This window comes from Streptomyces sp. NPDC054866, assembly GCF_053610745.1.
Map to the genome: position 1 here is coordinate 973,011 of NZ_JBSGZA010000001.1, position 55,974 is coordinate 1,028,984.

The window sequence follows — 55,974 nt, forward strand, 5'->3', positions numbered from 1 at the left end:
GTCTCCGCCCGCCGGGACTCGGCGCCGGGCCGGGCGATCAGCGCGACGTTGCGGAAGACGACGACCGTGTCCTCGACGAAGACCGAGTCCGGGCAGTCGTCGGCCGGCTCCACCTCGACCGTCTCCCAGCCGTGCGCCCGCAGCGCGTCGGCGTACGCCTCCCACTGTTCGACGGCGAGCCCGGCGTCCACCGGGGTTCGCTCGACATGCGTGACCAGGCCTTCGGCGAGACGCGGGCTCGGACGGCGGATCAGCGCTTTCCTGCTGGGCACGGCTGGGTCTCCGTAGGTGCGGGAGCGGTGGGGCGCCCGGTCCGGCGGGGACCGGATCAAGGCGCTCCCGCCATCATGCAGCGTGCGAGGGCTCCAGGCCCAGGTCTCGTCGCAGATGCGCGGCGGTGAACGATCCTTCCGCGTCGATCAGCTGTTCCGGGGTGCCCTCGAAGACGATCCGGCCGCCGTGCTTGCCGCCGTCGGGGCCGAGGTCGATCACCCAGTCCGCGTGCTTGACGACCTGGAGGTTGTGCTCGACGACGATCACGGTGTTCCCCGCGTCGACGAGGCGGTCCAGGAGGGCCAGCAGGCCGTCCACGTCCGCCATGTGCAGACCGGTCGTCGGCTCGTCGAGGACGTACGTCGTACCGGTGCGGTGCAGTTGCGTGGCGAGCTTGATGCGCTGCCGCTCGCCCCCCGACAGGGTGCTCAGCGGCTGCCCGAGCGTCAGGTAGGTGAGCCCCACGTCGTGCAGGGCCCGCAGCCTGCGCCGCATGGCCGTGTCGTCGACCGCGGTGAGGAAGTCGAGGGCGCGCTCGGCCGTCATGTCGAGCACATCGGCGATGGAGCTGCCGCCGACGGTCAGCCGGAGCACCTCTTCCTTGAAGCGTCGCCCCTCGCACGCCTCGCAGGTCGTCGTCACCGGATCCATGAACGCGAGGTCGCTGTAGATGATCCCGCGCCCCTGGCAACTCTCGCACGCACCATGGGAGTTGAAGCTGAACAGCCCCGCCTCCTGGCCGGTCTCACGCGCGAACAGCTTGCGCAGCGAATCCATGATCCCGAGGTACGTCGCCGGGGTCGAGCGGCCCGAGATGCCGATGCCCGACTGGTCCACGACCACGGCGTCCGGATGCTCGGCCACGAACGCCCCCGACACCAGCGTGCTCTTGCCCGAGCCCGCGACGCCCGTCACCGCCGTGAGCACCCCCGTCGGCACGCGCACGCTGACGTCCTTGAGGTTGTGCAGATCGGCGCCCTTGACCCACCGCCCGCCGATGGCCTCGCGCGGGCTCTCCTTGATGCCCGTGGAGCGCCGCAGGTGCCGGCCGGTGAGGGTGTCGGCGCGGCGCAGCTCGTCGGGTGTCCCCTCGAAGACGACCAGACCGCCGCCCGTGCCCGCAGCCGGGCCCATGTCGACGACGTGGTCGGCGACGGCGATCACGTCCGGGTCGTGCTCGACGACCAGGACGGTGTTCCCCTTGTCGCGCAGGCGCAGCAGCAGGTCGTTGAGCCGTCCCACGTCACGCGGGTGCAGGCCGACGCTCGGCTCGTCGAAGATGTACGTCATGCCGGTCAGGCTGGAGCCGAGGTGCCGCACCGTCTTCAGGCGCTGGCCCTCGCCGCCGGACAGCGTGGACGTCTCGCGGCCGAGGCTGAGGTAGCCGAGCCCGATCGCCTCGATCCGTTCGAGCGCCGCCACGGCCGCCGACGCGATCGGTCCCGCCACCGGGTCGTCGATCGGCTCCAGGGCGGCGATGAGGTCGGTGACCTCCATGCGCGAGCAGTCGGCGATGTTCATGCCGCCGATACGGGTGGCGAGCGCCGCCGGGTTGAGCCGCGCCCCGTCGCAGGCGTCGCACTCGCCCTCGACGAGGAAGCGCTGCACCAGATCACGGGTCTTCTGGGAGAGCGTCGACAGATCGCGGTTGAGGTAGAGCCGCTCGAAGCGGTCCGCGAGCCCTTCGTAGTCGATGTCGCGCGCGCCGCCGGTGTTGTCGACGTTGACCTTGCCGCCCTGCTTTCCGCCGCGCATGAGGAACTCCCGCTCCCGCGCGGTGAACCGGCCCACCGGCTTGTGCGTGTCCAGGTCGGGGGTGTTGGTGTACGTCTGGCCCTGCCAGGTCCCCGCGGCGAACGGCGGGAAGAGGATCGCGCCGTCCGCCAGGGACTTGGCGGGGTCGAGGATGCGGTCGTAGTCGGGCCGCACGGTCTTGCCGAGGCCGTGGCACCGGGGACACATGCCCGACGGGTCGTTGAACGAGTACGCGGTGGCCGGACCGGCACTCGGTGTGCCGTGCCGCGAGAACAGCACGCGCATCACCGAGTAGATGTCCGTCATCGTGCCCACCGTCGACCGGGAGTGGCCGCCGATCGGCCGTTGGTCGACGACGATCGCGGGCGAGAGGTCCTCCATGGTCTCCGCGTGCGGCCGCTCGTACTTCGGCAGCCGGTTGCGGACGAACCACGTGAAGGTCTCGTTCAGCTGACGCTGCGACTCGACCGCGATCGTGTCGAACACGACCGACGACTTCCCCGACCCCGATACGCCGGTGAAGACCGTGAGCCGGTCCTTGGGAATGCGCAGGCTCACCTCCTTGAGGTTGTTCTCACGGGCTCCGGTGATGGTGATGTATTGGTGCATACACGCGAAGCTAGCCGGGATACCCGACAGCTTCTGTCCTGATTTCCTTGATTTCTCCATCGAGGAGAAGCCAGCGTGTGATGCCGATCGACTCCAGGAACGGCACGTCGTGACTGGCCACGATCAGCGCACCCTCGTACGACTCCAGGGCCGTGGCGAGCTGCTTCACGCTCGCCATGTCGAGGTTGTTCGTCGGCTCGTCGAGCATCAGGAGCTGCGGCGCGGGCTCCGCGAGCAGCAGCGCGGCCAGTGCCGCACGGAACCGCTCGCCGCCCGACAGGGTCGCCGCACGCTGATCGGCCCGCGCTCCCTTGAACAGGAAGCGGGCCAGGCGGGCCCGGATCCTGTTGTTGGTGGCGTCGGGGGCGTAGCGTGCCACGTTCTCGGCGACGGTCAGTTCCTCGTCCAGCACGTCGAGCCGCTGGGGCAGGAAACGCAGCGGAACATGCGCCTGCGCCTCGCCCTCCACGGCCTCCAGCTGTCCGGCGATCGTCCGCAGGAGCGTGGTCTTGCCCGCGCCGTTGCGGCCGATCAGCGCGACCCGCTCGGGGCCGCGCAGCTCGAACTCGCCCTGTACGCGCGCTCCATAGCGCAGGGAGAGCTCGCGCAGCGTGAGTACGGTGCGGCCCGGCGGGACCGCGGTGAACGGCAGGTCGACGCGGATCTCGTCGTCGTCCCGCACCGCCTCGACGGCGTCGTCCAGGCGCTCCTTCGCCTCACTGAGCTTCTCCTCGTGCATGATGCGGTGCTTGCCCGCGGACACCTGGGCCTGGCGCTTGCGCTCGCTCATGACGACCTTCGGCTCGCGCTTGGTGTCCCACATCTTCTGGCCGTACCGCTTGCGGCGGGCCAACTTGACCTGGGCGTCGGCCAGTTCGCGTTTCTGCTTCTTCAGGTCGGACTCGGCGACGCGCACCATGCGCTCCGCCGCCTCCTGCTCGGCGGCGAGCGACTCCTCGTACGCGGAGAAGTTGCCTCCGTACCACTTGAGCTCTCCGTCCCGCAGATCGGCGATCTGGTCGACCAGATCGAGGAGTTCACGGTCGTGGCTGACCACGACCAGGACCCCCGACCAGGCGTCGACGGCCGCGTACAGGCGCCGACGGGCGTACAGATCAAGGTTGTTGGTGGGTTCGTCGAGCAGCAGTACGTCGGGCCGGCGCAGCAGCAGCGCGGCCAGGCGCAGCAGCACGGACTCGCCACCCGACACCTCGCCCGTGGTGCGATCGAGGCCGATGTGGCCGAGGCCGAGCTGGTCGAGGGTCGCCACGGCGCGCTCCTCGACGTCCCAGTCGTCGCCGACCGCCGCGAAGTGCTCCTCGGCCACGTCACCCGCCTCAATGGCGTGCAGGGCGGCGCGAGTTGCCGCGATGCCGAGCACCTCGTCGACGCGCAGACCGGTGTCGAGGGCCACGTTCTGCGGCAGATAGCCGATGTCACCCGCGACGTGGACAGCGCCGTCGCTCGGCGTGAGTTCACCGGCGATGAGCTTCAACAGGGTTGACTTTCCTGACCCGTTGACGCCGATGAGGCCGGTCCTGCCGGGACCGAAGGCCACCTGGAGCCCGTCGAAGACACCGGTGCCGTCCGGCCAGGTGAAGTCGAGCGACGTGCACGTGATGGAAGTGGGGTAAGTAGACATGTGGTCCTCGCGGTTGCGTGAGATGAAGCGCGGTCAGGGGCAACGCGTTTCGGGACACCGCGGGGCGCGACAGCAGGACGGGAGCAGCGTCGTCACAGGAGGCGAGGGCAGAAAAATGGGCCCTGCGTCAGGGGGACGGCTCAAGCGCCGAGGTCGCACGCTACGCACACGGACGAGCCGTGTGACGCGGTGACTCCAGACCTCAGACGAGCAACGTCCTACTCCTATCGGCGACAACAGAACCGCTATACACCGTAGGGTGCGACCCGGCGACTGTCAACGATTTATCGTGACCGCGAACAAGGAGGCCCGATGCCTTACGGCTCGCTCTCGCTGCCGACCCGGATCTTCCTGCTGGCCTGGGACACCGGTCGGAACAGGATCGCCGGCGCCCCGGAGCTGCACTACGCGGTGCGGGCCTGCGCGCTCGCGGAGCTGGCCCAGCGCGGACTCGTCTCGGACGTGGACGGCATCGTCACACCGGTCTTCGGCGCACGCACCGGAGACCCGGCACTCGACGGGGTCCTCGAACTCATCGAGGAGTCCCGGCCCCGCAAATGGAGCGGCTGGATCACCCACAAGTCCCGCTACTCCATGGACAGGGTGCGCGACCAGCTGGCATCCGAGGGCTATCTGCGGACGGAGCGCACCCGCGTCTTCGGGATCTTCCCCTCCCGGCGGTACGAACTGGAGCGCGCCGGATACGTCGAGGTCCTGCACGCCGAGGCGCTGGCGGTCCTGCGCGGTCCGGTGCCGGTCTCCGAGGTCCCCGCGGGCGACGCGGCCCTGGTGGTCTGCGCGGCGACGGGCAAGCTGCGCGCCGTCATCTCGGGCAAGGACCGCAGGCAGTACAAGGACCGGCTCGACGCGCTCACCGACCGGAGCGGGGCCCCGGCCCCGGAGCTCCCCGAGCTGATGCGGGGGCTGCACAAGGCGCTGGCCTCGGCGGTGACGTACGCGGAGGCGGCGAGGTCGGGCGGCGGGGGCTGAGGGTCGGCAGGGGGGCGGTTCAGCAGGCGTCCCGCATCAGATCGGCGAGGTCCTGGTCCAGGTCGACGTACAGATGCTCGTCGCCCGTGGGCACCAGGGCCAGGGAGCGGTCCAGGAAGCGGCGCAGCTCGCCGGTGCGGATGTGGACGATCGCGGTGCCCTCGGGGGCGTGGAACTCGACGACCGTGCGGTCGAAGCCGTACGGCCGCACGCGGACGTCGCCGTCGCCCACCGCCTGCTCCATGCCCTGCGCGAGCAGTTCACGGGCGAAGGTCCAGTAGACCTCGACGCCCTCCAGGGTCGCCGGGGCGGGGAAACTCATCCGGACGGCGAACGGATCGCTCCGGTCGTAGTGCAGTGTCGCGGGAATGGTCGACATCCGCGGTGCGGCGGCGACGAGGCGGGCCTCTACGGCTTGATCGATGCTGGTGGACAACGCCTGCTCCCTCAACTACAGCTGGACGACTCGGGTCGGCACTTGGATAGACGTCGGAATGACGGAATCCGTGCACGCGAACACGGAGTGACCTCGGTCACCGCGTGCTCTTCACCGTCTTCACAGAATTCCCGGAAGGAATCCTTCGTTCCGGTGGTAACTTCGCCCGCCATGAAGTCCTTGGGGAAGACGAGGAGGGCGCGGTCGCTGGGCCGTGCGGTGTCGGTGGGACTGTGCGGGGCGGCTCTCGCCGCGACGGCACTGGCCGCACCCGGGCTCGCCCAGGCGGCCCCCGCGGCTCCAGGGGGACAGCCGCAGCGGGGCGGGGGCTGGGACCTCAAGGACAGCGGCACCGACGCGCGCTTCCGCGGTCTCGCCGCGGTCAGCGGGAACACCGCCTGGGTGGCCGGCGCGAAAGGCACCGTGCTGCGCACCTCGGACGGCGGCCGGCACTGGCGGAACGTCTCCCCGCCCGGAGCCGCAGAGCTGGAGTTCCGGGACATCGAGGCCTTCGACGGCCGCCGCGCGGTGGTCCTCGCCATCGGCGAGGGCGAGGCCTCGCGGGTCTTTCGCACCGCGGACGGCGGAGCGACCTGGACGGAGTCCTTCCGCAACACCGACCCCAAGGCCTTCTACGACTGCATGACGTTCTTCGACCGGCGCCACGGCCTCGCGATGAGCGACCCGGTGGACGGCAAGTACCGCATCCTGTCCACCGCCGACGGCGGCCGCTCCTGGAAGGTCCTGCCCAGCGACGGCATGCCCGCCGCGCAGGAGGGCGAGGCGGGCTTCGCGGCGAGCGGCCAGTGCCTGGTGAGCTCCGGCTCCCGCGACGTGTGGCTGGCCACGGGTGGAGGGGCACGCGCGCGTGTCCTGCACTCCGCCGACCGCGGCCGCACCTGGACGGCCACGGACGCCCCGATCCCGGCGGGCGACCCCGCGCGCGGTGTCTTCGGCCTCGCCTTCCGCGACCGTACGCACGGCATCGCGGTCGGCGGCGACTACCGCGCCGGCCAGCCCTCTCCGAAGGCGGCGGCCACCACCGGCGACGGCGGCCGCACCTGGACCGCGGCAGCCGAGCCGCCGCCCGCGTACCGCTCCGGGGTGGCCTGGCTGCCGGGGAGCCGCAAGGGCGCGCTCGCGGTCGGGCCGACCGGCACGGACGTCACGTCGGACGGCGGCCGCACCTGGCGGACGGTCGACCCGGGGTCGTACGACACCGTGGACTGCACCCGGGACCGGGCCTGCTGGGCGTCCGGCGAGAAGGGCCGGATCGCGCGCTGGGAGCGGAACTAGGGCAGCTGCTGCCGGTAAGGGGCGAGTGCCGGGGCCGTCTTCGTGGCGATGAACTCGGTGATGCGGTACTCGCAGACCTCCGCGAGCACGAAGGGGTCGCTCGCCGCGATCTTCTCGATGGCCGCGCGGTCGTCGGCCACAGCCAGGATCACGCCGCCGTCGCGCGGATTCTTGCGCCCGGAGGCGATGAAGACCCCCTGCGCGTACAGCTGGTCGAGCCACGTGACGTGGGCCTCCAGCTCCTTGTCGACGGCGGACACGGGCGCGGTGTAGGTCAACTCGAGAACGAACATGATCGCGAGGTTACCGCCGCGCGCCGCCATGTGCGGTCCGGGGCCGGGGTGTTCGCTTCGTCCCATATCCGTAGCAAGTGTGAACGTGCGATGTGTGCACGGTACGGAATCGCCTCGACCACTTGCGTAGTCGCCCCTTATGCTGACCGCTCAACCGGCCGCGCCATGGGGTGACTTCGTGCTGCGCGCCGGCCCATTTCTGTCTGGAGTTCACTTTGCTGTACAGGAAGACCGCTTTGCGCGTTGCCGCACCCGTGGCCGTGCTCGCCCTCGCGCTGACCGCCTGCGGTGGTGGCGACAAGAAGGACTCGGCGGACAAGCCGAAGGGCGGGGCGAACGAGCCCAAGGCCAAGCCGAAGCCCGAGTCCGGCGGCGAGCTCGGCACCGGCGAGAGCGCCACCGGCAAGGTGAAGGAGGGCGACGCCTCCGTCACGTACGAGATCACCGGTCAGAAGGTCGAGCTGGGCACGGAGGCCGACACCAAGAAGATGGTGTCGGACCCCAAGGAGGCCAAGGGACTTGTCCCGGCCATCTCCTACGTGAAGTACACGCACAAGTCCGGTGCGCCCCTCAAGGAGACCCCGGACGCCAACGACGGCACCACGGTGTGGGCGGACGGACAGCGCGGCACCCTGGTCATCGGTGCCGCCGACGACGCGCCGGGCTGCGAGGACGCCTTGGACATCGAGGGCTGGAAGCAGGGCGAGACCCACGTCCTGTGCGACACCTACCTGGTGCCCAAGGACGCGAAGGACCTGGAGATCCACTGGGCCGAGGAGGACGGCGAGCCGTTCATCTGGAAGTTCGCGGCCAAGTAGCAAGCCGCCGGGCGGGCGGGGTGGGGGAAGGCCGAAGGCCTAGTCTTGACCGCACCATGACGACCCACGCCGCCACCCCCGCGCACATCCCCGCCGACTGGCCCGCCGACGAGCCGGCCGCACGCGCCGTCCAGGACGGACTCCGTGCGCGGGTCGTGCTCGACGAAGCGGGCCCCGAGCCGGGCACGGGACACGTCACGGGCGTCGACGTCGCCTACGACGACGAGCGCGACATCGTCGCCGCCGCGGTCGTCGTCCTGGACGCCGCGACACTCGACGTCGTCGAGGAGGCCACCGCGGTGGGCCGCGTGGCCTTCCCGTACGTGCCGGGCCTGCTCGCCTTCCGCGAGATCCCCACCGTCCTCGCCGCCCTGGAGGCGCTCGAAGCAGCCCCGGGCCTCGTCGTCTGCGACGGCTACGGCATCGCGCATCCCCGCAGGTTCGGCCTCGCGAGCCACCTCGGCGTCCTCACCGGGCTGCCCACGATCGGCGTCGCCAAGAACCCCTTCACGTTCACGTACGAGGCTCCGGACGCGCCGCGGGGGAGCGCGGCCCCGCTCCTGGACGGAGACGAGGAGATCGGCCGCGCCCTGCGCACCCGCGAGGACGTCAAGCCGGTCTTCGTCTCCGTCGGCCACCGCGTGAGCCTGGACAACGCCTGCGCCCACACGCTCCGTCTCACCCCGCGCTACCGCCTCCCGGAGTCCACGCGCCGCGCCGACGCCCTGTGCCGCGCGGCGCTGCGCGAGGCGACGGCCTAGGCCCTAGCGCGACGCCGCCACCCGGAAGCTGAGGCCCGCCGCCGTCAGCCGCGCCGTCAGGGCGTCGCCCATGGCCACCGCGGTGGTCACCTGCCCGGCCACGTCCGGCAGGTCGTCGTCGAGGACCAGGCACAGGGCCGCCTCGCCCAGCATCTTCGCCGTCTCGTCGTAGCCCGGATCGCCGCCCGAGACCTCCGTGAACACCCGCTTCCCGCCGCCCTCGCCGACGAACCGCACGGAGAACCAGCTCTCCGCGCGCCGCTGCTCGCTCGGCCCGTCGCCCGGCTTCAGGCGCGAGGACAACCACCGCCGCGCGGGCGGCAGTTGGGCAGCGGCCACCAGAGCGCTGACGGCCGCAGCGCCGCCCACCGCGAACGGCAGGGTCTTCACGGCCGCGTAGTGCCGGTACCGGAAGTCGGGCCCGTAGCGCTCCAGCGCCCGCGCCGAACGCTGCACGACCTGCGGGTCGATCGTCGGCAGGGGCAGAGCCCAGGCGCCGACCTCGCCCGCGTACCGGGGCGCGCTCGGCGGCGCGTACGCCTTGCGGTCGACCAGGCGCGGCTCGTGCCGCCGCCGGTCGCGCGCGGCGGTCAGCATCTGCGGTCCGCGCGCGAACTGGGTGAGCGCGGAGGCGAACGTGCCTCCGGAGAACGTCGCGTTGCTGCGTACGAAGCCGTCGACGCGCAGCGGCACGCCCTCCGGGAGCTGCTGCACGGTGAAGTACGCGCCCAGGTCGTGCGGGACCGAGTCGAAGCCGCAGGAGTGCACGAGGCGCGCGCCCGTCTCGCGTGCGCGGGCGTCGTGCCGTACGTACATGAGGTCGACGAACTCCGGCTCCCCGGTGAGGTCCACGTAGTCCGTGCCCGCCTCGGCGCACGCGGCGACGAGTTCCTGGCCGTACTCGAGATAGGGCCCGACGGTCGTGGCCACCACGCGCGCGTGGCCCGCCATCTCCCGGAGGGACGCCGGGTCCGCCACGTCCGCGCGGACGAGGGGGAGTTCCGCGCAGGCAGGGTGGGCTTCGGTGAGCTTGTCCCGCAGCCGCTCCAGCTTCCCGGTGTCACGCCCCGCGATCGCCCAGCGCAGCCCTTCGGGGGCGTGCGCCGCGAGGTACTCCGCGGTGAGCACGCCGACGAAACCGGTCGCTCCGAAGAGCACGATGTCGTACGCGCGGTCCGCCGCACGCTCCTTGCCGTTGCCGTTCTGACTGGTCATGGCACCTCTCTTCCCTGCACCCCGTGCCGATGTCGGTGGCCGAGGCTAGCGTGAGGGGTCGGAGTGGTTACCAGGAGGTACCCCATGGCTGTCTCGAAAAGTGCCCTGACGAAGTGGGAACGGGTGCGCGACTTCGCGCTCGGCATGCCGAGCGCGACCGAGGACTTCCCCTGGGGCGAGAGCGTCGCCAAGGTCAACAAGAAGGTGTTCGTCTTCCTCGGGACGGACGACGGCAGTTATCCCCTCGGGATCACCGTCAAGCTCACGGACGAGGCGGCACACGCCCATGCCCTGACGGCGCCGGGCGCGGAGCCGGCCGGGTACGGCCTGGGCAGGTCGGGCTGGGTGCGCGTCCCCCTGGAGGAGAAGGGCGCACCGGCCGCCGACCTGCTCTGCGACTGGGTCGAGGAGAGCTACCGCACGATCGCCACGAAGAAGCTGGTCGCGGAACTGGACGCCCGCGCCACGTGACGGACCGGGCCGCCCTGCGGCAGCCGCGCTCCGGCAGTCGCCCTGCGGCAGGAGTCTCACGCCCCGGGCGCCGACCGCACGGTGATCCCGTTCCGCTCGAACAGCGCCGCCGTCACGCCGTCGCCCGCCACCAGCTTCCCGTCGAATGACCCGTCGTGGACGAGCCCTCGCCCGCACGACGGGCTGCGTGGCATCAGGAGCGCCTCGGTACAACCCCCGCTCCGCGCGGCGGCCAGGGCGCGCCGGGCGCCCTCGATGAACTCGGCCGTCACGTCGTGGCCCGTGTCGTCGACGACACGGGCCGTGCCGTCGAGCACGTCGTGACCGTCGCCGCCGACGAGTTCGGCAGGGCGGCGCGGTGTCGGCAGACCGCCCGCCGCCTCCGGGCAGAAGGACACGACCGCGCGTCCCTCCACCGCCTCGTCGACCTGGGGCGACGCCTTGTCGCGGCCGTCGAAACGGCATGGCACCCCGCGTAGACACGCGCTGACCAGTACGGAATCCATGCGTCGAGGCTAAGCGCCGCGCATGCTTCCCCGAAATTGCCTAAGCGCTTGCTTGCTAGGGTCTTGTGCGGAGTGGAACACGTTCTTAGCATCACTGGTGTTACATCAGTTGTGTCATAGCTGTGTCATAGCGCTGGGGGCTCAATGGCAGTGCCGGACAAGGGCGTTCACGGACCGCTCGCAGGGGTGCGTGTGGTTGAGCTGGCGGGCATCGGGCCCGGCCCGTTCGCTGCCATGCTCCTCGCCGACCTCGGTGCCGACGTCGTACGCGTCGACCGACCGGGCGGCGGCGGTCTCGCGATCAACCCCGAGTACGACGTCACCAACCGCAACAAACGCTCCGTGATCGTCGACCTCAAGGCGGCGGACGGAGCGGACCGCGTCCTCGACCTGGTGGACCGCGCCGACATCCTCATCGAGGGCTACCGCCCCGGCGTCGCCGAGCGCCTCGGGGTCGGGCCGAGTGCCTGCCAGGCCCGCAACCCCAAGCTCGTCTACGGACGGATGACAGGGTGGGGCCAGGAGGGGCCGCTGGCCCAGCGCGCCGGGCACGACATCGCGTACATCGCGATCACCGGCACCCTCGGCATGATCGGCAACCCCGGTGAGCCGCCCACCGTCCCCGCGAACCTCGTCGGCGACTACGCGGGCGGCTCGCTCTACCTCGTCGTCGGTATCCTCGCCGCCCTGCACCACGCCCGCGCCACCGGCGCCGGGCAGGTCGTGGACGCCGCGATCGTCGACGGCACCGCGCACCTCACGTCGATGATCCACGGCATGCTCGCGGCCGGCGGCTGGCAGGACCGGCGCGGCGCCAACCTCCTGGACGGCGGCTGCCCGTTCTACGGCAACTACGAGACCGCCGACGGCGGTTACATGGCCGTCGGCGCCCTTGAGCAGCAGTTCTACGACGAGTTCATCGAGCTGCTCGGCCTCGCGGACCAGGCACCCGCCCGCAAGGACCTCGCCCGCTGGGGCGAGCTGCGCGAGGCGGTCGCCGCCCGCTTCAAGGAGCGGACGCGCGAGGAGTGGACGGCCGTCTTCGAAGGCTCCGACGCGTGCGTGGCCCCCGTGCTCTCCCTGCGCGAGGCGCCCGGCCACCCCCACCTCGCCGCCCGCGGCACCTTCGTCGACCACGGCGGCATCACGCAGCCCGCCCCCGCGCCCCGCTTCTCAACGACCCCGACCCACGTCCGCGGCGGTCCCGCCCAGCCGGGCGCTGACACCGAGGCCGTGGCCCGCGACTGGGACGTACCGGCCCTCGTCCAGCAGTCCGGCACACCCACGAAGGAAGACGACTGATGCAGCTCTCCGCACCTCTCGCCTACGCGGGCGACCCGCGCCAGGCCGCCGACGACATCGCGGCCCTGGAATCCGCCGGTCTGGACGCCGTCTGGGTGGCGGAGGCGTACGGCTTCGACTCGCCCACCATCATGGGCTACCTGGCCGCGCGCACCGAGCGTATGAAGATCGGCGCCGCGATCCTGAACGTCTACTCGCGCACCCCGGCCCTCATCGCCCAGACGGCGGCCGGACTCGACGCGATCTCCGGCGGGCGGGCGATCATCGGGCTCGGCGCCTCGGGCCCGCAGGTCGTCGAGGGCTGGCACGGAAAGCCCTACGACAAGCCCCTGGCCCGCACCCGCGAAGCCATCGAGCTGACCCGCCGCATCCTGCGCCGCGAGGTCATCGACCACCACGGCATCACGGACATGCCGCTGCCCGAGGAGAAGGGCGGCAAGCTGGGCAAGCCGCTCAAGATCCTCACCAGGCCGGTGCGTTCGGAAGTGCCGCTGTACGTCGCTTCCCTGGGCCCCGCCAACGTCCGCATGACCGCCGAGATCGCCGACGGCTGGCTGCCCACTCTCTTCATCCCGGAGAAGGCCCACCAGGTGTGGGGCGCTCCGCTCGCCGAGGGCAAGGAGAAGCGCGATCCGGCGCTCGGCCCGTTGCAGACGGTCGCGGGCGGACTGCTCGCCATCGGTGACGACGCGGCGGCCGTACGGGATATGGCCCGACCCCAAATCGCCCTCTACGTAGGCGGCATGGGCGCCCCGGGGAAGAACTTCTACAACGACCTCGCGGTCGCGTACGGCTACGAGAAGGAGGCCAAGCGCATCCAGGAGCTGTATCTCTCGGGCAAGAAGAAGGAAGCCGAGGCCGCTGTACCGGACGAGTTCTGCGAGCTCATGTCGCTGTGCGGACCCGAGAGCTACGTCCGTGAGCGTGTCGAGGCCTTCCGCGAGGCGGGCGTCACCATGCTCAACGTCATTCCCGTCGGCCCCGAGCCGGCCAAGTCGATCGAGACCGTCAAGGGCTGGCTCTAAGGCTCCAGGAGGCCGTACGTGAAGCGACAGATCTTTACCGCCGAACACGAGGCGTTCCGCGAGACCGTCCGCACCTTCCTGACCAAGGAGGTGCTGCCCCACTACGAGGAGTGGGAGAAGGACGGGATCGTCAGCCGTGACGCCTGGCTCGCGGCGGGCAAGCAGGGGCTCCTCGGGCTCGCCGTGCCCGAGGAGTACGGAGGCGGCGGGAACGCCGACTTCTGCTACAGCGCGGTCCTCGCCGAGGAGTTCACCCGCGCGGGAGCCTCAGGGCTCGCGCTCGGCCTGCACAACGACATCATCGGCCCGTACCTGACCTCCCTTGCCACCGAGGAGCAGAAGCGGCGCTGGCTGCCCGGCTTCTGTTCGGGCGAGATCATCACGGCCATCGCGATGACCGAACCGGGCGCGGGCTCCGACCTCCAGGGCATCCGCACCACCGCCACGGACCAGGGCGACCACTGGCTGCTCAACGGCTCCAAGACGTTCATCTCGAACGGCATCCTGGCCGACCTCGTCATCGTCGTCGCCAAGACCTCCCCGGAGGGCGGCGCGAAGGGCCTGTCCCTGCTGGTCGTCGAGCGCGGCATGGACGGCTTCGAGCGGGGCCGCAACCTCGACAAGATCGGCCAGAAGTCCCAGGACACCGCCGAGTTGTTCTTCAACGACGTACGCGTCCCCAAGGAGAACCTCCTCGGCGAGCTCGACGGCGCCTTCATCCACCTGATGACGAACCTCGCGCAGGAGCGCATGGGCATCGCCGTCGCGGGGATCGCCGCCGCCGAGAATCTCCTGGAGATCACCACCGCGTACGTCAAGGAGCGCGAGGCCTTCGGGCGCCCGCTCTCCAAGCTCCAGCACATCCGCTTCGAGATCGCCGAGATGGCCACCGAGTGCGCGGTCACGCGTACGTTCCTCGACCGCTGCATCGTCGATCACTCGAACGGGGAACTCGACGCCGTGCACGCCTCGATGGCCAAGTGGTGGGCCACCGAACTGCAAAAACGCGTCGCCGACCGCTGTCTGCAACTGCACGGCGGATACGGCTACATGACTGAATACCGCGTCGCCAAGGCCTTCACCGACGGCCGCATCCAGACGATCTACGGAGGTACGACCGAGATCATGAAGGAGATCATCGGCCGCTCCCTGCTCGCCTGAGCCCCGCCTTCTCCCCTCACCCTCACGTCTTGTCCCGAAAGGCTGCTGTCTTGACCACCGAAGCGTACGTATACGACGCGATCCGCACCCCGCGCGGACGCGGCAAGGCCAATGGCGCCCTGCACGGCACCAAGCCGATCGACCTCGTCGTCGGCCTGATCCACGAGATCCGGGCGCGTTTCCCCGACCTGGACCCGGCGGCCGTCGACGACATCGTCCTCGGCGTCGTGGGCCCCGTCGGCGACCAGGGCTCCGACATCGCGCGCATCGCGGCCATCGCCGCCGGTCTTCCTGACACCGTCGCGGGCGTCCAGGAGAACCGCTTCTGCGCCTCGGGTCTGGAAGCGGTCAACATGGCCGCGATGAAGGTGCGTTCGGGCTGGGAGGACCTCGTCCTCGCGGGCGGCGTCGAGTCGATGTCGCGGGTCCCGATGGCCTCGGACGGCGGCGCCTGGTTCGCCGACCCGATGACCAACTACGAGACGGGCTTCGTGCCGCAGGGCATCGGCGCCGACCTGATCGCCACGGTCGAGGGCTACTCGCGGCGTGACGTGGACGAGTACGCCGCCCTGTCCCAGGAGCGCGCCGCGGCGGCCTGGAAGGACAGCCGCTTCGAGAAGTCCGTCGTGCCGGTCAAGGACCGCAGCGGCCTGGTCGTCCTTGACCACGACGAGTACATGCGGCCCGGCACCACCGCTGATTCGCTGGCGAAGCTGAAGCCGTCCTTCAAGGACATCGGCGACCTCGGCGGCTTCGACGCTGTCGCGCTGCAGAAGTACCACTGGGTCGAGAAGATCGACCACGTCCACCACGCGGGCAACTCCTCGGGCATCGTGGACGGCGCCGCGCTGGTCGCCATCGGCAGCAAGGAGGTCGGCGAGCGGTACGGCCTCGCGCCGCGCGCCCGGATCGTCTCCGCGGCCGTCTCCGGCTCGGAGCCGACCATCATGCTCACCGGTCCCGCGCCTGCCGCGCGCAAGGCGCTCGCCAAGGCGGGTCTGACCATCGACGACATCGACCTCGTCGAGATCAACGAAGCGTTCGCGGCTGTCGTGCTTCGCTTCGTGAAGGACATGGGGCTGTCCCTGGACAAGGTCAACGTCAACGGCGGCGCGATTGCGTTGGGGCATCCCTTGGGCGCGACCGGGGCGATGATCCTGGGGACGCTGGTCGATGAGCTGGAGCGGCGTGACCTGCGGTACGGGCTCGCCACCCTCTGCGTCGGCGGCGGGATGGGCATCGCCACGATCGTGGAACGGGTGTAGCTCCGCTGGGGCTGGGGCCGTCACCGACCGCAGGTGCGTCGTGGTTGCTCGCGCAGTTCCCCGCGCCCCTGAAGGCATGCGCTGCGCGCAGCCTTCCCCGATACGCGCCCTGGAGATGGCGCGCGCAGTGCGCATCTCCAGGGGCGCGGGGAACTGCGCGACCAGCCCCCACCAGCGGTCAGCCGGTCACATCCCCTCAGCCACCCTCCCCGGATCCCGCCCCCGCCCCGCCCACAACAGACTTCACGGAGAACGTCATGACGCAAGAAAGCACCACCATCCGCTGGGAAATGGACGCCACCGGCATCCTCACCCTCGTCCTCGACGACCCCAACCAGTCCGCGAACACCATGAACCAGGGGTTCAAGGACTCCATCGCGGCGATCGCCGAGCGCGCGGAGGCCGAGAAGGACTCCATCCGCGGCATCATCTACACCTCCGCCAAGAAGACCTTCTTCGCGGGCGGTGACCTGAAGGACATGATGCAGGCAGGCCCCGAGAACGCGCGGGACGCGTTCGAGGCGGGCGTGGCCATCAAGGGCTCCCTGCGCCGCATCGAGACCCTGGGCAAGCCCGTAGTCGCCGCCATCAACGGCGCGGCCCTCGGCGGCGGTTACGAGATCGCCCTCGCCAGCCACCACCGCGTCGCGCTGGACGCGCCCGGATCCAAGATCGGCCTGCCCGAGGTCACCCTCGGCCTGCTCCCGGCGGGCGGCGGCGTGACCCGCACCGTACGCCTCATGGGCATCGCGGACGCGCTCCTGAAGGTGCTCCTCCAGGGCACCCAGTACTCCCCGAAGCGCGCCCTGGAGAACGGCCTCATCCACGAAGTGGCCGCCACCCGCGAGGAGATGATCGAGAAGGCCCACGCCTTCATCGACGCCAACCCCGAGTCGGCCCAGCCCTGGGACAAGCCGGGCTACCGCATCCCCGGCGGCACCCCGGCCAACCCGAAGTTCGCGGCGAACCTGCCCGCGTTCCCGGCCAACCTGAAGAAGCAGATCAACGGCGCCCCGTACCCGGCCCCGCGCAACATCCTCGCGGCCGCCGTCGAGGGCTCGCAGGTCGACTTCGAGACGGCGCTGACCATCGAGGCCCGCTACTTCACCGAACTGGTCACCGGGCAGACCGCGAAGAACATGATCCAGGCGTTCTTCTTCGACCTCCAGGCCGTCAACTCCGGTGCCAACAGGCCCAAGGGCATCGAGCCGCGCCAGGTCCGCAAGGCCGCCGTCCTCGGTGCCGGGATGATGGGCGCGGGCATCGCCTACTCCTGTGCCCGCGCGGGCATCGAGGTCGTCCTCAAGGACGTCTCCGCCGAGGCCGCCGCCAAGGGCAAGGCGTACTCCGAGAAGCTGTGCGCCAAGGCGGTGCAGCGGGGGCGTACGACCCAGGAGAAGGCGGACGCGCTGCTCGCCCGCATCACGCCGACCGCCGACCCGCAGGACCTCGCGGGCTGCGACGCCGTGATCGAGGCGGTCTTCGAGGACACCGCCCTCAAGCACAAGGTGTTCCAGGAGATCCAGGACGTCATCGAGCCGGACGCGCTGCTCTGCTCCAACACCTCGACGCTGCCGATCACCCAGCTCGCCGAGGGTGTCACGCGGCCCGTCGACTTCATCGGCCTGCACTTCTTCTCGCCCGTCGACAAGATGCCGCTCGTCGAGATCATCAAGGGCGAGCGGACCGGCGACGAGGCCCTCGCGCGCGCGTTCGACCTCGTACGCCAGATCAACAAGACGCCGATCGTCGTCAACGACTCGCGTGGCTTCTTCACTTCGCGCGTGATCGGGCACTTCATCAACGAAGGCGTCGCGATGGTCGGCGAGGGCATCGAGCCCGCGTCGATCGAGCAGGCCGCGGCCCAGGCGGGCTACCCGGCGAAGGTCCTCTCCCTGATGGACGAGCTGACCCTCACCCTGCCGCGCAAGATCCGCAACGAGACGAAGCGCGCCGTCGAGGAGGCCGGCGGCACGTGGGCCGGGCACCCCTCGGACTCCGTCATCGACCGCATGGTCGACGAGTTCGAGCGTCCCGGCAGGAGCGGGGGAGCGGGCTTCTACGACTACGTGGACGGCAAGCGCGCCGGGCTCTGGCCGGGCCTGCGCGAGCACTTCACCAAGCCGGGCACGCAGATCCCGTTCGAGGACATGCAGGAGCGGATGCTCTTCTCCGAGTCGCTCGACACCGTGCGGCTCCTTGAGGAGGGCGTCCTGACGTCCGTCGCGGACGCCAACATCGGCTCCATCTTCGGCATCGGCTTCCCCGGCTGGACCGGTGGCGTGCTCCAGTACATCAACGGCTACGAAGGCGGCCTGCCCGGATTCGTGGCACGCGCGCGTGAGTTGGCCGACCGCTACGGGGATCGGTTCACGCCGCCCGCGCTGCTGGTCGAAAAGGCCGGCAAGGGCGAGAAGTTCAGCGACGCCTGACCCCAGGTCACCTGCGGTTCCGCCCGTGTGCGGGGGCGGAACCGCGGGGTCGCGCCCCCGCGTCGTATCCGGCTACCGCACCGACGACAAGACCGAGGGCGCGCGTTACGACCTGATCGTCTACCGCAACGAGCGGGCCGCCGAGCGGGCCTTCGCCGCCTGGGAGAGCTACGCCCGCGACAACAAGCGCGAGCTCAAGATCCTCGACGGACCGCCGCAGGGCGAGTCGAGCGTCAGCTACGCGTACAAGACGGCCGCGAAGAAGCACACACAGACGGTCGTGATCGTCCAGGGCAAGTACATCGGCACGCTCGAACTCCGGGACACCGCCGGTAGCGCCGCCGGACGGAAGGACCTCGACACCCTCTCCGAGGTCTTCGCCACCCGTCTCGTGCAGGCCACGCGGGGCGAGATGCCCACCGCGACCGCGGCCAACGTCAGGGTGTAGCAGGGGAGTTGCCGTCGAATCGCGGGAGTGGATCAGCCCTCGTCGAGCCACTCCCGCAGCTCCTCCTTGAGGGAGCGCTGGAACGCCGTCACCAGGGCCTGTACCACCATCGGCTGCATATGGGCCGACAGGGAGCGCATCGCCGCCACGTGCTCCGGGTCCGACTCCCGGTCCCGGTAGGGCCCCCACACCTCGTCGCGGAAGAGCCGGGACAGCTCGACGGCTGCCGAGCGGGTGTGCTCCATCAGGACCGTGCGGGCCGCCAGGATCGTCTCGTGCGCGATGGGCACGTCGAGCAGTTCCACGCCGAGGCGCAGCAGCCCCGGGTCGACGCGGTACGACCCCTGGGGCTCGGTCGGCGCGACGACCCCCATCGCCGAGAGCCGGTCCAGGTCCGCCGCGGTCAGCGAACGGCCCGCCCTGCGCTCCAGCTCCGCGTGGTCGGTGTCCTCGGCCGAGTCGGGGGCCCAGGAGGCCACCACCGCACGGTGGATGGCGAGGTCGTGGGCGCTCAGATCGGGCGGCAGCTGTTCCAGGTACCTCTCGATCGCGGCCAGCGTCATGCCCTGGTGCTGCAACTCCTCGATGAGCCCGAGCCGGGACAGATGCTCCTGGCCGTAATGACCGACCCGGCGCGGGCCGATCACCGGCGGCGGCAGCAGGCCCTTGGTGCTGTAGAAGCGGATGGTGCGGACGGTGACGCCCGCGCGGGCGGCCAGTTCGTCGACCGTGAGCGTCGGCTCGTCCGTGCCCGACGTCGTCGTCATCGTCATGGCAGCGCTTCGCCTCCCCAGTTGAGCACCGACAGTTGTGCACCAGCAGTCGTGCACCTACTGCTGTGCACCGTCAGTTGTGCACCGATCAGGTGCAACAGTATTGCTGTCTCACCACTGTTGTGAAAGCGTCCGGGCCAGTCACTTGCTTCGTCGATGACGCCAGGAGGCGGTCATGACCACGATCCTGCGACTCCCCGGGGAACCCGCCGACATCACCCTCCCCGCCCTGCTGCTCCGCAACGCCGAGGACCACGGCGACCGCCCCGCACTCTCCTGGCGCGCCACCCCCGAGGGGGAGTGGACGACGCTGACCTGGCGCGAAGCACGCCGCAAGGTCGCCGTTCTCGCCGCCGGGTACACGGCGCTCGGCGTACGGCGCGGTGAGCACGTCCTCATGATGATGGGCAACCGCCCCGAACACTGGCTGAGCGATCTCGCCCTCGTGCACCTCGGCGCGGTCCCCATCACCGTGTACGGCACGTCGGCGCCCGAGCAGATCGCGCACATCGCCCGGCACAGCCGTGCCCGCTTCGCGATCGTCGAGGGCGCCCGCGAGCTGGAACGCTGGGAGCCGCTCCTGACGGACCCCGACGCGCCGATCGAGCGTCTGGTGGTCGTCGAGGCCGCCGATGCGGGCCCGCACCGTACGTACGGCTCCCTGCACGCCACGGGAGGCCGGCTGTTCGACCCGGACGCCTTCGAGAAGGGCTGGCGCGAGTCCCGGTCCGACGATCCGCTGACCGTCGTCTACACCTCGGGCACCACCGGCGACCCCAAGGGCGTCCGCATCACGCACCGCAACGTCGTCCTCAACGGCGTCGCCCTGGACGCCGTCGTCGAGCTCCCCGACTTCGTGGAGCACATCAGCTACCTCCCGTTCGCACACGTCGCCGAGCGCATGCTGGGCATCTACTTGCCCGTCTTCCGCGCCTCACACGTGCACCTGTGTGCGGATCCGACCGCCGTCGCCGCGACCGCGCGCGAGCTGCGCCCCGCGCAGTTCTTCGGCGTCCCGCGCGTGTGGGAGAAGCTGGCCGCGTCCGTGAAGGCCGTGCTCGCCGGGCTGCCGGAAGAGCAGCGGGCGTCGATCGAGGCGGCGAACGAGACGACACGCGCGCGCGTGGAGTACATCGAGCGCGGCGAGACCCCGCCGGCCGAGGTGGAGACGGCGTACCGCGAGGCCAAGGAGAAGGTCATCGGGCCGCTGCTCTCCCTGGCCGGATTCGACCGCCTGGTGTGGACCGCGAGCGCGGCGGCGTCGATGCCCCTGGACGTCGTGCGCTTCTGGGCGGGCTTCGACATCCTGATCATGGACGCGTGGGGTCTCACGGAGACGACTGGGGTCGTCACCATCAACACCCCGGCCGCCTTCCGTCTCGGCTCGGTGGGCAAGCCCCTGGACGGCCTGGAGATCCGCACCACCGACGACGGCGAGATCCTGGTGCGCGGCGCGACGGTCTTCGACGGCTATCTGCTGCCCGACGGGGGAGTGGAGTCGGCCTGCGACGCGGACGGCTGGTTCGCCACCGGCGACGTCGGGCGGATCGACGAGGACGGCTTCCTCTGGCTCACCGACCGCAAGAAGGAACTCATCGTGACCTCGACGGGCAAGAACGTCTCGCCCGCGCTCGTCGAGAACACCCTCAAGGAGCACCCCCTCATAGGCCAGGCCCTCGTCCACGGCGACGGCCGCTCCTACCTGGTGGCGCTGCTCGTCCTCGACCCCGAGATGGCCCCCGTGTGGGCCGCCGCCCAGGGGATCACGGGCGACCTGATGGCGAGCGAGGCCGTACAGGAGGAGGTCGCGCGGGCCGTCGAGGCGGCCAACGCACGCCTGAACCGCACCGAGCAGATCAAGCGCTACCGCCTCCTCGGGGAGGAGTGGGGACCCGAGACCGGGGAGCTGACGCCGTCCCTGAAGCTGCGCCGCAGGGTCATCAAGGAGAAGTACGCGGAAGCCATCAACGGGCTGTACACCCAGTGATCATCGTGTGTACACCCCCTGCCCACCATGTGAGAAGTGCCGCTATGTGACGTGCGCCACCGCATGTCGGGCGATCTCTGGGGGAAGGTGTCGCGTCGGTCCACACACGTCAGGGGTGTCGTGGACCGGAGCACATCCGGACACCGGAGTTTTCCGGGCACCAGAGAGTAGACCCCCCACGTGAGCAAGGAAGCCGTAGACACGGCCGCTGCGGACGCATCCCGCACAGATGCGTCCCAGGCCCCCGCGGACGCGGGCGACGCCGGTTACAGCAAGGACCTCAAGGCCCGTCACGTCAACATGATCGCCATCGGTGGCGCGATCGGAACTGGACTCTTTCTCGGTGCGGGCGGCCGCCTGCACTCCGCGGGCCCCGCGCTCGCCGTCGCGTACCTCGTGTGCGGCATCTTCGCCTTCTTCGTCGTACGCGCCCTCGGCGAGATGGTCATCTACCGGCCGTCGTCGGGTTCGTTCGTCAGCTACGCGCGTGAGTTCCTCGGCGAGAAGGGTGCCTACGTCGCCGGCTGGATGTACTTCCTGAACTGGTCGACCACCGGTATCGCCGACATCACGGCCATCGCGCTCTACACGCACTACTGGAGCTTCTTCACCGACATCCCCCAGTGGGTGCTCGCGCTGATAGCCCTCGCCGTCGTCCTCGTGATCAACATGATCTCGGTGAAGTACTTCGGCGAGATGGAGTTCTGGTTCGCGATCGTCAAGGTCGCCGCCCTGGTCGCCTTCATGCTGATCGGCATCTTCCTGCTGGTAACCCAGCAGGACGTGGGCGGGCAGACGCCGGGCCTGAGCGTCATCACCGACAACGGCGGCTTCCTGCCGAACGGCATCATGCCGGTCGTGATCGTCATGCAGGGCGTCGTCTTCGCGTACGCGTCGCTTGAGCTGGTCGGCGTCGCGGCGGGCGAGACCGCCGAGCCGCAGAAGGTCGTCCCGCGCGCGGTGAACTCCATCATGTGGCGGGTGGGCCTCTTCTACGTCGGCTCGGTCGTCCTGCTCGCGCTGCTGCTTCCCGGGTCGGTGTACTCGGCCGACCAGAGCCCGTTCGTGACGGTCCTCTCCAAGATCGGCGTCCCCGCGGCCGGTGACGTGATGAACCTGGTCGTCCTCACGGCGGCGCTGTCGTCGCTGAACTCGGGCCTGTACTCCACGGGCCGCATCCTGCGCTCGATGGCGATGGCGGGTTCCGCGCCGAAGTTCACCGCGCGGATGAACAAGAGCCAGGTGCCCTACGGCGGCATCCTGCTCACCTCCGCGGTGTGCGTGCTCGGCGTCGGCCTGAACTTCCTCATGCCGAGCCAGGCCTTCGAGATCGTCCTGAACGTGGCGTCCCTCGGCATCATCAGCACGTGGGTGATCATCATGATCTGCCACCTGGCGTTCGTCCGCCGCGCCAAGGAGGGCCTGATCACCAGGCCCGGCTTCCGGCTCCCCGGCAGCCCGGTCACCGAGATCGTCACGATCGCCTTCCTGCTCTCCGTGCTCGGCCTGATGTGGAAGGACCCGGAGATCGGCCGCAAGACGCTCTACCTCATCCCGATCATCGCGGCGGCGCTGGTCGCCGGCTGGTACGGGATCCGCCGCAGGGTGGACCGCGAGGCGGCGGGCCTCACCAAGTAGCCGCACGCAACAGCAGCTCAACGGCCACTGTCAGTGGCAGCGCCTACGGTGGCGTCATGTCGGAGATCACATATGTCCGAGGTGACGCCACCGCGCCGTTGGGCAAGGGCGTCAAGCTGATAGCCCACGTCTGCAACGACCTCGGGGGCTGGGGCAAGGGCTTCGTCGTCGCGGTGTCGCGCCGCTGGCCCGAGCCGGAGGCCGCGTACCGCCGGTGGCACCGCGAGCGCGCCAAGAACGACTTCGGCCTTGGCGCCGTCCAGTTCGTCGAGGTCAGCCCCTACATATGGGTGGCCAACATGATCGGCCAGCACGGCATGCGCACCGGCAGCAAGGGCGTCCCCGTGCGGTACGAGGCGATCGACACCGCCCTGGCCACGCTCGCCGACAAGGCGGCCGAGCTCGATGCCTCCGTGCACATGCCGCGCATCGGCTGCGGGCTCGCGGGCGGCAAGTGGTCACGCGTCGAGCCGCTGATATCCCGGCGTCTGGTGGAGCGGGGCATCGCGGTGACGGTCTACGACTTCGGAGACTGAGCCGACCGGGCACGGACCCGGACCCCAGCGGCCGCCGACGTGGCGGGGATCACTCAACTGCCGTGCAGGTGTGCGTTGTTGCGCACGCATGAGCGGGTAGATCGCCAGTATGCAGCTCATACCCATGCCGCTGGGGCCGATCAACCCGGATGTCGAGAATCTCGTCGTCGGAGCCGTGCTGTTCGGCTCCCTCTACGTCTTCGTAAGGCGCATGATCCTCCGCGTGAACCGCGTACTCGAAGAGCGCGCCACGATCCTCGAAGGGGTCACCGGCGGACCGGCGGCGGAGCTGCGCCGCGAGGCCGAGCGGATACGCGCCGAGCGCGAGGCGACGCTGGCCGAGGCCCGTCACGAGGCCGCGCAGGTGCGGCAGCGGGCCCGGGAGGAGGGCGCGGCCCTGATCGCCGCCGCCCGTGCGGACGGCGTACGCGAACGCGACGAGGTGCTCACGGCGGGCCAGGCCGCGATCGCGACGGAACGTGCGTCGACGGAAGGGGAACTGCGGGCCCAGGTCCCCGAGCTGGCGGCGGTGCTTGCCAGCAGGATCGTGGGAGAGCCGCTCCCTACGGCGACGGCTTCAGGCCGCTAGCCGGACGGCGTCCCCGCGGGAGGCGGCCGAGTTCCGTCTGGCGCTCGGGCCGCCCCCACGGCACGCTCGCACCATGGAACTCATGGTGCCGGTCAAGGACGGCGAAGTGTGGGCGCAGGACTCCGGCGGCGAGGGACTGCCGCTGGTCCTGCTGCACCCGGGAGTCGCGGACTCCCGCGTCTGGGACGGGATCCTGCCGCGCCTGGCGGAGGGGCGCCGGGTCATCCGCTACGACGCGCGGGCGTACGGCAGCTCGCCCGCCCCCACCGCGTCCTTCTCGCTCGTCGAGGACCTGATCGCGGTCCTCGACCACTTCGACGTCGCACGCGCGTTCCTCGCGGGATCGAGCATGGGCGGCGCCACGGCCATCGGCATCGCGCTGAGGGACCCCGCCAGGGTGGCGGGGCTCGCCCTGCTGGTCCCCGGGATCACCGGCAACCCGGACTTCGCCATGGAGGAGTTCACCGCCGAGGTGGTCCGCCTCGCGGAGGCGGGCGACATGGACGGCATCGTGGCCCTGGTGAAGCGCACGTCGGCCGCCGCGGGGACCGGGGACGACCCCGAGGCGGAGGCGCTCATCAGGGCGGTGATCCCGTCCTGGTTCGCCGTCCACCCCCACCAGGTCCCCGACCCGCCCGCATTCGACCGGCTCGGCGAGCTCGACATGCCGTGCGTGCTGGCCCTGGGGGAGCACGACGACCCCGAGGTGGTCCGCTGCAACGAGGAAATGGCGGCACGCATCCCGGGCTGCCGTCTCGTGCGGCTGCGGGACAGCGACCACTTCCCGACGCTGCGCGAGCCGACAGCGGTGACGGACCTGATCCTGGAGGCGTACGCCGCCGCGCGCTAGGCGACCCTGCGGCACCTGCGCCGGCGCGGCGCAGGCGGCACCCGCGGATCCTGCGGCATCCACGCTGCCGGGCTCTGACGGCACAGGCGCATCCACGTACCCGAACGCGGCTCACTCGGCCGCCGCCGGCTGCCTGCTCGCTGTGGTGGCGGTGGTCGGCTGCCAGTCGGCGCCCTTTTAGTGGCTGCCGTGCACGGTGGCGGCACAGGCGCCTTGCGCTCCCGCAGCCACCGCAGCCTCCCGCCTACAGTCCGTAGCTCTTCCCGATGATGTCCCGCTGGATCTCACTGGTGCCGCCGTACACCGTCGAGACCACCGCGGCCCGCAGATGCCGCTCCATGTCGTACTCGGTCGCGTAGCCGTAACCGCCCATCATCTGCATGCCTTCGAGCGCCGCGCGCTTCGCCGTCTCGGTGGCCTTCAGCTTGGCCATCGAGGCCTCGCGCGGGAAGAGACGTTCCGGCTCGGCGTCGCACTTCGCCGCCACGTCGAAGACGAGGAGCCGCGCGCACTCGATCTCCGTCGCCAGATCCGCGATCCGGTGCCGCAGCGTCTGGAAGGAGCCGACCGGCCGCCCGAACTGCTCGCGCCCGCGCACGTACGTGACCGTGTCGTCGAGGATCCGCTCAGCGAGGCCCAGCATGTTCGCCGCAAGGAACAGCCGCTCCGCGTTGAGCCCCGCCATCAGCTGCGGCCACGCCCTGCCCTCGACGCCCACCACCGCGTCCGCGGGCAGCCGTACGTCGGTGAAGTAGACGTCGTTGACCTCGCGGCCGCCCATCGTGGAGATGCCCCGGATCTCGATCCCCGGGGTGTCCGCGGGCACATGGAACATCGTCAGGCCCTCGTGCCTGGGCCCGCTCGCGTCCGTACGCGCGACCAGCAGGATGTACGAGGCCAGGTGCGCGTTGGAGATCCAGGTCTTGTGCCCGTTGATCAACCACCCGCCGTCCGCCGCCCGTTCGGCCCGGCACCGCAGCGCCGCCACGCCCGACCCGGCGTCCGGCTCCGACATCGCGATCGAGAGCACCTGCCCGGCGACGGCACCGCCCACCGCCGCCTTCTTCTGCGCCGCCGAGCCGAACCTCTCGTACGCCTTCGCCGTGATGACCGACGTGACGAAGCCGCCCGCGGGCACCATGCCGCGTGCCGTCTCGCGCAGGAACAGGCAGGCGTCCGTCATGCCGCCGCCCGACCCGCCGTACTCCTCGGGAAGGCACACGCCCAGCCAGCCCAGTTCGGCGAGCTTCGCGTAGAGGGCGGGGGAGTGCGGGCCGCCGGTCTCGGCGGTCAGGGCGTCGCGCTGCTCCCGCGTGCCGCACTCGCGCTGCGCGAAGTCGGGTAGCGCCGCGGTGAAATCGAGCTGCTCCGAGCTGGGCCACTCCGTCATGAAACCCTCCTGGACTGGGCGTAGTTACAAAGAGATTGAGTTAGTGTCCGTGTAGCCATGGGGAGTTGGTGCGGGGGCTGTGGTTGAGTGCGTGGGGACTACGGGGGAGGGCTCATGGATTCGATGATGGAGCGCGCGCTGGACACGGCGCCGCCGTCCGACGCCCTGACCGAGCAGATACTCGACGCGGCGCGCGAGCAGTTCATGACGTTCGGCCTGCGCCGCTCGACCGTCGACGACGTCGCCAAGCGCGCCAGGGTCTCGCGCGTCACCGTGTACCGCCGTATCGGCAACAAGGAAGCGCTCGTCTCCGCCTGCCTGCTGCGGGAGTACCGCCGGTTCGTGCGGGAGGTGGACGAGGTCGTCGCACCGCTCCCGACGATGGAGGAGCGCATCGTCGAGGGCTTCGTCGTGGTCCTGCGGCACATTCGCGCCCACCCGCTCATCGGCGGCCTGATGCGGCTCGAACCGGAGACGATGCTGCCGTTCCTGACCCTGGAGAGCGGCCCCGCGTTCCTCGCGATGCGCGGGTATCTCACGGACCGCCTGCGCCGGGCGCAGCGCGCCGAGGGGAAGGAGGAGGGCGATCCGACGCCGGTGGCGGAGCTGATGGTGCGGATCACGGTCTCCTTCCTGCTCAATCCGGTGAGCTGCTTCGCGCTCGAAGAGGACGACCACGTACGGGACTTCGCGCGCCGCTATCTGGTGCCCCTGCTCGGCAGCTGACCGCGCAGTTCCCCGCGCCCCTCAGGTCGCCATCGCGCTTTCATACAAGGCCACTTGACGTCCTGTCCCACCCCCGTGAGTCAGAGTTACAAGAACTATTGACTTGTTTCATCGGGCGCGTCAACACTGCTGCAGTCGCATACTGGAACACGAGAACACGCACAAACTGGGCACCGACCGGAGGGCCCGGCCGACCCCTGGGAGCCGCGTGATGCAAAGCCGCAGCCGGATTCCCGAGCCGCCCCCGCCCGGCGGGATCCTGTGGGACATCGCGGGCGACGTCCGCGCCCTGCTCGCCCTGCCCGCCGCGCTCACGATGCAGGTCGCGCACCCCGCGGTGGGCGCCGGCGTCGACACGTACTCCGTCTTCCGCACCGACCCCTGGGGGCGCGGCGAGCGGTCGCTGCGGTCGCTGCAGACCTGGGTGTACGGCGGTCGGAGCGCGGTCGAGGAGGGGCGCAGGCTGCGCGAGCTGCACAAGCACATCCGGGGCACGGACGCGCACGGCCGCGACTACCACGCGCTGACGCCCGCCTACTACGCGTGGGTCCACGCCACCGGGTTCCCCGTCTACCGCCACGCCCAGAAGTACCTGGGTCGCCCCTTCACCGAGGCGCAGGAGCGGCAGCTGTACGCGGAGTGGCTCCAGGTCGGCCGGATCCTCGGCATCCACGACCGGGACATGCCGCAGACGCTGGAGGAGTTCTGGCCGTACTACGCGAAGGTCCTCGCGGACGAGCTCGAGGAGACCGAGGTGGTCCGCGACCTCGTCGCCACGGACCGCCCGCTCCCGCCACCGGACCGTGGCCCCTACCTGGCGCGGGTGGCGCTGCGCATGCTCTGGCCGCTGCTCCTGCCGCCCCTGGCCCGCTTCCGCCGCTTCATCACGATCGGCCTGATGCCGCCGGACGCGAGGTCGGCGATAGGCCTGCCGTGGACTGCCGCTCAGGAGCGCCGCCTGCGCCGCTTCGGCCGGGCGGCGCGAACGGTGGTCCCACACCTCCCGGAACGCCTCCGCTACCTGCCACTGGCACGCAGGGCCCGGGCGCACCGAAAAGTCACCGGCTCCGCCGAGTTCGTCCTCAAACGCCGGACGGGCTGATTCCCCCGCCCACCCGCCCCTTCACACCCGCCCCATCCGACGCGCGGAGCCCCACCCGACGCCACCCACCCGCCCTTCCCAGCAGCTCGCTGCCGGGTGATCGGGTGGGTGGGTGGGAGGCATCCGCCGCGAAGCGGCGGTCCAGAATCAGTGACCGTTACTGTGCCCGTGACCGTTACCGTGACCGTGCACACCATTCGTCGCAGCGATGGACTTCCACGACTTAGGCGTAGCCGGCACCGCCGAGGACCGAGCAATCCCCGCCCCCCGCGCAGCAGGAGCATCCGGCCGCGAAGGCTGGTAGAGCCACGCGTCGAACAGGGAAGCCAGCGGCTTGCCGGAGACCTTCTCCGCGTACTTCACGAAGTCACCCACCTTCGCGTTCCCGTACGCGTACTCCTTCGGCCACCCCTTCAAAATCGCCGAGAAGGACTTCTCGCCCACCTCGTTGCGCAGCGCCTGCAAGGCCAGCGCCCCGCGGTCGTACACGGCGATGTCGAACTGCTTCTCCGGCCCCGGGTCACCCGGCTTGACCTTCCAGAACGGGTCGTCGGCAGGGTGCTGGGCGTAGACGTAGTCCGCCAGCTCCTGAGCCGTCCCCTCACCCTCCTTCTCCGACCACAGCCACTGGCTGTACCGCGCGAAGCCCTCGTTGATCCAGATGTCCTTCCAGCCGTCGACGGAGACGCTGTCGCCGTACCACTGGTGGGCCAGCTCATGCACCACGACGGACACGTTGGAGCCGTTCGCGAACTGCCTCGGGCTGTAGAAAGGCCGCGTCTGCGTCTCCAGGGCGAAGCCGCTCGTCACGTTCGGGACGTACCCGCCGAGCGCGTTGAAGGGGTACTTGCCGAAGACCCCCTCCAACCACTCCGCGACCTCCGTCGACCGCTCGATGCTCGCCCGCGCGGCCCCCGCGTTGTCGCCGAGGTCCTTGCTGTAGGCGTTCAGGACGGGCAGGCCGTCCGCGGTCTTGTCGGTCGTGATGTCGAACTTGCCGACGGCGAGCGTCGTCAGATAGCTGGCCTGCGGCTTGTTCGAGCGCCAGTTGAAGCGCGTCCAGCCGAGCTTCGAACTCTGCGACTGCAGTACGCCGTTGGAGATGGCCTGCGAGCCGTCCGGCACGGAGACCGAGACGTCGTACGTCGCCTTGTCGAGCGGGTGGTCGTTGGACGGGTACCACCAGGCCGCCGACTCCGGCTCCTGCGCCGCCACGCCGCCGTCCGGAGTGCGTGCCCATGCCGTGAAGCCGTTGATCTTCACCTCGGACGGCTTGCCCGCGTAACGGACGACCACCGTGATCGGTGTGCCCTTGGGCAGCCCGGCCGCCGGAGTGATCTCCAGCTCCTGCTCGCCGGACTTCTTGAAGGCGGCCTTCTTGCCGTTGACGCGCACCTCGCTGACCTTGAGGCCGAGGTCGAGGTTGAAGCGCGAGAGGTTCTGCGTCGTGGTGGCGTTGATGGTCGCCGTGCCTTCGAGCAGGTCGGTCCTCGGCTGGTATTTCAGCCGCAGGTCGTAGTGCGAGACGTCGTAGCCGCCGTTGCCGCTCGCCGGGTAGTAGGGATCGCCGATACCCGGGGCCCCGGGCGTGAAGTCGGCCGCCGATGCCGGGATCGCCAGCAGGAGAGAGGCCGCGAGCGCGCCCGGCGCGATGAGTCTGCGGTGCACAAGAGCTCCAAGTCGTACAAGTCGTAGGGGCACTTCAGTAGATGCGTCCGACCTTATTGAGCCCCGTGGCCACGCGTCATGTCCATGGTCGCTACTGTCACACGATCGCCATTCGGCCGACATGTGCCAAAACGCCCCATGAGCCTGTCATCAGTGCGTACTGCCCTCTGTCGCGCGGGAGTTGACCGGTGTACCTTCCGCGCCATGCCGATACGTGCGCGACGCACTCGCCTGATCTGGAGATCACTGCTGACGGCGGCCCTCGCCGCCCTGTTGGCCACGCTCTTGACCCCGGGAGCCGCCCAGGGGGCGCCGAGCGCCCCGCGTGAGAGCAAGCCCGTCTACTCGTACGAGAGCGCGATCCGCGAATCCGTCTGGGTCGACACGAAGATCGACGGAGACGACGACGGGAAGTCCGACCGCGTCGCCGTCGACATCGTCCGGCCCCGCGAACCGGCCCAGCAGGGCCGGAAGATACCCGTGATCATGGATGCCAGCCCGTACTACTCCTGCTGCGGGCGCGGCAACGAGAGCCAGAAGAAGACGTACGACGCGAACGGCGACCCCGTCCAGTTCCCGCTCTACTACGACAACTACTTCGTCCCCCGCGGCTATGGATTCGTCGCCGTCGACCTTGCCGGAACGAACCGCTCCGACGGCTGCGTGGATGTCGGAGGCCGCTCCGACGTCCAGTCCGCCAAGGCCGTCGTCGACTGGCTGAACGGCCGGGCCCGCGGCTACACCACCCGCACCGGCGGCAAGAGCACCAAGGCGTCCTGGACGAACGGCGCCACCGGCATGATCGGCAAGAGCTACGACGGCACCATCGCCAACGGCGTGGCCGCCACTGGAGTGCGAGGTCTCAAGACCATCGTGCCGATCGGCGCGATCTCCTCCTGGTACGACTACTACTTCGCCAAGGGCGCCCCGCTCTACGACAGCGGCCCCGAGTGGCTGTCGAACTACGTGGAGAGCCCCGAGGCACGGGCCCGCTGCGGCGCCGTACAGCAACGCCTTATCGACGAAGCGCCCCGCACCGGCGACTGGACCCGGCTGTGGAGCGAGCGCGATCACGTCCCGGACGCGGACAAGGTGAAGGCCAGCGTCTTCGCCGTACACGGCATGCAGGACCTGAACGTCCGGATGAAGCACTTCGGCCAGTGGTGGGACGCGCTCGCCGACGCGGGCGTCGACCGCAAGGTGTGGCTCAGCCAGACCGGTCACGTCGACCCCTTCGACTTCCGCCGCGGTGAGTGGGTGCGCACCTTGCACCGCTGGTTCGACCACGAACTCCTCGGCTACGACAACGGCATCGACCGCGAGCCCATGGCCGACATCGAGCGCGCGCCCGACCGGTGGACCACCGACCGGGTCTGGCCACCGCACGCCACGGACACGGTGAAGCTGCGCCCCGGCAAGGGGACTTCACCGGGCGTCGGCACCCTCGGCACGCGCCCCGGCACCGGCAGCGAGACCTTCACCGACGACCCGAAGCTGAGCGAGACCGACTGGGCCGCGCAGATCGACACCTCGACCCCCTCGAAGGCCGGGTTCGTCAGCAAGCCCCTCGGCCGTGACCTGCGCCTGTCGGGCTCGTCCGAAGTGACCGTCACCGCGACCCCGACGACCCGCACCGCCCACCTCTCCGCGGTCCTCGTCGACCTCGGCCCCGACACCATCCGCGACTACGCGAGCGCCGGCGAGGGCATCACCACGCTTCCGGAACGCACCTGCTGGGGCCCGAGCACCAGTGGTGACAGCTCCTGCTTCAAGGAGACGAAGGCGAAGACCGCCGACGTCGACTACACGATCTTCAGCCGCGGCTGGGCCGACCTCGGCAACTGGGCCGACGAGCACAAGGGCCGCCCCCTCACGCCGGGCAAGAAGCACACCATCACCCTCGACCTCGCCGCGAGCGACCACGTCGTACGGAAGGGCCACCGCCTCGCGCTGATCGTCGCGGGCACCGACAAGGACCTCATCGACCCCCCGGCCGACACCCCGACCCTCGCCATCGACCTGTCCCGTACGTCGGCGAAGGTCCCGCTGGTCGGCGGCGCCGACGCGTTCCGCACCTCCGAGACCGCCACCCCCCGCGAGTCCCGTCTCGACGGCCTGGCCCCGCCGCGTCCGTTCCGCCCCGTACCTGGAGGCAGCACTTCATGAGACCCCGCACCGGCCTCACGCCCCGCATCCGCACCGTGGCGCTCGCCTGCGCCACCGCCGCGCTCGCCGCACCGCTCCTGACCGCGCCCGCGCAGGCGACGCCGACCCCGCCCCGCACCGGATTCGAGGAGAGCAACGGCGCGCGCTGGACCAGTCAGCCCGAGGAGCAGAAGCTCCTCGCGGCCGTCGACAAGGCGAGCGACCGGGTCTCCGTCTCCCGCATCGGCACCACCAAGCAGGACCGGCCCGTGCAGCTGGTCCGCATCGGTGAACGCCCCACGAAGAACACGGTGTTGCTGATCTGCAGCCAGCACGGCGACGAGCCGTCGGGCCGCGACGCGTGTCTGTCGACCATCCGCGACCTGGCGTACGCGAAGGACAAGAAGACCCGCACGTTCCTCTCGCGCACCACGCTCCTCGTCGTCCCCACCGCCAACCCGGACGGCCGCGCCGCGAACACCCGAGGCAACTCCGACGGCGTCGACATCAACCGCGACCACATCGCCCTGCAGACCGCGGAGGGCCGCGCCCTGGCCGCCGTCATCCGCGACAGGCAGCCCGACTCCATCTACGACCTGCACGAGTACGGAGCGACCCCGAAGTACTACGACAAGGACCTGTTCGACCTGTGGCCGCGCAACCTCAACACCGACGAGGCGGTGCACAAGGAGGCGCAGACCCTGTCCAAGGCGTACGTCAGGCCCGCCGCCAACAAGTCGGGGTACACGACGGGGACGTACGGAATCTGGACGGACCCCGTGACCGGTGAACCCATCAAGCAGACGGCGGGCGACGGCCAGGAGCGCATCCTGCGCAACATCTCCGGCATCAAGCACGCGGCGGGGCTGCTCATAGAGAGCCGCGTCGACCCGCTCACCGAAGCCGAGAAGAAGGACGAGGCGCTGAACAACCGGCGCCGTGTGTCGTCCCAACTCGCCGCGCTCGGCGGCCTGTTCTCCTACGCCGACGAACGGCGCGGCCAGCTGGAGGCGGCCACCGGCGCGGCCCGTCTCGAAGGGTTCCGTGACCGCGGGCCCGTCTATGTCGGCGGCGCAGACAACGACCCGGCCGAGCCGTCCGAAGTGATCCAGGACCCGCCCTGCGGCTACCGGCTCGACGCCGCGCAGTACGGCGACATCAAGGACGAACTCGCCCTGCACGGAGTGAAGGTCAAGAAGAGCGACAAGGGTGCCTACGTACCGATGCGGCAGTCCGCGCGTTCTCTCGTACCGTTGCTTCTCGACGAGCGCGCCCCCTATCACCTGGTCACAGGTCGGCCCGACACCGGCTGTTGAGTAGGTGAGAGGTGCGTCACATGTGGTAGGGGGTAGCGGAGTACAGATATTGCACGTGGTCGACATCCGTGAAAGGTGCACTTGTGACGCAAGACCAGCAGAAATCGGACGACGGGGGAGGGGGAGCGATCATGACTCCCGCCCCCGGCGCCCGGACTCCACAGACGGACCGGATCGTGTTCGGCGTGACAGCCGTGCTCACCCTGGCCTTCGTGGTCTGGGGCGCCGTGGCGACGGACTCCCTGGAGGACATCTCCACGGACATGCTCAACGGCCTGATGCACAACGGCGGCTGGTTCTTCATGCTGACCGCCAGCGGCTTCGTGGTCTTCGCGCTCTGGCTGGCCATCAGCCGGTACGGGAAGATCACCCTGGGCAAGGAGGGTGAGGAACCGGAGTTCCGCACGGTGTCCTGGGTGGCGATGATGTTCAGCGCCGGCATGGGCATCGGCCTGATGTTCTACGGCGTGAGCGAGCCGCTCGCGCACTTCACGACGCCACCGCCGGGCACCGACCCCGCGGACTCGGCGGCGGCGATGGAAACCGCCATGGCCACCACCCTCTTCCACTGGACGCTCCACCCGTGGGCGATCTACGCGGTGGTGGGCCTCGCGATCGCGTACAGCACCTTCCGGCGCAACCGGCGCCAGACCATCAGCGCCGTGTTCACGCCGCTCATGGGCGAGAAGCGCGCCAACGGCGGCTGGGGTCGGGTCATCGACATCCTGGCCATCTTCGCGACGCTGTTCGGCTCGGCGGCATCCCTCGGTCTCGGCGCGCTGCAGATCGGCAGTGGCGTCGAGGTGCTCGACTGGATGAAGGACGCGGGCACGGGGCTGCTCGTCGCCATCATCGCCATCCTGAGCCTGGCCTTCGTGGCGTCCGCCGTCTCCGGTGTGGAGAAGGGCGTCCAGTGGCTGTCCAACATCAATATGGTGCTCGCCGGACTTCTCGTGCTGTTCGTCTTCATCGCGGGCCCCACGGTCATCATGCTGGACATGCTGCCGACGTCCCTCGGCGCCTACCTCAACGACCTCCCGCAGCTGATCGGCCGCACCGAGGCCTCCAGCGGCAAGGGCGTCGCGGAGTGGCTCAGCGGCTGGACCGTCTTCTACTGGGCCTGGTGGATCTCGTGGACGCCCTTCGTGGGCATGTTCATCGCCAGGATCAGCCGGGGACGTACGATCCGTCAGTTCGTCGGCGGCGTCATCCTGGTCCCCAGCACGGTCAGCCTGATCTGGTTCGCCGTCTTCGGCGGCTCCGCCATGACGGTCAAGGAGCGGGGCGGCCTGGAGGGCGAGACCACGCCCGAGGCCCAGCTGTTCGGCCTCCTGCACGAGTACCCGATCGCCACGGTCACGAGCCTGCTCGTGATGATCCTCGTGGGCATCTTCTTCGTGTCGGGCGCCGACGCGGCGTCGATCGTGATGGGCACGCTCTCGCAGAAGGGCGCGCTCGAACCGGGCAAGCTCGTCGTCGTCTTCTGGGGCATGACGACGGGAGCCGTCGCCGCGATCATGCTGCTGATCGGTGACGGTTCCGACGACGCTCTCACCGGTCTACGAAATCTCACGATTCTCGTGGCCGCCCCCTTCACCCTGGTGATGATCGGGATGTGTGTGGCCCTGATGCGGGACCTGCGCCACGACCCGCTGATCGTCCGGGGCGAGCACGGCACGGAGGCCGTCGAGAAGGCCGTGATCGCGGGCCACGAGCAGTACGACGGCGACTTCGAGATCCGCATCGGTCCGAGCGACAACGGCGACGAGGAGGAGACCCCGGCCAAGTCGGTCTGATTCAGCCCGCTTTCAGGAGGCGGCCGCTTCGTCCGCGAAGCGCGCCGCCTCCTGCGTGCGTTCCCGGGCCGCCACGCCGTCCAGTCGCGCCTCGCCTTGTACGCCATCGAGCATGCGTACGCCGAACTGAGCCACCGGCGACACCAACTCCACGTACACGAGCAGGGGTTGGGGCGACGGGTGCAGCGGAATGTGTGATGCCGTGCTCACATCACCCCCCAGATGGGGATACTCACACCATGTCTGCCGAGTACGCGACCTTCGGTCTGGCACCGGCCATGCGCGCCGGTGGAGTTCTCGCCAACGGTGACTACCAAGTCCACCGGGATTTCGTCGACTTCATCGTGAACGGGCGCCCGCTGCTGTTCCAGCTCTCCGACCTCGACGCCGTTTCCCCGCTCGCCTCCGACGTACCACCCGCGATCTTCACCCACCATGTACGCGGACTCCTCCTGGAGGCCGAAGCGCCCCTGCTCGACGACCGGCACGTCATCTACGGCTGTCCCGAGTGCGAAGGCCTGGAGTGCGGGGCGGTCACGGCGGTCATCGAGCGGGCACCGGACGGCACCGACACCTACGTGTGGCGGGACTTCGCCTGGCAGACGGCCGAGCGCGCCGATCTGGAGCTCAACGGCTACCACGGCATAGGGCCCTTCCGCTTCCAGGGAGCCCAATACCGCGAGTCGCTGCGGCAGTTGCTGGCCGGCGGTGAACCGGCGGCGCGACGCAGGGTGCTCCTGATCGGCGCCCGCGTCGCCGTCCTCGCCAAGCTCGCCGCGGCGCTGCGCACGATCGGTGTCGGCGCCGAGATCGCGTCGGACGCGGCGGGCGTGCCGCCGGACGAGCTGCGGACGTACGGGGCGGTGGCCTTCGGGCGGGCCGTCCCCGCGGCGACGCGCGAGGGGGTGCGCGCGGCGTTCGAGGGCGCGGGGCTCCAGGTCGCGTACGTCGACGGCCTGGCCCCGATCATTCCGCTCCTGGTCGCGCAGATAGAACACGCCCTGGACCGCAGCCCGTCGGAACAGCGCCGTTTGACGCGGCTCGCGGCGGCGGACGGTTCGGCGGACGTGGAGATCACCTCGACCTGCCGGGTCCGGCTCATCGCGTACCGCCTGGACAGACTCTCCCGCACCCAGGTCCACGAGGTCTTCGACGGCGTCCTGGAGCCGGGCGAGCACCGCGTACCACTGGACGCCAAGGCGACGAAGGGAGAGTCGTTCGTGGTGGCACGAACGACGGACAGCGTCCTGACGGCGCCGATAGTGAGGTAGCGGGAGCAAGGCCGGCGCGGTGCGGAGCTGTCGCTCATGCTGCCGGATCGGCAGGTCCCGGTCTCGCCTAAACTCGACCCCCTGATGACCGCAACCCTCGTCGCCAAGAATCTCGCCGCCGGCCACGGCGACCGCTCCCTCTTCTCCGCCCTGGAGCTCGTCGTCGCCCCCGGCGACGTCATCGGCCTGGTCGGTGCCAACGGCGCCGGCAAGTCGACCCTCCTCCGTCTTCTCGCGGGCCTGGACACCCCGGAGACCGGCGAACTCCGCCTCTCCCCGCCCACCGCGGCCGTGGGCCACCTCCCGCAGGAGCCCGACCGCCGCCCCGGCGAGACCATCCGCGCCTTCCTGGCCCGCCGTACCGGCGTCGACGAAGCCCAGCGGACCATGGACGAGGCCACCCAGGGCCTGGTCGACGGAACCCCGGGAGCCGACGACGCGTACGCGCTCAGCCTGGAGCGCTGGCTCGCGCTCGGCGGCGCCGACCTGGACGAGCGCGCCGAGGAGGTCGCCGCCTCGCTCGGTCTTGACGTCGGTCTCGATCAGCCCATGACCTCCCTCTCCGGCGGCCAGGCCGCCCGCGCCGGCCTCGCCTCGCTCCTCCTGTCCCGCTACGACGTGTTCCTCCTGGACGAGCCGACCAACGACCTCGACCTGGCCGGCCTCGAACGCCTGGAGAGCTTCGTACGCGGACTGCGCGCCGGCACCGTCGTCGTCAGCCACGACCGCGAGTTCCTCACCCGCACCGTCACCAAGGTCCTCGAACTCGACCTCGCCCAGCAGCAGGTCAATCTCTACGGCGGCGGCTACGAGGCCTACCTGGAGGAGCGTGACGTCGCGCGCCGTCACGCCCGCGACGAGTTCGAGGAGTACGCCGACAAGAAGTCCGCCCTGGAGGGCCGCGCCCAGATGCAGCGCTCCTGGATGGACAAGGGCGTCAAGAACGCCCGCCGCAAGGCGGGCGACAACGACAAGATCGGCAAGAACTTCCGCAGCGACTCCAGCGAGAAGCAGGCGGCGAAGGCACGCCAGACGCAGCGCATGATCGAGCGCCTGGACGTCGTCGAGGAGCCTCGCAAGGAGTGGGAGCTGCACATGGAGATCGCGTCGGCGCCGCGCTCCGGCAGCGTCGTCGCCACCCTCCGCGACGCGGAAGTGCACCGCGGCCACTTCACGCTCGGCCCCGTGTCGCTGCAAATCGACTGGGCGGACCGCGTGGCGATCACCGGCGCGAACGGCTCGGGCAAGTCGACCCTGCTCGGCACCCTGCTGACCCGCATCCCCACGGACGCGGGCCACGCCGCCCTCGGCTCCGGCGTGCTCGTCGGCGAGGTGGACCAGGCCCGCGCGCTGTTCCACGGCCCGGAGTCGCTCCTGGACGCGTTCTGCGCGGCCGTGCCCGACACCGAACCGGCCGAGGTCCGCACGCTGCTCGCCAAGTTCGGCCTGAAGGCCGCACACGTCCTGCGCCCGGCGGCCACCCTCTCCCCGGGCGAACGCACCCGGGCGGGCCTCGCGCTGCTCCAGGGCAGGGGCGTCAACCTCCTGGTCCTCGACGAGCCGACGAACCACCTCGACCTGCCCGCCATCGAGCAGCTGGAGTCCGCCCTCGACGCGTACGAGGGCACGCTGCTCCTGGTGACGCACGACCGCAGGATGCTGGACGCCGTCCGCGTCACGCGCCGCCTGGAGGTGACGGAGGGCAAGGTGACCGAGCTGTCACCCTGACCTCCGTCAGCCTTCCCGGGTCAGCGCTTCTTGGGATCCAGGAGCCCGGCCCGCCGCAGCGCGTCAGCCATCGCGTCATTGGCTGGGGGCGGCCCCTGCCGCTCCTTGCGCTGGCCCCCACCGCCCTGCCGCTGGGGGCGCTGGCCGCCGCCCTGCTGCCGCTGCTGCGGGGGACGCCCGCCCCGCTTCGGCTGCTCCCCGCCGGAGGCGACCGCCTCGTCGTCAAGGCGCAGCGTCAGCGAGATCCGCTTGCGCGGAATGTCGACGTCCATCACCTTCACCTTGACGATGTCGCCCGGCTTCACCACGTCCCGCGGGTCCTTGACGAACGTCTTGGACATCGCGGAGACATGCACGAGCCCGTCCTGGTGGACGCCGATGTCCACGAAGGCACCGAACGCCGCCACGTTGGTGACGACCCCTTCGAGGACCATCCCGGACGCGAGGTCGGAGATCTTCTCGACGCCGTCCTTGAAGGTCGCCGTCTTGAACGCCGGACGCGGGTCACGCCCGGGCTTCTCCAGTTCCTTGAGGATGTCGGTCACCGTGGGCAGGCCGAAGGACTCGTCCACGAATTCGTCCGCCCTGAGCGAGCGCAGCGTCGCCGTGTCGCCGATCAGCGAGGCGACCTCGCCGCCCGTCTTCTTCGCCATCTTGCGCACCACCGGATACGCCTCGGGGTGCACGCTGGACGCGTCCAGCGGGTCGTCGCCGCCCCGGATGCGCAGGAAGCCCGCACACTGCTCGTACGCCTTGGGGCCGAGCCGTGCCACGTCCTTGAGGCCCTTGCGGGAGGAGAAGGGGCCGTTCGTGTCGCGGTGCGACACGATGTTCTCGGCGAGGCCCGCGCCGATGCCGGAGACCCGGGCGAGCAGCGGGGCGGACGCGGTGTTCACGTCCACGCCGACGCCGTTCACACAGTCCTCGACGACCGCGTCGAGCGAGCGGGACAGCTTCACCTCGGAGAGGTCGTGCTGGTACTGCCCCACTCCGATGGACTTCGGGTCGATCTTCACCAGCTCGGCGAGCGGGTCCTGGAGGCGCCGGGCGATGGACACGGCGCCGCGCAGCGACACGTCCATGTCGGGCAGCTCCTGCGAGGCGAAGGCCGACGCGGAGTACACCGATGCGCCCGCCTCGGAGACCATCACCTTCGTGAGGTTCAACTCCGGGTGCTTCGTGATGAGTTCACCGGCGAGCTTGTCCGTCTCGCGGGACGCCGTGCCGTTCCCGATCGCGATCAGGTCGACCGAGTGCTCCTTGGCGAGCTTCGCGAGCGTGGCCAGGGACTGGTCCCACTTGTTCGCAGGGACGTGCGGGTTGATGACGTCCGTCGCGACGACCTTGCCGGTCGCGTCGACCACGGCCACTTTCACGCCCGTACGGAAACCAGGGTCGAGCCCCAGCGTCGCGCGCGTGCCTGCGGGTGCGGCCAGGAGCAGGTCGCGCAGGTTCGACGCGAAGACCCGCACGGCCTCGTCCTCGGCGGCCGTGCGCAGGCGCAGGCGCAGATCGATCCCCAGGTGCACCAGGATGCGGGTCCGCCAGGACCAACGCACCGTGTCCTGCAGCCACTTGTCGGCCGGGCGGCCGCGGTCCACGATGCCGAAGCGGTGCGCGACCATCCCCTCGTACGAGGACGGGCCCTCCGTGGCTTCCTCGGGCTCCAGGACGAGGTCAAGCACGTCCTCCTTCTCGCCGCGCAGCATCGCGAGGATGCGGTGCGAGGGCAGCTCCTTGAAGGGCTCGGCGAAGTCGAAGTAGTCGGCGAACTTCGCGCCCGCCTCTTCCTTGCCCTCGCGGACCTTCGCGGCGAGGCGGCCGCGCACCCACATGCGCTCGCGCAGCTCACCGATCAGGTCGGCGTCCTCGGAGAACCGCTCGGCGAGGATCGCGCGCGCCCCGTCCAGGGCGGCCTGCGGGTCGGCTACGCCCTTGTCGGCGTCCACGAAGGCGGCGGCCGCGGCGAGCGGATCCACCGACGGGTCGCCGAGCAGGCCGTCGGCCAGCGGTTCGAGCCCCGCCTCACGGGCGATCTGCGCCTTCGTACGCCGCTTCGGCTTGAACGGCAGGTAGATGTCCTCGAGGCGCGCCTTGGTGTCCGCCGCGCGGATCCGCGCCTCGAGCTCGTCGGTGAGCTTGCCCTGCTCGCGGACCGATTCGAGGATCGCCGCGCGCCGCTCCTCGAGCTCCCGCAGATAGCGCAGCCGCTCCTCGAGCGTGCGCAGCTGCGCGTCGTCGAGCATCTCGGTCGCTTCCTTGCGGTAGCGAGCGATGAAGGGCACCGTCGAGCCGCCGTCGAGCAGGTCGACGGCGGCCTTCACCTGCCGCTCCCTCACGCCGAGTTCTTCGGCGATCCTGCCTTCGATCGATGCTGGAGTGGACGTCTGCAGAGGTGCCACGTTTCCCGCCTTCTCACTGGGGTTGCGGGGCAATTGTGGCAGGTGGCACCGACAGCGGGGGGATCAGACCCGGCGGGCCCGCCCGGGGCGGCGTCCCGAACGGCGGCCGCCTCGCCGTGTGGAGCTGGAGGCACCGCCGAAGAGCCGGGCAACGGCGCGGAACGGCAGCGTCACCACGGTGGCGAGCGCCGCGCCGATCTGACGCAGGACATCTGCGATCGCTCGGAGCACGGGATTTCCCCTTTCGTCGTCCGGTCCTGCGTCAAGCGCGCGGGACCGGAGACGAACGGGTACCTCGCTCGGCGTCGTCCATGCCTGAGCCATGGGCCTGCCCGCGCGGTGGGCGCTGCTACTCCTTGCCGAGCAGATCCGCCGGGAACGCCCCCGCCTGGAGCGCCGCACCCGCGAACACCGTCCCCAGCTCCGTCAGGCGCTCGACGCCCGCCGCGCCCAGGTGCTCGTACGGCGCCCGGTCGAGGCGGTCCGTGGCCTCCTCGACGTCCTTGCGCAGCGCGACGCCCGCCTCCGTCAACTCGGACACCCCGTCGTGCAGGCCGCGGGCGCGCAGCCGCTCCACGGCCGCGTCCCAGTCCTCCTGGGTCCAGCCGCGCGTGTTGAAGTTCCACTTCGGCCGCATGCCCTTGCCGGTAGCCGTGTGGCTCACCAGCGCCTCCAGGCCGTCGAGTTCGGCGTACTGGAGAGCCGTGAGGTGCCCGTCGCCCCGGTGCTCGCGCAGCAGCGTCGCGGCGTGCCAGAGCGCGAGGTGCGGCTGCTCGGGTACGGGCAGGTCCGCGTGGGCGGCGTAGAGCGGGCGTGCGGCACGGGAGCAGGCCTCGGTGGCGCGCAGCGCGAGCTCGGCGGCCTCCGCCATCTCCGGGGACGCGAGGGCTTCCTCTCCGAGGAGGCGCCGCAGCGTCGAGTCGACGGCACGCGCGCGTGCCGCGAGGACGTCCTCGGGGGACGCGGTGTTCCAGATGCCGGGCACGTGCCGGGCGACGGTCTCGTGCTTGTAGTTGTAGAACGCCGCCGTGACCACTCCGGCGCCGACCGGTCCCATCGCCGCCGTGCGTACGGCGAAGTTGACGGCCCTGGGGTGGGTGATCCCGAGCTCGCCCAGCTCGCGCCCCACATCGGGCGAGAAGTAGTGCGTGGAGTGCAGCGAATTGAGCACGGTGTGACACCGACGTCCCGCGCGCGGGTGCAGCGCCGCGGCCGGGGAGGGGGGCGTGAGAGAAGTCATGACCGCACGCTACCGACTGGTTGGTATGAGGTGAAGCCCGGGGCGCACGCGCGGCCGGACCGCCCGTGTGCCGCCCTTCGTGGATGGCAGGAAAAGTGGGCCATTCGTCATTGCGGCCATCCCGCGCGGGGCCAAGAATCAGGGCATGGAGCAGCGAACTGTCCTGGTCGTCCTCTTCGACGGGGTCCAGAGTCTCGATGTCACGGGGCCGGTGGAGGTCTTCGCGGGCGCCGCCGCCTGCCACGGCGGCGACGTACCGGCGTACCGCATCCACACCACGTCCCTGGACGGCGCTCCCGTACGCACCTCCAGCGGGCTCACGCTCGTACCCGACTCCTCGCTCGCCGACGCCCCTGTGCCGCACACCCTGCTCGTCCCCGGCGGCATCGGCAGCCGTGAGGCCGACCCCCGCCTGATCGACTGGCTCCGCACGAACGCCCCGCGCGCGCAGCGCCTGGTCTCGGTCTGCACCGGCGCCATCCTGTTCGCCGAGGCAGAGCTCCTGGACGGCCGCCGGGTGGCGACGCACTGGGCGTACTGCGCCCAGCTCGCCCGTGACCACCCCGCCATCGAGGTCGACGCCGACCCGATCTTCGTCCGCGACGGCCATGTCGCGACGTCCGCGGGTGTGACCGCCGGTATCGACCTGGCCCTGGCCCTGGTCGAGGAGGATCTGAGCCGGGACGAGGCGCTCATGGTCGCTCGCTATCTCGTCGTCTTCCTGCGGCGCCCGGGGAACCAGGCGCAGTTCAGCGCCCAGCTCGCCGCGCAGACCGCCCAGCGCGAGCCCCTGCGCGAGGTCCAGCAGTGGATCACCGAGCACCCGGACGAGAACCTCTGCGTCGAGTCGCTCGCCGCCCGCGCCCGGCTCTCACCGCGGCACTTCGCTCGCGCTTTCCAGACGGAGACGGGGATGACGCCGGGCAAGTACGTCGAGCGCGTACGCGTCGAGCATGCGCGCCGCCTCCTGGAGGAGACCTCCCACGGGGTCGAAGAAGTCTCGCGGGCCTGCGGTTACGGCACCCCGGAGGCGATGCGCCGGGCCTTCGTCAAGACCCTCGGCGCGGCGCCGGCCGAGTACCGGCGGCGCTTCCACGCCCCTCTCACCCGTCTCGACCCTCAACCGGCCCCCGCCCTCAACGGATAGGCATTCCATGCAGATCGCCATCGCCTTGTTCGAACGCTTCACCTCGCTGGACGCGGTCGGTCCTTACGAGACGCTCAGCCGCATGCCCGGCGCCGAGACCGTCTTCGTGGCGGAGCGCCCCGGCCCGGTGCGCAACGACAGCGGCTCCCTCGCGCTCGTCGCCGACCGCGCCTTCGCCGACGTACCGAACCCCGACATCCTCGTCGTCCCCGGGGGCCCGGGGCAGAGCGATCACATGGCGGACGAGGCGCTCCTCGGCTGGCTGCGGTCCGCCGACGCCACCAGCACCTGGACGACGTCCGTGTGCACCGGATCCCTCCTGCTCGCCGCCGCCGGGCTGCTCAAGGGGCGCCGCGCCACCTCGCACTGGCTCGCCCTGGCGGAGCTGGCGAGGTTCGGCGCGGAGTCGACGGGGGAGCGGGTGGTGTTCGACGGCAAGTACGTCACGGCGGCCGGGGTCTCCTCCGGCATCGACATGGGGCTCGCCCTGATCGGCCGGATCGCGGGCGAGGAGCAGGCCCAGACCGTGCAGCTCCTGACGGAGTACGACCCGCAGCCGCCCTACGACGCCGGTTCTCCGCGGAAGGCGCCCGCGCACCTCGTCGAGAAGTTCCGCGCGGGCAGCCGCTTCAGCCAGTAGGGGCCCCGTCCCCGGGACTCCAGGTGAAGCGCGGCTCGCGGCGCTCCAGGAAGGCGGCGACCCCCTCGGCGGTGTCGCCGCCCGCACGCGCCTGCTCGGCCCAGTGGGCATCCCGGTCCAGGCACCCGGCGGCGAACTCCTTGGCCGCGGCCTGGGTCAGCTGCGAACGCGAGGCAAGGACGGCAGTGAACTCCGCGACCCGCTTGTCCAGTTCACCCGCGGGCAGCACCTCGTCCACCAGACCGGTGCGCAGCGCACGCCCCGCGTCGATCAACTCACCCGAGAACAACAGGTACTTGGCGGACGCGGGCCCCACGAGCGACACCAGGCGCCGCGTCGACGACGACGGATAGACGATCCCCAGCTTCGCCGGAGTGATCCCGAACAGGGCGCCCTCGTCCGCGAACCGCAGATCGCAGGCAGCCGCCAGCTGGCTTCCGCCGCCCACGCAGTAGCCGCGCACCGCGGCCAGCGTCGGCTTCGGGAAGGCCGCGAGCGCCTCCTCGGCCCGCACCGCGAGATCCTGCGCCTCACCCGGCGACTCGCGGAGCGAAGAGATGTCGGCCCCCGCGCAGAAGGTCCCGCCCTCGCCGGTCAGCACGACCGTCCGCACGGCGGGATCGGCGGCGAGCCCGGCGAGCAGCGGCGGCACCTGACGCCACATGTCCGCCGTCATGGCGTTGCGCTTCGCCGGATGGTCGATGACGACGGTGGCAACACCGTGGGTGACGGCCTGCCTCAGCTGCGGCTCCATGCGCAGGATGCTATCCGCACTACTCGAACGTACGATCAAGAAGGGGCGGCCCTGAGAACTCTGTGCAGCGGGGGAAGCAGGACGGAGACGCTGATGGCCCGATCCAAGAGCGCCAAGGACGCCGCGCCCCAGGCCCAGGGCGCCAAGCAGCTCAACCGCAGTCTCGGCTGGCTGGCCCTGCTGGGCGCGATCCTGGCGGTGGCCGGGCTCGTGGGCCTCGTCTACACGGGTGTCGCCACCCTCACCTCCATGCTCCTCTTCGGCTGGCTGCTCCTGATCGGCGGCTGCGTCGGCCTGCTGCACGCGGTGCAGTCGCGCGGCACGAACTTCTTCTGGCTCGGCGTGGTCGTGGCGGCCCTGAACCTCGCCGCCGGTGTCGTGATCATCCGCAGGCCGGAAGTGGCGGCGGAGGCGCTGACGATGTTCGCCGCGCTGCTCTTCCTGACCGGTGGTGTCTTCCGTCTGGTCGGCAGCCTGGTGGTGCGCGGCCCGCAGTTCGGCTGGACGCTCGTGCAGGGCGCCTTCGGGCTGCTGCTCGGCATCCTGGTGCTCGCCAACTGGCCCAGCAGCAGCCAGTACGTGATCGGCTGCTTCTTCTCGCTCGCGCTGCTCTTCGACGGCCTCGGCCTGCTCGCCACGGGCCTGGGCGGGCGCCGGATCGTGAGCATGGTCGCGGAGGACCGGCCGCCGGCCGAGCCGGGCGGCCCGGACGACGTGAACGGCCCGGACAACCCGTACAACCCGAAGAACGCTTGAAAGCGAAACCGTGAGGACAGGAACGGTCACGCCACCGACGCGACCGGGCGCCAGTGGTCAAATGCCGTCGATAGTCGCTGACTTCTGGTCAGTCCTACGGCACGGACCAGGGCATTCCCAACACTCGATGTGTGGTGACAATCGAGCGCGAGGGCGGCGACCGGACGATGGACGGCGACGGGAGGGGGCCCGGCCCACTCCCTCGGGAGACCGGCGAGGTGCCGTATGAAGGCGTGTGGCGGTTCACCGCCGCCGCCGTGGACGCCTCGGTGCCCCAGGCGCGGCACGCGGTGCGTGACCTGCTCGCCCGGCAGGGCGTGCCCGTCTCGGACGACCTCGTCCAGGGCCTGCTCCTGATCGTCTCCGAACTGGTCACCAACGCGGTGCGGCACGCGGCCCTGCTCTCGCCGATGCTCGCGGTGGAGGTGGCGGTCGGCGCCGAGTGGGTGCGGGTCTCCGTGGAGGACGACCACCCCTACCGCCCGACCGCCCTGGTGGCCGACCACGGTCAGACCGGCGGCCGCGGCCTGCTCCTCGTGCGCGAGATCACCCAGGAGGCGGGCGGCGCCTGCGACGTCGAACACACCGCGAGCGGGGGCAAGGTCATCTGGGCGGCCCTGCCCCTGAAGCCCAACGGCTCCGCCCCGTCCGGCAGTTGACTCACCGGGCGGTTCTCACCAGCCCGCGGAAGGCCCCGTAAGCTCCCTGATCGCGGGCCGCGCCGCGTCGAGGACGGTCATGAACCACGCGGAGAACGGCCCCCGCGCGTGCCGCTCCGCCAGCTCCGCGGCCGTCACGAACGCGGTCTCGCCGACCTCGGACGCATCGGGCCGCAGCGGCGACTGGACCATCCCCACGAAGAGATGGTTGAACTCCTGTTCCACCAGGCCCGAGTCGGGGTCCGGGTGGTTGTAGCGCACCGTGCCCGCCTCGGCGAGCAGCGAGGGCGAGACGCCCAGTTCCTCGTACGTCCGGCGCGCGGCGGCCGCGAACGGCGCCTCGCCCGGGTACGGGTGGCCGCAGCAGGTGTTCGACCAGACGCCGGGGGAGTGGTACTTGCCCAGGGCGCGCTGCTGGAGCAGCAGCCGCCCCTGCTCGTCGAAGAGGAAGACGGAGAACGCCCGGTGCAGTTGCCCGGGCGCCTGATGCGCGGAGAGTTTCTCCGCTGTGCCGATCGTCCTGCCGTCCTCGTCGACGAGTTCCAGCAAGATCGCTTCTCCGGTGCCGTTCGACGAGCTGTTCGCCGCGGTGGCAGGTGTGGTCGGCATACGCATCCTTCGCTTCGGGCTTCGAACCTCAAGTCTGCCGTACGCGAGGGGCCCTGCCGGCAAGGAACCACCGGAAGCCACCCTCACCGGTGTCAGTGGCAGAGCTTCGCCTCGTGCTCCGCGTGGCCGACCGGCTCCAACTGGAAGGTGCAGTGCTCGACGTCGAAGTGGTCGCCCAGGCATCCCTGCAGTTCGTGCAGCATCTTCTCGTGGCCGATCGCGTTCAGCGTCTCGGTGCTGACGACCACGTGTGCGGAGAGGACCGGCATCCCCGAAGTGATGGTCCAGGCATGCAGGTCGTGGACGTCCTCGACGCCCGGCAGATCCAGTATGTGCGAGCGGACCTCGGCCATGTCGACGCCCTTCGGCGCGGACTCCAGGAGCACGTTCAGGGTCTCCCGAAGCAGCTTCACCGTACGCGGGACGATCATGAGGCCGATGACCAGCGAGGCGATCGGGTCCGCCGCCTGCCAGCCGGTCGTCAGGATCAGCACCGCCGCGACGATCACTGCGAGCGAGCCCAGCGCGTCGGCCATGACCTCCAGGAAGGCGCCCCGCACGTTCAGGCTGTCCTTCTGGCCGCGCATCAGGAGCGAGAGGGAGATCATGTTCGCCACCAGGCCGATGACGCCGAAGACGATGGTCAGTCCGCCCTCGGTGTCGGCGGGCGTGATGAACCGCTGGATCGCCTCGAACAGGACGTAGCCGCCGACGCCGAGCAGCAGCAGACAGTTGGCCAGCGCGGCGAGGATCTCGGCGCGGGCGTAGCCGAAGGTGCGGTTCTGAGTCGCCGGGCGGTTCGCGAACTGGATCGCGAGCAGAGCCATGCCGAGGCCCAGCGCGTCCGTCGCCATGTGCGTCGCGTCCGCGATGAGCGCGAGCGAATCCGCCATGATGCCGCCGACGATCTCGACCACCATGACGGTGACCGTGATCGAGAGCGCGATACGAAGCCGCCCCCGGTACGCCGACGTCGCCGTCCCCCCGTGTGTATGTCCGTGGTCGTGCCCAGCCCCCATGGAAGCCGCCTCCGTGTGCTCGGTATCGGTCTTCTGTTCCCTGGTCGCGCGTCTGTCGCGATCACAGTGAACTACGGGTGGGGGGTATCCGGCAACACGGCACTGAACACCGTTGTCATATGCTCTGACCTGCGGAAATGTCCGCAGGTCAGAGCGCTGACGTGATCAGGAGCGGCGCGCCTCGGGGTGGTGGAGGCACCAGCCCGCCCACGCGGATTCCACCATCTCGCGTACCGTGCGCCGCGCCTTCCAGCCCAGCTTCTCGGCGGCCAGGCCCGCGTCCGCGACAGCGCGCGGTGCGTCGCCCTCGCGGCGCGGCTCGACGAGCGCCGGACGGGCGTCGCCGGAGATCTCGCCGATGAGCGTGACGAGTTCGCGTACGGAAACGCCCTCGCCGCGGCCGATGTTCACCGTCAGGTCGCCCTCGGGGTGCGCCTCGACGCGGCGGGCCGCCGCGAGGTGGGCGTCGGCGAGATCGGCGACGTGGATGTAGTCGCGCACGCAGGTGCCGTCCGGGGTCGGGTGGTCGTCACCGAAGATCCGCGGCGCCTCGTCGCGGGTGAGCCGGTCGAAGACCATCGGGATCACGTTGTAGACCCCGGTGTCCGCGAGCTCGGGGGTGACCGCGCCCGCCACGTTGAAGTAGCGCAGGCACACGGTCGCGATGCCGTGCGCCCGCCCGGCGGCCCGCACCAGCCACTCCCCGGCGAGCTTCGTCTCGCCGTAGGGGTTGATCGGCACGCAGGGGGTGTCCTCCGTCACCAGGTCCACGTCGGGCGGGTTGCCGTACACCGCGGCCGACGAGGAGAAGACGAACCGCTTGATGCCGGCATCGGCCACCGCTTCGAGCAGCGTCACCAGGCCGCCGACGTTCTCCCGGTAGTAGCGCAGCGGCTGCTCCACGGATTCGCCGACCTGCTTGCGGGCCGCGAGATGCACCACACCCGTCACCTCGTGCTCGGCGAAGACCCGCCGCAGCAGATCGCCGTCGAGCGATGAGCCCCTAATGAGAGGGATGTCCGCGGGGAGCCGCTCCGGCACCCCGGCCGAGACGTCGTCGAGTACGACGACCCGCTCCCCGGCACCGGCCATCGCCCGCACCACATGTGCCCCGATATATCCCGCTCCACCTGTGATCATCCATGTCATGGGCGTCCACTTTATGCCGGTCGATGAAGTGGAGTTTGTGGGTGCCGCCTCCGATCGACCATGATGATCGAGTTGGCGCGGGCTCTCGCAGGCCATGCTTATCGGGCCGTAAACGGGCGGTGAACGCCCGCTTCCCATCATCCGATAGCCTCTGCCGACGTGCCGCCCGGCCGCTGCCGGCCAGGGGCGCCCCTCATCACGCACGTGCCCGGCGCGAGCCGCGCCGGCAATCAAGGAGTGAGTTCGTCTGTCGACCGCCATCCTGACCGGTCAGCCGGTCCCCGGGTCGCCGCTCGAAGGCGATCTGCGGTCCCTGGGGTTTGACGTCCGGGTCGCCTCCGACGCTGCGGACACCGAAGCGCTGCTCGCCGCTGCCCCCGCCGGGCAGCGGGTCGCGATCGTCGACGCGCGCTTCGTGGGCCACGTCCACGCGCTCCGCCTCGGCCTGACGGACCCGCGCTTCGCCGCATCGGCCGTCCCCGGCGCCGTCACCGCGCAGCCCGAGGCCCGGGCGGACCTGACGCGCGCCCTGCGCACCGCCACCACCGGCTCCGGCAACGGCGGCGGCTCCGCCCTGACGGTCGAAGCGCTCGCGGACCACGTGGCCGAGGCGATCGAAGCCGAAGGCCGCGCGCTGCACCGCCCCGACCTCGGCACCCTTGTCGCCACCGTGCCCAGCGATCCGCAGACGCGGAACGAGGCACGCCAGGCCGTCGCCGCCGTGGACGACGAAGCCGTACGCCTGCGCACGGCCGTGAAGTCGCGGGACGGCTTCTTCACGACGTACTGCATCTCCCCTTACTCGCGCTACATCGCCCGCTGGTGCGCGCGCCGCGGCCTCACCCCGAACCAGGTCACCACCGCATCCCTGCTCGTCGCCCTGATCGCGGCGGGCTGCGCGGCCACCGGCACCCGCGGCGGCTTCGTCGCTGCCGGTCTCCTGCTCCTCTTCTCCTTCGTCCTGGACTGCACGGACGGGCAGCTCGCCCGCTACTCCCTGCAGTACTCGACGCTGGGCGCCTGGCTCGACGCGACCTTCGACCGCGCCAAGGAGTACGCCTACTACGCGGGCCTCGCGCTCGGCGCCGCCCGTGGCGGCGACGACGTATGGGCGCTCGCGCTCGGCGCCATGGTGCTGCAGACCAGCCGGCACGTCGTGGACTTCTCCTTCAACGAGGCGAACCACGATGCGACCGCCAACACCAGCCCCACAGCGGCCCTTTCGGACAAGCTCGACAGTGTCGGATGGACGGTCTGGCTGCGCCGGATGATCGTGCTGCCGATCGGCGAGCGCTGGGCGCTGATCGCCGTGCTCACCGCGGTGACCACCCCGCGCGTCACCCTGATCGTGCTGCTCATCGGCTGCGGCATCGCCGCCTGCTACACCACGGCGGGCCGTGTCCTGCGCTCGCTGACCCGCAGGGCGACCCGCACCGACCGCGCCGCACAGGCACTCGCGGACCTCGCCGACACCGGACCGCTCGCCTCCGCCTTCGCCGCACTCGGGCTCCGCGGCCCGGCCGTGCCCGCGCCGGTCCTCGCCTTCGTCGGCGGCGCCGCGATCGCGTGCGTGGCGGGTCTCACGTCGTACGGCAGCCCGTGGGTCGTCGTCGCCGCGGTGATCTACGTCATCACCTCGGGCCTCGCCGTCGCCCGCCCGCTCAAGGGCGCCCTCGACTGGCTCGTCCCGCCGTTCTTCCGCGCGGCCGAGTACGGCACGATCCTGCTGCTCGCCGCCAACGCCGACGTGAACGGCGCCTTGCCCGCGGCTTTCGGCCTGGTGTCCGCTGTCGCCTACCATCACTACGACACGGTGTACCGCATTCGCGGCGACGCGGGCGCGCCGCCGCACTGGCTGGTGCGGGCGATCGGCGGGCACGAGGGCAGGACGCTTGCGGTCGCTCTCGCCGCCGCTCTGCTCACCGACACAGATTTCACCGTCGCGCTCACGGCATTCGCCGTGGCCGTGGCACTCGTGGTGCTCGTCGAGAGCATCCGCTTCTGGGTGACCGCTCACAAACGCGGAGCACCCGCCGTACACGATGAAGGAGAACCCGCATGATCGGCCTTGTGCTGGCGGCCGGCGCCGGACGGCGTCTTCGCCCCTACACCGACACGCTTCCCAAGGCCCTGGTGCCGGTCGACGGTGACACCACCATCCTCGACCTGACCCTCGGCAACTTCGCGGAGATCGGTCTGACCGAGGTCGCGATCATCGTCGGCTACAAGAAGGAAGCGGTCTACGACCGCAAGGCGGCGCTCGAGGAGAAGTACGGCCTCAAGCTCACGCTGATCGACAACGACAAGGCCGAGGAGTGGAACAACGCCTACTCCCTCTGGTGCGGTCGTGACGCGATCAAGCACACGGTGATCCTCGCCAACGGCGACACCGTGCACCCCGTCTCCGTCGAGAAGACGCTGCTCGCCGCCCGCGGCGACGGCAAGAAGATCATCCTCGCCCTCGACACGGTGAAGAACCTCGCCGACGAGGAGATGAAGGTCATCGTGGACCCCGAGAAGGGCGTCCAGAAGATCACCAAGCTGATGGACCCGTCGACCGCCACCGGTGAGTACATCGGTGTCACGCTCATCGAGGGCGACGCCGCCGACCAGCTGGCCGACGCCCTGAAGACGACCTTCGAGCGCGACCCCGACCTCTACTACGAGGACGGCTACCAGGAGCTCGTCAACCGCGGCTTCAAGGTCGACGTGGAGCCGATCGGCGACGTCAAGTGGGTCGAGATCGACAACCACGACGACCTCGCCAAGGGGCGGGAGATCGCGTGCCAGTACTGACGAGGCTCATCCCCTCGCCGGTCGTCGTGGACATCCGGCCGGGGGCGCTCAACGACCTGGCCGGTGTCCTCGCGGACCAGCGGATCTGCTCGTCCACCGGCAAGCTCGCCATCGCGATCAGCGGCGGCTCCGGCGCGGTGCTCCGCCAGCGGCTCGAACCGTCACTGCCCACCGCCGAGTGGTTCGAGGTCGGCGGCGGCACGCTCGATGACGCCATCAAGCTCGCCGACGCCATCAAGAAGGGCCGCTACGACGCGGTCGTCGGCCTCGGCGGCGGCAAGATCATCGACTGTGCCAAGTTCGCCGCTGCGCGCGTCGGCCTGCCGCTGGTCGCCGTCGCGACGAACCTGTCGCACGACGGTCTGTGCTCGCCGGTCGCCACGCTCGACAACGACGCGGGCCGCGGCTCGTACGGTGTGCCGAACCCCATAGCGGTCGTCATCGACCTCGATGTGATCCGCGAGGCTCCCGTACGTTTCGTGCGCTCCGGCATCGGCGACGCCCTGTCCAACATCTCCGCGATCGCGGACTGGGAGCTCGCCGCCCGTGAACGCGGCGAGGACATCGACGGCCTCGCGGCCGCGATGGCGCGCCAGGCCGGCGAGGCCGTCCTGCGCCACCCCGGCGGCGTCGGCGACGACGGCTTCCTTCAGGTCCTCGCCGAGGGTCTGGTCCTCACCGGCATCGCGATGTCCGTGTCGGGCGATTCCCGCCCGGCGTCCGGCGCCTGCCACGAGATCAACCACGCCTTCGACCTCCTCTTCCCCAAGCGCGCCGCGAGCCACGGCGAGCAGTGCGGCCTGGGCGCGGCCTTCGCGATGTTCCTTCGTGGGGCGCGCGAGGAGTCGCTGTACATGGTGGAGGTGCTGCGCAGGCACGGTCTCCCCGTGACGCCGGAGGAGATCGGCTTCACCGTGGACGAGTTCGTCCAGGTCGTGGAGTACGCCCCGCAGACGCGCCCCGGGCGCTACACGATCCTCGAGCACCTCAATCTGAATTCCGACCAGATCAAGGACGCATACGCCGACTATGCCAAGGCCATCGGTAGCTGAACTCCGCCCCGTCGTTCACCCCGCAGGGGTGAAGGACCGGCGCAGCGGTGAGCACTGGGCGGGACGCCTGTACATGCGAGAGATCTCGCTGCGCTGCGACCGCTACCTGGTGAACACCAGGATCACGCCCAACCAGCTCACGTATCTGATGACCGTGGCCGGCGCCCTCGCCGCCCCGGCGCTTCTGGTGCCGGGGATCACGGGCGCCGTGCTCGGTGTGATCATGGTCCAGCTGTATCTCCTGCTCGACTGTGTCGACGGCGAGATCGCACGCTGGCGCAAGCAGTACTCCATGGCCGGGGTCTACCTGGACCGTGTCGCCGCCTACCTGTGCGACGCCGCGGTCCTCGTCGGCTTCGGCCTGCGCGCCGCCGACCTGTGGGGCTCGGGCCGCATCGACTGGCTGTGGGCCTTCCTCGGCACGCTCGCCGCGCTCGGCGCGATCCTGATCAAGGCGGAGACCGACCTCGTCGGTGTCGCCCGTCACCAGCAGGGCCTCGCGCCGGTCAAGGAGTCGGCCTCCGAGCCGCGCTCCTCCGGCATGGCCCTGGCGCGCAGGGCAGCGGGCGCGCTGAAGTTCCACCGGCTCGTGCTCGGCATTGAGGCGTCGCTGCTGATCCTGGTCCTCGCGATCGTGGACTCGGTGCGGGGCGACCTGCTCTTCTCGCGGATCGGTGTCGCCGTCCTCGCGGGCATCGCACTGCTCCAGACCCTGCTGCACCTCGTGTCCATCCTCGCTTCGAGCAGGCTCAAGTGAGTACGGCGGCAGGCAGTCGGCCCCTGAAGGTCGGCGCGGTCATCATCACCATGGGCAACCGGCCGCAGGAGCTGCGCGCCCTGCTCGACTCGGTCGCCAAGCAGGACGGCGACCCGGTCGAGGTGGTGGTCGTCGGCAACGGCGCCCCCGTGCCCGACGTCCCCGAAGGCGTACGCACGGTCGAGCTGCCCGAGAACCTCGGCATCCCGGGCGGCCGCAACGTCGGCATCGAGGCCTTCGGCCCCGGCGGCACCGACGTCGACGTCCTCCTCTTCCTCGACGACGACGGCCTCCTGGCCAACACGGACACGGCCCAGCTGTGCCGCGAGGCCTTCGCCGCCGACCCGAAGCTCGGCATCATCAGCTTCCGCATCGCCGACCCGGACACCGGCGAGACCCAGCGGCGTCACGTCCCGCGCCTGCGCGCGGCCGACCCGATGCGCTCCTCGCGCGTGACGACCTTCCTCGGCGGCGCCAATGCCGTCCGTACGCAGGTCATGGCCGAGGTCGGCGGCCTGCCCGACGAGTTCTTCTACGCCCACGAGGAGACCGACCTCGCCTGGCGTGCCCTGAACGCGGGCTGGATGATCGACTACCGCGCCGACATGGTGCTCTTCCACCCGACGACCGCCCCCTCACGGCACGCGGTCTACCACCGGATGGTCGCCCGCAACCGCGTCTGGCTGGCCCGCCGGAATCTGCCCCTCCTCCTGGTCCCGGTCTACCTCGGGGTCTGGATGCTCCTGACCCTGGCCAGGCGGCCTTCGGGCCCCGCGCTCAAGGCCTGGTTCGGCGGGTTCAAGGAGGGCTGGACGACGCCCTGCGGACCGCGCAAACCGATGAAGTGGCGTACGGTGTGGCGCCTGACCCGACTGGGCCGACCTCCTGTCATCTGACAAGCTCGGGTCTGAGAACATCTGGGCCATACCCCGGTCCCTGGCCCACGCCTACGCCCGACCGGCTGCGCATCTGAAGACGAAAGTTTCCACTCGTGAGTGAGACAACGCATGACGGCGGGGTCGCGGTGACCGCGCCCCCGTCGCCCGATGACGGGCTCTCCCGGGCCGATCTCGCCGCCAAGTACGGTCTGACCGTCAGCGGCGCACGGCCCGGACTTTTCGAGTACGTCCACCAGCTCTGGGGACGGCGCCACTTCATCCTCGCCTTCTCCCAGGCGAAGCTGACCGCCCAGTACAGCCAGGCCAAGCTCGGCCAGCTGTGGCAGGTGGCTACGCCGCTCCTGAACGCGCTCGTCTACTTCCTGATCTTCGGTCTGATCCTGGGTGCCGACCGGGGCATGCCCCGCGAGGTCTACGTACCGTTCCTGGTCACCGGTGTCTTCGTCTTCACCTTCACGCAGTCCTCGGTGATGGCGGGTGTCCGGGCGATCGCGGGCAACCTCGGCCTGGTCCGTGCGCTGCACTTCCCGCGGGCCTCGCTGCCGATCTCGTTCTCGCTGCAACAGCTCCAGCAGCTGCTGTTCTCGATGATCGTGCTGTTCATCATCATGATCGGCTTCGGCAGCTACCCCAAGCTGTCGTGGCTGCTGATCCTCCCGGTCCTGGCTCTGCAGTTCATGTTCAACACCGGCCTCGCGATGATCATGGCGAGGCTGGGCAGCAAGACCCCGGACCTCGCGCAGCTGATGCCGTTCGTGATGCGTACGTGGATGTACGCGTCCGGCGTCATGTTCTCCATCCCGGTCATGCTCAAGGGCAAGCCCGAGTGGATCGCCGACATCCTGCAGTGGAACCCCGCAGCCATCTATATGGACCTGATGCGCTTCGCTCTGATCGACGGCTACGGCTCGGAGAACCTGCCGCCGCACGTCTGGGCGGTCGCGGGCGGCTGGGCCGTGCTCGTCGCTGTCGGCGGCTTCGTGTACTTCTGGAAGGCTGAGGAGCGTTACGGCCGTGGCTGACGAGAACCCCGTCGACAAGATCGACAAGATCGACAAGACGCACATCCCCACCGTCATCGCCGACGAGCTGCACATCGTCTACCGCGTGAACGGCGCGAAGACGGGCAAGGGCAGCGCCACGTCCGCGCTGAGCCGCATCATCAGGCGCGGCGAGGAGCGTGGCGTACGCAAGGTGCACGCCGTGCGCGGCGTCAGCTTCACCTCCTACCGCGGCGAGGCCATCGGCCTGATCGGTTCGAACGGCTCCGGCAAGTCGACCCTGCTCCGTGCCATCGCGGGCCTGCTGCCCGCCGAGAAGGGCAAGGTCTACACCGACGGCCAGCCCTCGCTGCTCGGCGTCAACGCGGCCCTGATGAACGACCTGACGGGCGAGCGCAACGTCATACTCGGCGGGCTCGCGATGGGCATGACGCGCGAGCAGATCAGGGAGCGTTACCAGGAGATCGTCGATTTCTCGGGCATCAACGAGAAGGGCGACTTCATCACCCTGCCGATGCGCACCTATTCGTCGGGCATGGCGGCCCGCCTGCGCTTCTCCATCGCGGCCGCCAAGGACCACGACGTACTGATGATCGACGAGGCGCTCGCGACGGGCGACCGTAAGTTCCAGAAGCGCTCCGAGGCCCGCATCCGCGAGCTCCGCAAGGAGGCCGGCACGGTCTTCCTCGTCAGCCACAACAACAAGTCCATCCGTGACACCTGTGACCGCGTGCTGTGGCTGGAACGCGGTGAGCTGCGCATGGACGGGCCGACCGACGAGGTCATCAAGGAGTACGAGAAGTTCACGGGCAAATAGCCCCGCCGTACGCCCGAATGCGCCAGGGCCCCGCCGGAGTCAACCCGGCGGGGCCCTGCCGCGT

Annotated in this window: 52 protein-coding genes (1 of these 52 cut by a window edge); 34 read left to right on the forward strand and 18 right to left on the reverse strand. The window is 70.3% G+C overall.

What is annotated here, in order from left to right; genetic code table 11:
- The 3 genes from ddaH to ACWGI2_RS04120 form a co-directional block, all read right to left on the reverse strand.
- Positions 1-272, reverse strand: partial view of a dimethylargininase gene (gene ddaH, locus ACWGI2_RS04110; protein WP_453394570.1) — the beginning only. Its footprint begins 505 nt before the window's first position; the window shows 272 of its 777 coding nt (coding positions 1-272); the start codon lies at positions 270-272; its stop codon lies beyond the left edge, outside the window.
- Positions 273-345: 73 nt separating this feature from the next.
- Positions 346-2,637 carry an ATP-binding cassette domain-containing protein gene (locus ACWGI2_RS04115; protein WP_453693695.1) on the reverse strand — a complete coding sequence of 764 codons (2,292 nt, stop codon included), beginning with the start codon at positions 2,635-2,637 and terminating at the stop codon, positions 346-348.
- Between the two features lie 10 nt (positions 2,638-2,647).
- Positions 2,648-4,279 (reverse strand): ABC-F family ATP-binding cassette domain-containing protein, encoded by a 1,632-nt coding sequence (locus ACWGI2_RS04120; RefSeq protein WP_453693697.1) that lies wholly within the window; start codon positions 4,277-4,279, stop codon positions 2,648-2,650.
- A 312-nt stretch (positions 4,280-4,591) separates the two neighbouring features.
- On the opposite strand from ACWGI2_RS04120, the gene ACWGI2_RS04125 reads away from it, so the two are divergent.
- Positions 4,592-5,269 carry a GOLPH3/VPS74 family protein gene (locus ACWGI2_RS04125; RefSeq protein ID WP_453693699.1) on the forward strand — a complete coding sequence of 226 codons (678 nt, stop codon included), beginning with the start codon at positions 4,592-4,594 and terminating at the stop codon, positions 5,267-5,269.
- A 19-nt stretch (positions 5,270-5,288) separates the two neighbouring features.
- Here ACWGI2_RS04125 and ACWGI2_RS04130 read toward each other — a convergent pair whose 3' ends face one another.
- Positions 5,289-5,705: an SsgA family sporulation/cell division regulator gene (locus ACWGI2_RS04130; protein WP_453394574.1), complete on the reverse strand. Its 417-nt coding sequence runs from the start codon at positions 5,703-5,705 to the stop codon at positions 5,289-5,291.
- Positions 5,706-5,876: 171 nt separating this feature from the next.
- Between ACWGI2_RS04130 and ACWGI2_RS04135 the strand changes: the two genes are divergently transcribed.
- Entirely contained in the window at positions 5,877-7,001 is a 1,125-nt protein-coding gene (locus ACWGI2_RS04135; protein WP_453693701.1) for a WD40/YVTN/BNR-like repeat-containing protein, read from the forward strand.
- On the opposite strand, the gene ACWGI2_RS04140 is transcribed toward ACWGI2_RS04135, so the two are convergent.
- Positions 6,998-7,294, reverse strand: coding sequence for a YciI family protein (locus ACWGI2_RS04140; RefSeq protein ID WP_453394576.1), 297 nt, complete (start codon positions 7,292-7,294; stop codon positions 6,998-7,000). The genes ACWGI2_RS04135 and ACWGI2_RS04140 overlap by 4 nt on opposite strands.
- 215 nt (positions 7,295-7,509) lie before the next feature.
- On the opposite strand from ACWGI2_RS04140, the gene ACWGI2_RS04145 reads away from it, so the two are divergent.
- Positions 7,510-8,112, forward strand: a complete 603-nt coding sequence (locus tag ACWGI2_RS04145) for a hypothetical protein (RefSeq protein WP_453394577.1) — start codon at positions 7,510-7,512, stop codon at positions 8,110-8,112.
- A 56-nt stretch (positions 8,113-8,168) separates the two neighbouring features.
- Positions 8,169-8,873 carry a deoxyribonuclease V gene (gene nfi / locus ACWGI2_RS04150; RefSeq protein ID WP_453693703.1) on the forward strand — a complete coding sequence of 235 codons (705 nt, stop codon included), beginning with the start codon at positions 8,169-8,171 and terminating at the stop codon, positions 8,871-8,873.
- 3 nt (positions 8,874-8,876) lie between these two features.
- Here nfi and ACWGI2_RS04155 read toward each other — a convergent pair whose 3' ends face one another.
- Positions 8,877-10,088 carry a saccharopine dehydrogenase family protein gene (locus ACWGI2_RS04155; protein WP_453693705.1) on the reverse strand — a complete coding sequence of 404 codons (1,212 nt, stop codon included), beginning with the start codon at positions 10,086-10,088 and terminating at the stop codon, positions 8,877-8,879.
- Between the two features lie 84 nt (positions 10,089-10,172).
- On the opposite strand from ACWGI2_RS04155, the gene ACWGI2_RS04160 reads away from it, so the two are divergent.
- Entirely contained in the window at positions 10,173-10,559 is a 387-nt protein-coding gene (locus tag ACWGI2_RS04160; RefSeq protein WP_453394580.1) for an MmcQ/YjbR family DNA-binding protein, read from the forward strand.
- Between the two features lie 56 nt (positions 10,560-10,615).
- Here the strand turns inward: ACWGI2_RS04160 and ACWGI2_RS04165 are convergent, their stop codons facing one another.
- Positions 10,616-11,065, reverse strand: a complete 450-nt coding sequence (locus ACWGI2_RS04165) for a DUF523 domain-containing protein (RefSeq protein ID WP_453693707.1) — start codon at positions 11,063-11,065, stop codon at positions 10,616-10,618.
- Positions 11,066-11,209: 144 nt separating this feature from the next.
- Between ACWGI2_RS04165 and ACWGI2_RS04170 the strand changes: the two genes are divergently transcribed.
- From ACWGI2_RS04170 to ACWGI2_RS04195, 6 genes are all read left to right on the forward strand, one after another.
- The gene (locus ACWGI2_RS04170; protein ID WP_453693709.1) at positions 11,210-12,367 is read left to right on the forward strand and encodes a CaiB/BaiF CoA transferase family protein; all 1,158 of its coding nucleotides are present in this window, start codon (positions 11,210-11,212) and stop codon (positions 12,365-12,367) included.
- Positions 12,367-13,392, forward strand: a complete 1,026-nt coding sequence (locus ACWGI2_RS04175; RefSeq protein ID WP_453394583.1) for an LLM class F420-dependent oxidoreductase — start codon at positions 12,367-12,369, stop codon at positions 13,390-13,392. Before ACWGI2_RS04170 ends, ACWGI2_RS04175 begins: the two co-directional genes overlap by 1 nt.
- Before the next feature lie 18 nt (positions 13,393-13,410).
- Positions 13,411-14,553: an acyl-CoA dehydrogenase family protein gene (locus ACWGI2_RS04180; protein ID WP_453693711.1), complete on the forward strand. Its 1,143-nt coding sequence runs from the start codon at positions 13,411-13,413 to the stop codon at positions 14,551-14,553.
- Positions 14,554-14,603: 50 nt separating this feature from the next.
- The gene (locus ACWGI2_RS04185) at positions 14,604-15,818 is read left to right on the forward strand and encodes an acetyl-CoA C-acetyltransferase (protein ID WP_453693713.1); all 1,215 of its coding nucleotides are present in this window, start codon (positions 14,604-14,606) and stop codon (positions 15,816-15,818) included.
- Positions 15,819-16,075: 257 nt separating this feature from the next.
- The gene (locus ACWGI2_RS04190) at positions 16,076-18,250 is read left to right on the forward strand and encodes a 3-hydroxyacyl-CoA dehydrogenase NAD-binding domain-containing protein (protein ID WP_453693715.1); all 2,175 of its coding nucleotides are present in this window, start codon (positions 16,076-16,078) and stop codon (positions 18,248-18,250) included.
- 25 nt (positions 18,251-18,275) lie between these two features.
- Positions 18,276-18,698: a hypothetical protein gene (locus ACWGI2_RS04195; RefSeq protein ID WP_453693717.1), complete on the forward strand. Its 423-nt coding sequence runs from the start codon at positions 18,276-18,278 to the stop codon at positions 18,696-18,698.
- Positions 18,699-18,730: 32 nt separating this feature from the next.
- On the opposite strand, the gene ACWGI2_RS04200 is transcribed toward ACWGI2_RS04195, so the two are convergent.
- On the reverse strand, positions 18,731-19,465 hold the full coding sequence (locus tag ACWGI2_RS04200) for a MerR family transcriptional regulator (RefSeq protein WP_160510673.1): 735 nt from the start codon (positions 19,463-19,465) through the stop codon (positions 18,731-18,733).
- A gap of 181 nt (positions 19,466-19,646) precedes the next feature.
- Between ACWGI2_RS04200 and ACWGI2_RS04205 the strand changes: the two genes are divergently transcribed.
- The 5 genes from ACWGI2_RS04205 to ACWGI2_RS04225 all read left to right on the forward strand — a co-directional run bounded on the left by ACWGI2_RS04205 (position 19,647) and on the right by ACWGI2_RS04225 (position 25,071).
- Complete coding sequence (locus ACWGI2_RS04205; protein WP_453693719.1) at positions 19,647-21,458, forward strand: AMP-dependent synthetase/ligase; 1,812 nt, start codon at positions 19,647-19,649, stop codon at positions 21,456-21,458.
- A 180-nt stretch (positions 21,459-21,638) separates the two neighbouring features.
- On the forward strand, positions 21,639-23,096 hold the full coding sequence (locus ACWGI2_RS04210; protein WP_453693721.1) for an amino acid permease: 1,458 nt from the start codon (positions 21,639-21,641) through the stop codon (positions 23,094-23,096).
- 56 nt (positions 23,097-23,152) lie between these two features.
- Positions 23,153-23,632 carry a macro domain-containing protein gene (locus tag ACWGI2_RS04215; RefSeq protein WP_453394589.1) on the forward strand — a complete coding sequence of 160 codons (480 nt, stop codon included), beginning with the start codon at positions 23,153-23,155 and terminating at the stop codon, positions 23,630-23,632.
- Positions 23,633-23,741: 109 nt separating this feature from the next.
- Positions 23,742-24,221: a F0F1 ATP synthase subunit B family protein gene (locus ACWGI2_RS04220; RefSeq protein ID WP_453693723.1), complete on the forward strand. Its 480-nt coding sequence runs from the start codon at positions 23,742-23,744 to the stop codon at positions 24,219-24,221.
- A 73-nt stretch (positions 24,222-24,294) separates the two neighbouring features.
- Entirely contained in the window at positions 24,295-25,071 is a 777-nt protein-coding gene (locus ACWGI2_RS04225) for an alpha/beta fold hydrolase (protein WP_453693725.1), read from the forward strand.
- A gap of 244 nt (positions 25,072-25,315) precedes the next feature.
- Here the strand turns inward: ACWGI2_RS04225 and ACWGI2_RS04230 are convergent, their stop codons facing one another.
- Positions 25,316-26,461 carry an acyl-CoA dehydrogenase family protein gene (locus ACWGI2_RS04230; RefSeq protein ID WP_453693727.1) on the reverse strand — a complete coding sequence of 382 codons (1,146 nt, stop codon included), beginning with the start codon at positions 26,459-26,461 and terminating at the stop codon, positions 25,316-25,318.
- A gap of 114 nt (positions 26,462-26,575) precedes the next feature.
- Here ACWGI2_RS04230 and ACWGI2_RS04235 point away from each other — a divergent pair, with 114 nt between their 5' ends.
- The gene (locus ACWGI2_RS04235; RefSeq protein ID WP_453693729.1) at positions 26,576-27,187 is read left to right on the forward strand and encodes a TetR/AcrR family transcriptional regulator; all 612 of its coding nucleotides are present in this window, start codon (positions 26,576-26,578) and stop codon (positions 27,185-27,187) included.
- Positions 27,188-27,398: 211 nt separating this feature from the next.
- Positions 27,399-28,289, forward strand: coding sequence for an oxygenase MpaB family protein (locus tag ACWGI2_RS04240; protein ID WP_453693731.1), 891 nt, complete (start codon positions 27,399-27,401; stop codon positions 28,287-28,289).
- Positions 28,290-28,436: 147 nt separating this feature from the next.
- On the opposite strand, the gene ACWGI2_RS04245 is transcribed toward ACWGI2_RS04240, so the two are convergent.
- Positions 28,437-29,957: a M1 family metallopeptidase gene (locus ACWGI2_RS04245; protein WP_453693733.1), complete on the reverse strand. Its 1,521-nt coding sequence runs from the start codon at positions 29,955-29,957 to the stop codon at positions 28,437-28,439.
- A gap of 204 nt (positions 29,958-30,161) precedes the next feature.
- On the opposite strand from ACWGI2_RS04245, the gene ACWGI2_RS04250 reads away from it, so the two are divergent.
- The 3 genes from ACWGI2_RS04250 (at position 30,162) to ACWGI2_RS04260 (ending at position 35,214) form a co-directional block, all read left to right on the forward strand.
- Positions 30,162-32,123, forward strand: a complete 1,962-nt coding sequence (locus ACWGI2_RS04250; protein WP_453693735.1) for a Xaa-Pro dipeptidyl-peptidase — start codon at positions 30,162-30,164, stop codon at positions 32,121-32,123.
- On the forward strand, positions 32,120-33,418 hold the full coding sequence (locus ACWGI2_RS04255) for a M14 family metallopeptidase (protein ID WP_453693737.1): 1,299 nt from the start codon (positions 32,120-32,122) through the stop codon (positions 33,416-33,418). Before ACWGI2_RS04250 ends, ACWGI2_RS04255 begins: the two co-directional genes overlap by 4 nt.
- A 131-nt stretch (positions 33,419-33,549) precedes the next feature.
- Positions 33,550-35,214 carry a BCCT family transporter gene (locus ACWGI2_RS04260; RefSeq protein WP_453394598.1) on the forward strand — a complete coding sequence of 555 codons (1,665 nt, stop codon included), beginning with the start codon at positions 33,550-33,552 and terminating at the stop codon, positions 35,212-35,214.
- Between the two features lie 12 nt (positions 35,215-35,226).
- Here ACWGI2_RS04260 and ACWGI2_RS04265 read toward each other — a convergent pair whose 3' ends face one another.
- Positions 35,227-35,424, reverse strand: coding sequence for a hypothetical protein (locus ACWGI2_RS04265; protein WP_453693739.1), 198 nt, complete (start codon positions 35,422-35,424; stop codon positions 35,227-35,229).
- Between the two features lie 29 nt (positions 35,425-35,453).
- Here ACWGI2_RS04265 and ACWGI2_RS04270 point away from each other — a divergent pair, with 29 nt between their 5' ends.
- Both ACWGI2_RS04270 and ACWGI2_RS04275 read left to right on the forward strand, forming a co-directional pair.
- Positions 35,454-36,485, forward strand: a complete 1,032-nt coding sequence (locus ACWGI2_RS04270) for an oxidoreductase (RefSeq protein ID WP_453693741.1) — start codon at positions 35,454-35,456, stop codon at positions 36,483-36,485.
- An 84-nt stretch (positions 36,486-36,569) separates the two neighbouring features.
- Positions 36,570-38,213, forward strand: coding sequence for an ABC-F family ATP-binding cassette domain-containing protein (locus tag ACWGI2_RS04275; protein WP_453693743.1), 1,644 nt, complete (start codon positions 36,570-36,572; stop codon positions 38,211-38,213).
- A 20-nt stretch (positions 38,214-38,233) separates the two neighbouring features.
- On the opposite strand, the gene ACWGI2_RS04280 is transcribed toward ACWGI2_RS04275, so the two are convergent.
- The 3 genes from ACWGI2_RS04280 to ACWGI2_RS04290 all read right to left on the reverse strand — a co-directional run bounded on the left by ACWGI2_RS04280 (position 38,234) and on the right by ACWGI2_RS04290 (position 41,855).
- The gene (locus ACWGI2_RS04280; RefSeq protein ID WP_453693745.1) at positions 38,234-40,615 is read right to left on the reverse strand and encodes a Tex family protein; all 2,382 of its coding nucleotides are present in this window, start codon (positions 40,613-40,615) and stop codon (positions 38,234-38,236) included.
- Between the two features lie 63 nt (positions 40,616-40,678).
- Positions 40,679-40,846 (reverse strand): LPFR motif small protein, encoded by a 168-nt coding sequence (locus ACWGI2_RS04285; RefSeq protein ID WP_202122795.1) that lies wholly within the window; start codon positions 40,844-40,846, stop codon positions 40,679-40,681.
- A 118-nt stretch (positions 40,847-40,964) separates the two neighbouring features.
- Positions 40,965-41,855 (reverse strand): SCO6745 family protein, encoded by an 891-nt coding sequence (locus ACWGI2_RS04290; RefSeq protein WP_453394603.1) that lies wholly within the window; start codon positions 41,853-41,855, stop codon positions 40,965-40,967.
- 145 nt (positions 41,856-42,000) lie between these two features.
- Between ACWGI2_RS04290 and ACWGI2_RS04295 the strand changes: the two genes are divergently transcribed.
- Positions 42,001-43,002, forward strand: a complete 1,002-nt coding sequence (locus tag ACWGI2_RS04295; RefSeq protein WP_453693747.1) for a GlxA family transcriptional regulator — start codon at positions 42,001-42,003, stop codon at positions 43,000-43,002.
- A 7-nt stretch (positions 43,003-43,009) separates the two neighbouring features.
- The gene (locus tag ACWGI2_RS04300; RefSeq protein WP_453394605.1) at positions 43,010-43,642 is read left to right on the forward strand and encodes a DJ-1/PfpI family protein; all 633 of its coding nucleotides are present in this window, start codon (positions 43,010-43,012) and stop codon (positions 43,640-43,642) included.
- On the opposite strand, the gene ACWGI2_RS04305 is transcribed toward ACWGI2_RS04300, so the two are convergent.
- Positions 43,632-44,396 carry an enoyl-CoA hydratase/isomerase family protein gene (locus tag ACWGI2_RS04305; RefSeq protein WP_453693749.1) on the reverse strand — a complete coding sequence of 255 codons (765 nt, stop codon included), beginning with the start codon at positions 44,394-44,396 and terminating at the stop codon, positions 43,632-43,634. The two genes, ACWGI2_RS04300 and ACWGI2_RS04305, sit on opposite strands and share 11 nt — an antisense overlap.
- Positions 44,397-44,489: 93 nt before the next feature.
- Between ACWGI2_RS04305 and ACWGI2_RS04310 the strand changes: the two genes are divergently transcribed.
- Positions 44,490-45,152, forward strand: a complete 663-nt coding sequence (locus ACWGI2_RS04310) for an HdeD family acid-resistance protein (RefSeq protein WP_453693751.1) — start codon at positions 44,490-44,492, stop codon at positions 45,150-45,152.
- A 167-nt stretch (positions 45,153-45,319) separates the two neighbouring features.
- Positions 45,320-45,811: an ATP-binding protein gene (locus ACWGI2_RS04315; protein WP_453394926.1), complete on the forward strand. Its 492-nt coding sequence runs from the start codon at positions 45,320-45,322 to the stop codon at positions 45,809-45,811.
- 15 nt (positions 45,812-45,826) lie between these two features.
- Here ACWGI2_RS04315 and idi read toward each other — a convergent pair whose 3' ends face one another.
- The 3 genes from idi to galE all read right to left on the reverse strand — a co-directional run bounded on the left by idi (position 45,827) and on the right by galE (position 48,588).
- On the reverse strand, positions 45,827-46,420 hold the full coding sequence (gene idi, locus ACWGI2_RS04320; RefSeq protein WP_453693753.1) for an isopentenyl-diphosphate Delta-isomerase: 594 nt from the start codon (positions 46,418-46,420) through the stop codon (positions 45,827-45,829).
- 92 nt (positions 46,421-46,512) lie between these two features.
- Positions 46,513-47,439 carry a cation diffusion facilitator family transporter gene (locus ACWGI2_RS04325; protein WP_453394609.1) on the reverse strand — a complete coding sequence of 309 codons (927 nt, stop codon included), beginning with the start codon at positions 47,437-47,439 and terminating at the stop codon, positions 46,513-46,515.
- 165 nt (positions 47,440-47,604) lie between these two features.
- Positions 47,605-48,588 (reverse strand): UDP-glucose 4-epimerase GalE, encoded by a 984-nt coding sequence (gene galE, locus ACWGI2_RS04330; RefSeq protein ID WP_453693755.1) that lies wholly within the window; start codon positions 48,586-48,588, stop codon positions 47,605-47,607.
- Between the two features lie 247 nt (positions 48,589-48,835).
- On the opposite strand from galE, the gene ACWGI2_RS04335 reads away from it, so the two are divergent.
- The 7 genes from ACWGI2_RS04335 (at position 48,836) to ACWGI2_RS04365 (ending at position 55,910) form a co-directional block, all read left to right on the forward strand.
- Positions 48,836-50,650: a DUF5941 domain-containing protein gene (locus ACWGI2_RS04335; RefSeq protein ID WP_453694654.1), complete on the forward strand. Its 1,815-nt coding sequence runs from the start codon at positions 48,836-48,838 to the stop codon at positions 50,648-50,650.
- Positions 50,647-51,384 carry a phosphocholine cytidylyltransferase family protein gene (locus tag ACWGI2_RS04340; RefSeq protein WP_453693757.1) on the forward strand — a complete coding sequence of 246 codons (738 nt, stop codon included), beginning with the start codon at positions 50,647-50,649 and terminating at the stop codon, positions 51,382-51,384. The genes ACWGI2_RS04335 and ACWGI2_RS04340 overlap by 4 nt, the downstream gene beginning before the upstream one ends.
- Positions 51,372-52,436, forward strand: coding sequence for an iron-containing alcohol dehydrogenase family protein (locus ACWGI2_RS04345; RefSeq protein ID WP_399391404.1), 1,065 nt, complete (start codon positions 51,372-51,374; stop codon positions 52,434-52,436). The genes ACWGI2_RS04340 and ACWGI2_RS04345 overlap by 13 nt, the downstream gene beginning before the upstream one ends.
- On the forward strand, positions 52,414-53,193 hold the full coding sequence (locus ACWGI2_RS04350) for a CDP-alcohol phosphatidyltransferase family protein (protein WP_160508728.1): 780 nt from the start codon (positions 52,414-52,416) through the stop codon (positions 53,191-53,193). Before ACWGI2_RS04345 ends, ACWGI2_RS04350 begins: the two co-directional genes overlap by 23 nt.
- 50 nt (positions 53,194-53,243) lie before the next feature.
- Positions 53,244-54,089: a glycosyltransferase family 2 protein gene (locus ACWGI2_RS04355; protein ID WP_453694655.1), complete on the forward strand. Its 846-nt coding sequence runs from the start codon at positions 53,244-53,246 to the stop codon at positions 54,087-54,089.
- A gap of 95 nt (positions 54,090-54,184) precedes the next feature.
- Complete coding sequence (locus ACWGI2_RS04360; RefSeq protein ID WP_453693759.1) at positions 54,185-55,114, forward strand: ABC transporter permease; 930 nt, start codon at positions 54,185-54,187, stop codon at positions 55,112-55,114.
- Positions 55,107-55,910, forward strand: coding sequence for an ABC transporter ATP-binding protein (locus ACWGI2_RS04365; protein ID WP_453693761.1), 804 nt, complete (start codon positions 55,107-55,109; stop codon positions 55,908-55,910). Before ACWGI2_RS04360 ends, ACWGI2_RS04365 begins: the two co-directional genes overlap by 8 nt.
- Positions 55,911-55,974: the final 64 nt, after the last annotated feature.

Bases quoted from the DNA above. Each gene is read 5' to 3' on its own strand.
- ACWGI2_RS04115 (WP_453693695.1), bottom strand. From the start codon at position 2,637: ATGCACCAATACATCACCATCACCGGAGCCCGTGAGAACAACCTCAAG.
- ACWGI2_RS04120 (WP_453693697.1), bottom strand. From the start codon at position 4,279: ATGTCTACTTACCCCACTTCCATCACGTGCACGTCGCTCGACTTCACC.
- ACWGI2_RS04125 (WP_453693699.1), top strand. From the start codon at position 4,592: ATGCCTTACGGCTCGCTCTCGCTGCCGACCCGGATCTTCCTGCTGGCC.
- ACWGI2_RS04135 (WP_453693701.1), top strand. From the start codon at position 5,877: ATGAAGTCCTTGGGGAAGACGAGGAGGGCGCGGTCGCTGGGCCGTGCG.
- ACWGI2_RS04140 (WP_453394576.1), bottom strand. From the start codon at position 7,294: ATGTTCGTTCTCGAGTTGACCTACACCGCGCCCGTGTCCGCCGTCGAC.
- nfi (WP_453693703.1), top strand. From the start codon at position 8,169: ATGACGACCCACGCCGCCACCCCCGCGCACATCCCCGCCGACTGGCCC.
- ACWGI2_RS04155 (WP_453693705.1), bottom strand. From the start codon at position 10,088: ATGACCAGTCAGAACGGCAACGGCAAGGAGCGTGCGGCGGACCGCGCG.
- ACWGI2_RS04160 (WP_453394580.1), top strand. From the start codon at position 10,173: ATGGCTGTCTCGAAAAGTGCCCTGACGAAGTGGGAACGGGTGCGCGAC.
- ACWGI2_RS04165 (WP_453693707.1), bottom strand. From the start codon at position 11,065: ATGGATTCCGTACTGGTCAGCGCGTGTCTACGCGGGGTGCCATGCCGT.
- ACWGI2_RS04170 (WP_453693709.1), top strand. From the start codon at position 11,210: ATGGCAGTGCCGGACAAGGGCGTTCACGGACCGCTCGCAGGGGTGCGT.
- ACWGI2_RS04175 (WP_453394583.1), top strand. From the start codon at position 12,367: ATGCAGCTCTCCGCACCTCTCGCCTACGCGGGCGACCCGCGCCAGGCC.
- ACWGI2_RS04190 (WP_453693715.1), top strand. From the start codon at position 16,076: ATGACGCAAGAAAGCACCACCATCCGCTGGGAAATGGACGCCACCGGC.
- ACWGI2_RS04200 (WP_160510673.1), bottom strand. From the start codon at position 19,465: ATGACGACGACGTCGGGCACGGACGAGCCGACGCTCACGGTCGACGAA.
- ACWGI2_RS04205 (WP_453693719.1), top strand. From the start codon at position 19,647: ATGACCACGATCCTGCGACTCCCCGGGGAACCCGCCGACATCACCCTC.
- ACWGI2_RS04215 (WP_453394589.1), top strand. From the start codon at position 23,153: ATGTCGGAGATCACATATGTCCGAGGTGACGCCACCGCGCCGTTGGGC.
- ACWGI2_RS04220 (WP_453693723.1), top strand. From the start codon at position 23,742: ATGCAGCTCATACCCATGCCGCTGGGGCCGATCAACCCGGATGTCGAG.
- ACWGI2_RS04225 (WP_453693725.1), top strand. From the start codon at position 24,295: ATGGAACTCATGGTGCCGGTCAAGGACGGCGAAGTGTGGGCGCAGGAC.
- ACWGI2_RS04230 (WP_453693727.1), bottom strand. From the start codon at position 26,461: ATGACGGAGTGGCCCAGCTCGGAGCAGCTCGATTTCACCGCGGCGCTA.
- ACWGI2_RS04235 (WP_453693729.1), top strand. From the start codon at position 26,576: ATGGATTCGATGATGGAGCGCGCGCTGGACACGGCGCCGCCGTCCGAC.
- ACWGI2_RS04240 (WP_453693731.1), top strand. From the start codon at position 27,399: ATGCAAAGCCGCAGCCGGATTCCCGAGCCGCCCCCGCCCGGCGGGATC.
- ACWGI2_RS04250 (WP_453693735.1), top strand. From the start codon at position 30,162: ATGCCGATACGTGCGCGACGCACTCGCCTGATCTGGAGATCACTGCTG.
- ACWGI2_RS04255 (WP_453693737.1), top strand. From the start codon at position 32,120: ATGAGACCCCGCACCGGCCTCACGCCCCGCATCCGCACCGTGGCGCTC.
- ACWGI2_RS04260 (WP_453394598.1), top strand. From the start codon at position 33,550: ATGACTCCCGCCCCCGGCGCCCGGACTCCACAGACGGACCGGATCGTG.
- ACWGI2_RS04270 (WP_453693741.1), top strand. From the start codon at position 35,454: ATGTCTGCCGAGTACGCGACCTTCGGTCTGGCACCGGCCATGCGCGCC.
- ACWGI2_RS04275 (WP_453693743.1), top strand. From the start codon at position 36,570: ATGACCGCAACCCTCGTCGCCAAGAATCTCGCCGCCGGCCACGGCGAC.
- ACWGI2_RS04290 (WP_453394603.1), bottom strand. From the start codon at position 41,855: ATGACTTCTCTCACGCCCCCCTCCCCGGCCGCGGCGCTGCACCCGCGC.
- ACWGI2_RS04295 (WP_453693747.1), top strand. From the start codon at position 42,001: ATGGAGCAGCGAACTGTCCTGGTCGTCCTCTTCGACGGGGTCCAGAGT.
- ACWGI2_RS04300 (WP_453394605.1), top strand. From the start codon at position 43,010: ATGCAGATCGCCATCGCCTTGTTCGAACGCTTCACCTCGCTGGACGCG.
- ACWGI2_RS04305 (WP_453693749.1), bottom strand. From the start codon at position 44,396: ATGGAGCCGCAGCTGAGGCAGGCCGTCACCCACGGTGTTGCCACCGTC.
- ACWGI2_RS04310 (WP_453693751.1), top strand. From the start codon at position 44,490: ATGGCCCGATCCAAGAGCGCCAAGGACGCCGCGCCCCAGGCCCAGGGC.
- ACWGI2_RS04315 (WP_453394926.1), top strand. From the start codon at position 45,320: ATGGACGGCGACGGGAGGGGGCCCGGCCCACTCCCTCGGGAGACCGGC.
- idi (WP_453693753.1), bottom strand. From the start codon at position 46,420: ATGCCGACCACACCTGCCACCGCGGCGAACAGCTCGTCGAACGGCACC.
- ACWGI2_RS04325 (WP_453394609.1), bottom strand. From the start codon at position 47,439: ATGGGGGCTGGGCACGACCACGGACATACACACGGGGGGACGGCGACG.
- galE (WP_453693755.1), bottom strand. From the start codon at position 48,588: ATGACATGGATGATCACAGGTGGAGCGGGATATATCGGGGCACATGTG.
- ACWGI2_RS04340 (WP_453693757.1), top strand. From the start codon at position 50,647: ATGATCGGCCTTGTGCTGGCGGCCGGCGCCGGACGGCGTCTTCGCCCC.
- ACWGI2_RS04350 (WP_160508728.1), top strand. From the start codon at position 52,414: ATGCCAAGGCCATCGGTAGCTGAACTCCGCCCCGTCGTTCACCCCGCA.
- ACWGI2_RS04355 (WP_453694655.1), top strand. From the start codon at position 53,244: ATGGGCAACCGGCCGCAGGAGCTGCGCGCCCTGCTCGACTCGGTCGCC.